Origin of the sequence: Amycolatopsis sp. NPDC051371, from assembly GCF_040682155.1 — a bacterium.
In the GTDB taxonomy this organism is placed as follows: Bacteria; Actinomycetota; Actinomycetes; order Mycobacteriales; family Pseudonocardiaceae; genus Amycolatopsis.
The window spans coordinates 56,783-113,511 of sequence record NZ_JBFBAG010000032.1; the positions used below are offsets into that span (position 1 = coordinate 56,783).

Genomic DNA, 56,729 nt, shown 5'->3' on the forward strand with positions numbered 1-56,729 from the left:
CGACGACGCGCCCGCCACGGCGTCGTCGGGCAGGTTCGTGTCGATCTTGACCGTCAGGACCTGGTCGCCGATCAGCGGGAACGGGCAGTTGTAGTTCAGCGTCAGGCTCACCGGCGCGGCCTCGGTCGGCCCCGCCCCGACCAGCGCGACGGTCGCCGCGATGCCCGCGACCGTCGCGACGGCGAGGCCGTAGGCGGGCTTTCTCGACTTCCACGAAAACTTCACGGCTCGTCACCTCGAGGAATGGGGGAATTTCAGCGAAAGTACCTCCGTAATTCCTGCCGAACAAGCCGCCGCCAATTCTTTGTCACGCGCAGGGGATCGGCCCCGCCATGAACGGTCACGCAGGTCAACGGTTGTCACGTGCGGACGATCCGCGTCCGCGAAAATTGTCACGCGCACGGCGAATGGTGGCCATCTTCTTGCTCGTCACCACCGCGTCCCGATACCTTTTTCCGGGCAGGGAAAGGAGCGGCCATGAACCAGCCGGTCATCGCCGTGACTGACCTCGCGAAGCAGTACGGCGAAGTCACCGCGCTCGCCGGGATCAGCCTCAGCGTCGCCCGCGGCGCGGTGCTGGCGGTCCTCGGCCACAACGGCGCCGGGAAGACGACGCTGATCGACATCCTCAGCACACGGGTCCGGCCGAGCGCCGGCACCGCCCGCGTCTGCGGCTACGACGTCGTGCAGCGCGGGCGCGCGGTCCGGCGGCGGATCGGGGTGACCGGGCAGTTCGCCGCGGTCGACGACGCCCTGTCCGGCCGTGGGAACCTCGTGCTGATCGCGCGGCTGCTGGGCGCGAAGCCGCGGCAGGCGCAGGCGCGGGCCGCCGAGCTGATCGCGTCGTTCGGCCTGGAAGACGCGGCGGACCGCCCGGCCGGCACCTACTCCGGCGGGATGCGGCGGCGCCTGGACCTGGCCGCGGGCCTCGTCGGCGCGCCGCAGGTGCTGTTCCTCGACGAGCCCACCACCGGTCTCGACCCGGTCAGCCGGTCCGGGCTGTGGTCGATCGTCGACGGCCTCGCGGCGCGGGGCACGACCGTCGTGCTGACCACGCAGTACCTCGAAGAGGCCGACCGGCTCGCCGACCACGTCGTCGTCCTCGGCCTCGGGCACATCACCGTGTCGGGAACGCCGTCGCAGCTCAAGGCGCGGCTCGGCAACCGGACGGCGACGCTGACCTTCGGCACCGAGTTGGCGTTGCGGCGCGCGGTCGACGCGCTCGCGCGCCTCGGTCTCGCGGCGGGCCGGACCGGGCTGGTGCTCGCGGTGCCGCTGAGCGGACCGGGCGACATCCCGGTGCTGGTGCGCGCGCTCGACGCGGCCGGCGCGCCGCTGCGGGACCTGACGGTGACCGAGCCGACGCTCGACGACGTCTACCTTTCGCTGCACCGGACGGCGGTGGCGTCGTGACGCAGGCCCGGCACCACGCGGCGGTGGCCGCGCTCGCCGACCCGGCGGCCTGGCCCGAATCCGGCTTCTGGACGCAGGTCCGCGTGCTGGCGGCCCGTTCGCTGCGCACGGCGTTCGGCGACCGGCGGCTGGTCTTCTTCGGACTGTTGCAGCCGGTGGTGCTGCTTCTGTTGTTCAGCCAGGTGTTCAGCGGTGTCGGGGCGCTGCCGGGCGTCGCGGCGTACCAGGGTTACGTGAACTTCCTGGTGCCGGCGACGCTGGTCAACATCGCGATGACGACGGCGATGAGCTCGGGCGCCGGCCTGCTGGCGGAGATCTACGGCGGCTTCACCGGACGCCTGCGGTGCCTGCCGATCTCGCTGTTCTCGGTGCTGGTGGCCCGGACCCTCGCCGACTCGGCCCGGCTGGGCGTCCAGCTGGTGGTGACGGCGCTGGCCAGCGTGGTCTTCCTCGGTTTCCGCCCGGCCGGCGGCCTGACCGGCCTCGGGCTGGCCCTGCTGCTGACGATGGTGGTGGGCTGGTGCCTGAGCTGGGTGTTCGTCGCGATCACGACGTGGCTGCGCAAGGCCGAGACGCTCCAGGCGGCGTCGTTCGTGGTGATGTTCCCGCTGATGTTCTCCTCCAGCGCGTACATGCCGCTGGACACGATGCCGGCGTGGGTCCGCGCGGTCTCGGCGGTGAACCCTCTGACGTACGCGATCGACGCGACCCGGGCATTGGCCCTGGCCCGCCCGATCGGCTGGTCCCTTCTCGCGGCCCTGGCCATCGCCGCGGCAGCCGCGCTGGCCGGCTCGACCTTGTCGGCCCGCACCTTCCGCACCCGCACGTAACTCGCGTGATCGAGCACGTAACTGGCGTGATTGAAGCCGTAACTCGCGAGTTCCGGCTTCAATCACGCGAGTTCCGGCTCTGATCACGCGAGTTCCGGCTCTGATCACGCGAGTTACGGGTTCAAGCCAGGGCTTCCAGGTGGGTTGCGGCCTCCTCTGCCCCACCAGCCGCTTCGAACGACTCGCGGATTCGGGCCGCACCGGGCCGGCAAGCCTCCGCCGACTCGATCGCCTTGCGGATGTCTCCCGACTTCGCGCGGTCGAAGCGGATCCGGATGCCCGCGCCCGCCGCCGTCACCTGCTGGGCCAGCATCGACTGGTCGTCGCGGATCGGGGCGACCACCAGTGGCAACCCGGCCGACAGCGCTTCGCACACGGTGTTGTGCCCGCCGTGACAGACCACCACCGACGCGTGCGCGAACACCGCCACCTGCGGGATCCGCCGGAACAGCCCGACGCTTTCACTGATCAAGTGACCGGCCGGATCCACCACCAGGCCCTGTACAGAGGGCATCCCGGCCAGTGCGTCGACGCTCTCCGCGAGGAACCGTGCTCCCGCCGAGGCGTTCGACGTCCCCAGCGTCACCACGACCAGCGGCCGATCGTCTACAAGAGACCACTCCCCCGAAGCGGCCGGCAGCGCCGGGCCGACATAGCTGATCGGAACCGCCAGGCGCGACGAACCGGCCAGTGCCCGCGTCGTGAACGCCAGCACCAGGTGCGGCGAGAACCGCAGATCCCCGAGCAGCACGCCGTGCCGGGCCCGCAGCCCGGCTTGGAGATCCGAAACCCAGGACGCGATCTTCGGCAGGGAACCCAGCGGGTCGGCCAGCTCGGTGGACGTCGACGCCGACGTCGCCCACGGCAGTCCGCACCGCGCGGCGACCAGCGCCCCGGCCATCGCCTGCTGATCCACCACGACCACGTCGGGCGCGAACGACGAGACCGCCGACAGCACGCCCGGCACCATCGCGTCCGCCAGGGGAACCAAATAGGACTCCCACAAGTACTTCAACGCGGCGAAGCCCCGCAACTCAGGCGGCCGCAAGGAAAGAGAAAACGGTGAAGAATCCCCAGCCGGGAACACGCGGCCGGAGACCAAAGTGGACACTTCCGGCGACGGACCGCACCAAGCCACGGAATGCCCCCGTGCCGACAACGCCGAAGCCACCCCGCGCAACGGCGCGACGTGCCCGGCCAGCGGCGGCACGACCAGCAGGAACCTCACGCTGCGTGCCGCTCGATCCAGCGCAGCACCAGCTCGCGCACCTCGCGGTGCTGCTCCACCAGCACCGAGTGCCCCTGCCCTTCGAAGACGTGCAGCTCGCCGTGCGGCAGCACCGACGTCAGCGCTTCGAGGTCGTCGGCCTGGTAGCCCTGACTGCCCAAAATGGACAGGACCGGGCAGCCGATCGCCGCCACCTGCTCCCACGTGAGCAGGGGCCCCAGCGGCACCTCCTCCGCCATCTTCGTCGACGTGATCCGCTCGGCCGCCATCTTCGCGAGCCGCCGGTGGTGGGCGCTGAAGTTCGCCTCGATCCAGTCGAAGCTTTCCTCCACCTGCAGGAACTTCACGGTGTACGCGAGGATCTCGGCCATCTTGCCCGCCCACACCTCGGTCGCGGGCTCCGACTCGATGCACACGATGCTCCGCACGCGCGAAGGATTGGCCACGGCGTAGCTGTAGGCGAGGGTCCCGCCGAAGCTGTTGCCCACCAGGTGCACCGGCCGGTCGACGCCGAGCTGCCGCAGCAGGTCGTCGAGGTCCGCGACGAAGTCACCCAGCGTGTAGCCCCTCACGGGCCGCTCGGTTTTGCCGTGCCCGCGCAGGTCGTAGCTGATGACGTCGATGCCGGCGGCGGCCACCGGCGGCGCCAGGGTGAGGTAGAAGCTCGCGAGGCTGTCGGTGCCCATACCGTGCAGGAACACCACGGTCTCGGTGCCGCCGGCGGGCACGAGCTGCACGTTGGTGCGCAGCCCGTTCACGGTCATCGTGGGCACGTGCGCTCCCCCACGAACCGGGCGATGTCGCCGACGGTCAGTCCGATGACGTCGTCGAGGTCCTGTTCCGCCAGGTACTCGGCGAGGTTGACCTCGGCGCCGAAGTGCTCGGCGAGGATGCTCGCGAAGGTCACCAGGTCGATGCTCTCCAGCTGCAGGTCCTCGTGGAACGTCGTGCCGGGCGTGATCTCGATGCCGAGCACGTCGCCGACGAGCTCGGTGAGCAGCTCGGCGACGACGTCGAAGGTCGCGGACGCGTGGTCGATGGTCATGGCGTGCTCCTGAGTTGTGCGATGGCGGTGTCACCGTTCAGCTCGACCGTGACGGCGAAGTCCGGGAGGTCACGGCCGCGGCCGGACACCCGCCCGTCGTCGTGGACGCGGATCTCCGCCGGGTAGACGGGTTCGGCGAGCCGGGCCCGGACGGCGTCCTTCGCGGCGATGCGTTCGAGCAGCCAGCCGCGAGCTCGCCGCGGGGACACGGCGGCGAACTCGGCGCGTTCCTCGGCACTGAGGTAGATGCCGGCGTAGATGTCCCGCGCGGCGACCGTCGGCCAGCGGTCGGTGACCGCGACCGAACCGTCGTCCCGCCGTTCCGCGAGCAGGTGCCGGTCCGGGAAGGCGTACACCCGGTGGGCCGCGCGGTCGCAGGGGAACCGGACGTCCCGCCAGCCCTCGATGCTCGCCAGCACCCGGCCGTCGCGCACCAGCTCGGCGTCCATCTCGAGCACGTCGGGCCGGGGCAGCCGGACGCGGACCAGGCAGGTGACGCGCGTGCCGGGCGCGGGTTCCGGCCCGTGCCAGGTGAGCCGGCCGATCGACCGTGGGAAGGCGAGCAGGCCGTCGGAGCGCGCGGCCATCAGCCAGCAGCCGAGCAGCTGGCCGACGTTGTCGAGCAGCCCGCCGGGCGCTTCCGGCACGACCAGCTCGCCGCGGATGTGCTGCTCGCCGAGGCCGGTCAGCCGGGCCAGGCCCCGGTACGCCGGCCCGTGGAACATCTCGCGCCGCGCGTAGATCTCTTCCGCGGTCAGCGGCGGCGTGGTTTCCGGGCCGGGCACTCCGGCCGGGGACGGCGGCGCGGCGAACGTCCCCAGCTCGACGGTCAGCAGCGCGTACGGTCCGATCTCGACGGTCACGCTGCCGCCCTCACGGCTCATCGAGAGCGGCACCCGTTGCGCCGGGGAGGCGATCAGCCACCGGGAGAACACCGCGTCCCGCACCGCGACCGCCGCCGTGCCCGGCCAGGCGCGTTCGACGGCCCGGCAGGCGAGGTCCACCAGCGTCGTCGCCGGCACCACCGGCCGGAAGTCGGACTCGTCGGGCCAGCCCTCGCGCTGCCGGAAGAACCGGTGGTCCCGCAGGTACGGCATCGCGGCCAGCGAGACGTCCACAGTGGACCCGACCCGCCGGCTCGCGGCGGCCGCGACGACGTCCGCAGCGGTCCGCCGGGTCTCGGTGAGCAGGGCGGTGAACTCGGCGACGATCGCGTCCGGCACCCCGGCTGGCAGGGCGTGGTCGTCGAGCAGCCCACGAGCCGAGTCTCCCAACGACAGCAGGGAGTTCCCGGTGCTGAGCCGGATCCGCCGCGGCTCCAGGGCCGCGAAGTCCGGATTCCCGCCCTCGACCCACAACGCGGTCGCGACGCGGCGCAGCTGCGCGAGGCCGGACCGGGTGCCGGACGCGGCCGCGACGACGAGGTGCCGCCGCTCGCCGAGCGTGTCGGTGACGTACGAGCCGAGCTGCCCGGCGCCGACCTGCACGAACGCGCGGAACCCGGCGTCGTGCAGCGCTTCGGTCAGCTCCCGGAAGCGGACCGGGCGGATCAGGTGCACGAGGTACAGGTCGCGGACCGCGTCCGGTTCCGCCGGGTAGGGCCGCGCGGTCGTTGCCGACCACACCGGAAGGGTCGGCTCGCGCAGGTCCAGCTCCGCGGCGAGCCGGGCGAACGGCGCGAGGTGCGGCCGCATCAGCGGGGTGTGGAAGCCGGACCGGAACGGCAGCGTCCGGGCCACGATCCCCAGCCCACGGCAGGTTTCGGCGAACTTCGCGACGGCATCGGGCGGACCGCACACGATCGTCTGCTTCGTCGCGTTCTCGTGCGAGACGACCAGGTCATCGGGCAGCAGCTCCGCGACCCGCCCGGCCGGGCAACCCAGTACCAGGTAGTCCGCGTCGGGCAGCTCGAACCCGTCGGGCCAGTACCGCTGCAGGAGACCCGGCTCCGCCCGGTACATCCCGGCGGCCTGCATCGCGGTCCACTCGCCGACGCTGTGCCCGGCCAGCGCGTCCGGCCGGATCGACAGCCGCCGCAAGGCCTCGTCGAGCACCAGCCCGGTCGCCGACACGCTCGCCGCGCGGTCGAGCACGCTCGCCGTGGACCACTGTGGACGGTCGAGCCCGAAGTGCTTGGTCACGTCTTCGATGCGCGGTTCGGCGCCGGCTTCCAGTCCCGGGTGGACGAACGCGATCTTCCCCGTCGGCAGCAACGGGTCGACCGAGCACCAGACGTCGCCACCGCCGTGCCACGACCGACCTCCGGCCGCCACTTTGGCGAGCACCTTCCGGGCCGTGGCCAGCTTGCGCTCGTCCGGGCCGACGATCGCGATCCGGCAGGGGCCGTCGCCCGAGCCGGGCCGGTCGAGCTGGTCCAGGAGTTCTCCGGGGGTGTTCGCGGCCAGCCGCAGCACGCGTTCCGGCTCGTCGACGCGCACCCGCCGCTTCGGCGCCGGGTCGCCGGCCGCCAGCACGACGTGCGCGTTGACACCGCCGAAGCCGAACGCGTTGACCGCGCCGACGCGCGGCAGCGCGCCCCACGGCTCGGCCTCGGCCAGCACCCGGAACCGGGTCTTGTCCAGCAGCGGGTTCGGGTCGGCGCAGTTGAGCGTCGGCGGCAGCACCTCGTGGTGCAGCGCGAGGGCGACCTTGACCAGCCCGGCGACCCCCGCCGTCGGCAGCGTGTGCCCGATCATCGACTTGACCGAGCCGATCACCGACCGAGACTCCGGCCCTGCCCCGTCGGCCTGGCCGAAGACGTCGGCGACGGTGGTCAGCTCGGCGGCGTCCCCGGCGGGCGTGGCCGTGCCGTGGGCTTCCAGCAAGCCGATCTCCGCCGGATCGAGCCCTGCCCAGGCCCGCCGCAACGCGAGCGTCTGCCCGGCGACGGACGGGCTGAGCAGGCTCGCGCCTCGCCCGTCGCTCGACGTGCCGCTGCCGCGGATGACGGCGTACACGCGGTCCCCGTCGCGCCGCGCGTCGGCCAGCCGCTTGAGCACGACGACCGCGGTGCCCTCGCCGATGAGCATGCCGTCGGCTTCGCGCGAGAGCGGGCTGATCCGCTGGCTCGGCGACAACGCGCCGAGCTGGGTGAACAGCGCCCAGAGCGTGTCGTCGTGCGTCTGGTGGGTGCCCCCGGCCAGCACGACGTCGCAGCGGTGCCGGGTCAGCTCGCCGATCGCCTGGTCGACGGCGACCAGCGAAGACGCGCAGGCGGCGTCCACGGTGTACGCCGGGCCGCCGAGGTCGAGCCGGTTGGCGACGCGGGCCGCGGCGAGGTTCGGCACGAGCCCGGCCGCGGTCTCCGGCCGGAACTCGCCGAGGGGTTCCAGCAGCGCCGTCCGCAGCCGGTCGAGGACGTCCGGCCCGGCCGACGGCAGGAGCTCGCTGACCGTGCGGGTGACCTGCCGGACGGTGCGGACGCGCTGGTCGAAGCTCCGCAGCCCGGGCGAGAGGTAGCCGCCGCGGCCGAGCACGACGCCGATGCGTTCGGGGTCGCCGAGCCGGCCGAGACCGCCCGCGTCGTCGACCGCGGCCACGGCGACGGCCAGCGCCGTCAGCTGGTCCGGCTCGGTGCCTTCGAGCGACGTCGGCGGCACTCCGTGGGCGATCGGGTCGAAGACCAGGGTGTCCGGGGCGAACCCGCCGCGGCGGCCGTGGGTCCGGTCCGGCGCGGTGGCGTCGTGCCCGTGGAACGCCGGGTCCCGGCGGTGCGACGGGATCTCGGTGACGGCGTCGACGCCCTCGGCGAGGTTCCGCCAGTACCGGTCCACTGTGGACGCACCGGGCAGGAACACGCCCATGCCGACGATCGCGACCGGCTCCTGGGTCACCACAGTGACGCCGTGTACAGGACCGCGCGGTCCGTGCCGTAGGCGAGTTCGCGCAGCAGGGCGGCGGTGCCCTCAGCCGCGTCGAGCAGGCGGACGTCACGGCGTTCGTACTCGCGCGCGAGTTCGGGTGACACCATGCCGCTGTGGTCGTCCGCGGGCGCCCACGGTCCCCAGTGGACGGTCACCGCACGGCCCGGCCAGCTTCTCGCCAGCGACTCCAGTGCGTCGTTCGCCGCGGCGTAGTCGGTCTGGCCGCGGTTGCCGAGCACCGCGGCGATGCTGCCGAAGAACGCGACGAATCCGGGTTCGACGTCGAGCGCGTCGAGCAGGGCCCGCGCGCCGTCCACTTTGGTCTCGTACACGGTCCGGAACGACTGCTCGTCCTTGTCGGCCATCAGCTTGTCGTCGAGCACGCCGGCCGCGAAGACGACGCCGTCGATCCGGCCGTGCAGGTTCTTGACGAGGTGGCGCACGGCGTCCGGGTCACGCACGTCGAGCGTCCGGTAGGCCGGGTCGCCGCCGGCGGCGCGGATCTCGTCGAGGGTGCGGCCGATCTCGCGCTGGGCCAGCACGGTCCGCACGCGGCGTTCGACGTCGGCGACCGAGCCACCGCGCCCGGCCAGCACCGCGCGCATCGCGGTGGGATCTTCGGGCAGGTCGTCCGGCTCCCCCGGCCACGCCGTCCGGCCTGCCAGCTCGATCCGGCAGCCGGACGCGGAGAGCGCGACAGCCGTGTGGGCGGCGATCCCGCGGGCCCCGCCGATCAGCAGAACGACGGAGTCCGGGCCGAGGCCGAGCGCGGCCAGCTCACCGCCGCCCGGCCCGGCGCCGGAGTACGCGATCGACCCGAGGCCCGCCGGCCGGGGCTCGATCGTGAAGCGGCCGGTCTCGTCGTGGCCGACCACGGCCGGTCCGTCGCTGAGGGCCTCGTCCACCAGGGTCTTCGCGACGTCCTGCGTCACCTCCACGAGCCGGGTGACGCCGCCGCGTTCCAGCGCCGCCGACCGCACCAGGCCGCGCAGCCCGGCCACGGCGTCCGGCTCCGCCGCCACGAGCACGGTGCCCCGCAGTGCCTTGAGCCGGGAGAACACCTCCGTCAGGTCACGGGCGAACAGCACGGTGATGTCCGCGTCCCCGGTGACGACCGCCGCCCCGGCCGCGGCGAACGCCGCTCGCACGGCGTCGTCCTCGCCCAGCACCGCCACGGTCTTCCCGCGCAGCCGTTCGGGATCCGGGTCCAGCGGCACCGGCACCCGTTCGAGCCGGTACCGGGTGGGCGCGGCGGCCGCCGGGGTGGGGTTCAGCCAGCTCTCGAGGTGCGCGGTCAGGGCGTCGGCCGTGCGGTCGCGGCTGAGCTGGTCGGTGCGGTCGTCGGCGGGGAGGCCGAGGCGGCCCAGGAGCGTCCCGGCGATCTCGGTGCGCTTGATGGAGTCGATCGACAGGTCGGCTTCGAGGTCGAGGTCGCCGGCGATCATCTCGGCCGGGTAGCCGGTGCGTTCGCTGATCACGCCGATCACCGTGGTGAGGACGTCTGCGGCTTCCGGTGCTTCGGGCTGCGGTTCCGGCTGCGGTCGCGGTGCGGGCTCGTGGACCACGACGGGCGCGGCGGCGGGCGCGCCGCCCAGGTAGCCGAGCATGATCTCCCGCTGGGCGGCGACGAGCTCGCGGGTGGTGCGCAGGAAGTCGACGACCGCCTGGTCACGGCCGGGAGCGGGCTGGGTCATGGCTGAACTCCGGATTCGTCGGGCCGGGAGGAGGGCAGGGGCCTCGGCGCCGGGCGCACGGGCGGACCGTCCGTCGACGGCCCAGGCGGTCGGGGACGGTGCCGGCCGTTTTGGCCGTTGCAGCCGGTCGGTGCGGACGTCGACGCCTGCGCGCGCAAGCGTTTGCAGCGCGGTCAGAAAACCCTTGAGATCGGGCCCGCACGCGACGACGGTGTGCGGCCGGTCGCCGAGGATCTCCCCGACGAGCCGGGTGAGCACCCGGCCCGGCCCGACCTCGACGAACGTCCGCGCGCCGGCGTCGTACATGGCTTCGACCTGCTCGAGGAACCGCACGGGCGCACCGATCTGCGCGACGAGTTCTTCTTTTACGTCGCCTTCGTACGGCTTCGCGGTGCGGTTCGACCACACCGTTCGCCGGGGTTCCCCGATGGATTCCCGGGCGAGTTCCTTGCCGAAGAGGTCGCCCGCTTCGGCGACCAGCGGACTGTGGAAGGCGCAAGCGACCGGGATCCGCTGGGCGGCGATGCCGGTCTCGCGCAACCGCCGGATCGCGCGTTCGATGGCGGCGGTCGGTCCGGAAAGGACGGCCTGTTCGGGCGCATTGTGGTTGGCGATCACGACATCCGGGCCGATGAGGGTCGGGGTGAGGAGGTCCCGCTTTACCCTGACCGCCGCCATGGTGCCGGGCCGGGCTGTGTCGGCGATGGCCTTCGCGCGGGCTCGGCTCAGCCTCAGCAGGGTTTCGGTGTCGAAGGCCCCGGCGACCGACAGCGCGACAAGCTCGCCATAGCTGTGCCCAGCGAGAAAGTCCGGCCGGACGCCGACTTGCCGCAGGAGCCGCGCCACGGCGGTCTCGACCAGCCCGAGCGCGGGCTGCGCGATGCGGGTGTCGGTGAGGGCCCGTTCTTGCGCTTCAGCGGCGTCGACGTCGAAGGCGTGCGGTGGAAACGCTTTCGCGGCGACGTCGGGGGCGAGCTTGAGCAGGTCGGCCAGTTCGGGGAAGTAGACGAACAGCTCGGTGAGCATGCCGGTGCGCTGGCTGCCCTGACCGGGGAAGAGGAAGGCGACCTTGCCCGGGTCGGAGTCGCTTTTCCGGACGTTCCGAAGGATCTCTTCGGCGTCGGCGGACCAATCCCGTAGGCCATGGCGCCGATCCGGGGCGACCGGTCCCGCCCCCAGCACCGCGTGGAAGTTCGTCCCGCCGAAGCCGAACGCGCTGACCCCCGCCAGCCGGGCCGGATCCGCCCACGGCCGCGCCGCCGTCGTGAACGTGAACGGGCTCGCCGCGTCCCAAGCCGTGTTCGGTCTGCTCAGGTGCAGCGTCGGCGGCACGACCTCGTGCCACAGCGCGAGCGCCGCCTTGATCAGCCCGGCCAGCCCCGCCGCGCACTTCGTGTGACCGATCTGGCTCTTCACCGACCCGAGCACGCACGAACCAGGCGACGCGCCGGCCTCCGTGAAGAAGCCGGTCAACGTCCGCAGCTCGGTCGCGTCGCCGACCACCGTCCCCGTCCCGTGGGCCTCGACCAGGCCGACGTCCACAGGGGACACTCCGGCGTCCCGGTAAGCCCTTTCCAGCGCGCGGTGCTGACCTTCCGGACGCGGCGCGGTCAGGCCGAGCGCCTTGCCGTCACTCGCCGCGCCGACGCCCTTGACCACGGCGTAGATCCGGTCGCCGTCGCGTTCGGCGTCAGACAGGCGCTTCAAAACCAGGCACGCGACGCCCTCGCCCAGCGCGATCCCGTCGGCCGCCGCGTCGAACGGGCGGCAACGGCCGGTCGGTGAAAGTGCGCCCGCCGAGGTGAACATCAGGTAGTCGTGGATGCCGTTGTGCAGGTCGACCGCGCCGCACAGCACCAGCGAGCTCGTCCCGGCGCGCAACTCCTTCGCCGCGAGGTCGAGAGCCGCCAGCGACGAGCCGCACGCCGCGTCCACCGTGTAGTTCGCGCCGCCGAGATCGAGCCGGTTGGCGATCCGGCCGGAGATGACGTTGGCGAGCGTGCCGGGGAACGTGTCCTCCGTCGGTGCGGGCAGCTGGGCGAGCAGCTCGGGCGGCACCTCGTCGAGGTAACCGTCGAGCAGGGACCGCAGCGTGCCCGCGTTGGCGAGGTCGCCGCCCGCCTCCGCACCGAACACGACGCTCGTCTGCTCACGATCGAAGTCGCGCTCGCCGTACCCGGCGTCGGCCAGCGCCCGGCGCGCGGTCTCCAGCGAGACGAGCTGCGCGGGATCGATGCTGCCCATCGCCGACGGCGGGATGCCGAAGTCGAGCGGATCGACGTCCAGCGGCGGCAGGAACCCGCCCCACTTCGACGTCGACCGTCCGAAGTAGACAGCGGGGTCCCAGCGTTCCGGCGGGACCTCGGTGACCGCGTCCTCACCACGCAGGACGGTCGACCAGAACGCTTCGAGGTCCGGAGCGCCCGGGAACGCGCAGGCCATGCCGATGACGGCGATGTCCCTGCTGTCCGAATCCGGAGCGGATTCCTCCACGCGTGCAAAGGTTTTCCCGGAAGTCACGTCGGCGTGCAACTCGGCGATCGTCGTGCGGCAGTCACGCAGCACGGCGACCTGACCGGCCATGTACATCCCCTCGGCGAGCTGGGTTCCCTCGTCGAGCCGCTCGCCGTCGCGCCGGACGCCCTTGCTCGCGACGCGCAGCCGTCCGGCGTTCAGCTCTTCCAGCCGCTGCCACGCCTCCTGCGCGGGCACGTCACGCAGACCGGCCTTGACCTGCTCGAACTCGGTCGTGTACGGGCTCGGCAAGCACCGCGTCCGGTGGCCCCGCGCGGTCTCGAGCGTGACGGTCGTGTCGGCGGCAATGGCGCGTTCCTGGAACAGGCCGGTGATCGCGCCGTGCGCGACGGCTTCCTCGGTGAAGAGGTACGCCGTGCCCATCAGGACGCCGACGGCGTCGAGCGGCGCCGCCATCGCGGTGACCATCGCCGCCGACCGGGCGTCGTGGATCCCGCCCGCGAACAGCACTTCGACATCCTTGGTCGCGCCGAGGACGGCCAGTTGTTCTTCCCACAGCTCGAAACTCGGCCGCGGACCGACGTGCCCACCGCATTCGGCGCCTTCGAAGACGAACCGGCGGACCCCGGCGTCGAGGTACTGACCGAGCAGGATCGGCGACGGGACGTGCACGAAGGTCGCGATCCCCTCGGCTTCCAAGGCCTTGACCTGACCCGGTTTTCCGCCCGCGACCAGCACGCACCGCGGCCGCACCGCGCGGATCGCGGAGAGCTGCTCGACGCGCAGGTCGTCGGGCACGAAGCCGAGGATGCCCGCACCCCACGGCCGGTCGCCGAGGCGGTCGGCGGTGGTGGTCAGCAGCTGCGTGGTGCGCGTGCCGTTCGCCGTGGCCACCGCGACGAACGGGAACCCGCCGGCCTCGGCGACCGCGGCGGCGAACCCCGGCTGGTCGCTGACCCGCGTCATGGGGCCCTGGACGATCGGGAGCGCGCTGCCCAAGGTCCGGCACAGCCGGTCGGAGGTCGCCGGCGCGGGCACCTCGACGCCGATGATCCGGCGGACGTCCGCTTCCACTGTGGACTCGAGGAGCACTCCGGCCGCGCCCCCGGCGAGCGCCCCCACCGCCGTCCGCGGGCCGGCCACGCTGCCCCACACCGGAACCTCGAACGTCGTGAGAAGTTGTTGCAGAAACACGAAGGCACTGAGTTCGCCGCCACGGGGGAGAAGTCCCAGCGCGCCACCTTCGACGGCCTCCCGGGCCGTGGCGACGTCGGACACCTCGGCGAGCGCGCCGGTCCACGGCGCCGTCGTGCGGACAGCGAAGGCGGCGCCCTCGGGAACCGGGCCGTCCGTGCGCACCCCGTAGGGCACCCGGACCCGCGTCGCGACGAGCCGGAGATCGGCCGGATCGGCGCCGTCTAGCACACCGAGGCCGCCGCCGCGCGCCACGGCGGCCACCGCGTCGGGGTCGCCGATGCCGAGGCACCGCAGCCGTCGAGCGTGCGACGGCGGGACGAGCTCGGCCATCGGCGGACCTCCTGTGCGGGGTGGGGTGATCTTCACGCAGACCAATCACAGGAATAACGCACCGGACCCGGAAAAAGCAATACTCGTGCTAGGGTGGGAAACTGTGAACACCGCACGATCATGGCCCCCACCAGGGCTTTTATCACCTGCCTTCTAAGGCGGAAATACAATTCACTCACCTGCGTAACAATAGCCCGGAAAATACTGGAGCCCGCGTGGAACTGACCGGACGGGTCGTCGTGCTGACCGGCGCCGCACACGGAATCGGGGCCGCCATGGCGCGGCGCCTCGCCGCCGAAGGCGCGGCCGGGGTGGTCGTGTCCGACGTCGACGCGGCGGGCGCCGGGCGCGTGGCGGACGAGATCGCGGACGCGGGCGGCCGCGCCGTCGCCGTGACCGCCGACGCGACGTCCAAAAAGGACCTCAAGACGCTGGTCGCGGCGGCCCGCGCCGAGTTCGGCGAGGTGGACCTGTTCTGCGCCAACGCGGGCGCGGCGTTCGGCACCGGCGTCCACGCGGCGGACGAGCAGTGGGCGAAGTCGTGGGAGCTCAACGTCATGCAGCACGTCCACGCCGCGCAGGTCGTGCTGCCCGCGATGCTCGCGCGCGGCGACGGCTACCTGCTGATCACGGCGTCGGGCGCCGGGCTGCTCGGCACCCCCGGCGACGCGCCGTACTCGGTCACCAAGCACGCGGCGGTCGGGCTCGCCGAGTGGCTGGCGATGACCTACCGGCCACGCGGGGTGCGGGTCAGCGCGCTGTGCCCGCTCGGTGTCCGGACGGCGCTGCTCGAACCCGGCATCGCCGCCGGTCACCCGGCCGCGCTGGCGATCGCCGCGGCGGCGCCGCTGCTCGAACCCGAGGACGTCGCCGAGGCGGTCGTGCGCGGCCTCGGCACGGAAGAGTTCCTGATCCTGCCGCACCCTTGCGTGCGGGAGTCGTTCGTGCGCAAGGCGGGCGCGGTCGACGCGTGGATCGACGAGATGGCTGTCCAGGGAGGCTGACGTGGAGTACCGCAGGCTCGGCGCGAGTGGGCTCGCCGTGAGCGAGATCGCCTACGGCAACTGGCGGACGCACGACGCTCCCGGCTGCGTCGCCGCGGCGCTGGACGCCGGCGTCACGACGTTCCACACCGCGGCGGCGTGGGACGGCGGCGCGGCGGAAGCGTCCTTCGGTGAGGCGTTCGCCGGCGTGCGTCGCGACGAGATCGTGCTGTGCACCGGGGTGTTCTGGCCCGAGGGCCCGGGGCCGAACGACGCCGGGCTGAGCCGCAAGCACGTGATCGCGTCGCTGGAAGGCTCGCTGCGGCGGCTGCGCACCGACCACGTCGACGTCTACCAGCTGCTGCGCTTCGACTACCGGACACCGGTCGCGGAGACGTTCCTCGCGCTCTCGGACCTGGTGCGGCAAGGGAAGATCCGGTACGTCGGCACGTCCGAGTGGACGGCCGAGCAGCTGCTGCAGGCGCATGAAGCGGCTTCGCGGTACGACGTGCCGTTCATCGCCAACCAGCCGCACTACTCGATGCTGTGGCGGGTGCCGGAGGCGCAGGTGATGCCGGTGGGCGAGCGGATCGGCGTCGGGCAGTTCGCGTCGGTGCCGCTGGCGCAGGGCGTCCTGACCGGCAAGTACCGGGACGGGCGCGTACCGGCGGGCTCGCGCGGGGCCGGGCCGGCGCCCGCGCGGCCGCTGCTGATGCCGGAGCTGCTGGAGCGGGTGGAGCTGCTTCGCGGCGTCGCGGACGACGCGGGCTTGACGATGGCGCAGCTCGCGCTGGCGTGGACGTTGCAGCACGAAACCGTCGCGTCCGCGGTGGTGGGCGCGAGCACGCCGGAGCAGGTCACGGAGAACGCGAAGGCCGCCGGCGTCCGGCTGGACCTCGACGTGCTGACGCGTGTCGACCACCTGCTCGGCAGCTTCGTCCAGACCGACCCGCGGCTGGTGTGGTCGCCCCCGGCGTTCTCAGCGTTCTCAGCCTGACCCGAGGCAGACGAAGGGCCGGCGGAACGGGTCGACGGCGATCGCGTCGGCCAGCGCCAGCGCGGGGCTGTCCCGGACGGCCAGCGCGCGGTAGTAGTCGTCCATCGCGGCCGCCGAGGCCAGGTCGCCGACGCGAGACAGCGGCGCGATCACCGTGCGGGAGCCGCTGGCGAGCAGCGCACTGGCGAACCCGAGGGCTTCGTCGCCCGGCCGGATCCGGTTGAGCGCGAGCTCGCACGCGGCGAAGACGACTTGACGCGGCGGTTGTCGCAGTCCGGCCATCTCGTGCCCGAAGAGGGCGCCGTCGGCGAGTTCGAGGCGGGAGAACAGCGCGTTCTCCGGCTCGTGCGCGCCGTGCGCGGCGAAGTGGGCGAGCTTGGCACCGTCCATCGCGCGCAGCACGGACTTCACGGTGGCTTTGGCGCCGGTCATGGTCGTCGCGGTGCGGTAGTGGGTGGTCAGTTTCTCCAGCTCACCCCGCGCGCCGGCCAGCCCGGGCCCGCGCACGAGCACGATCTTGCGGGCGCGCGGCAACTTCGTCAGCTCGGCGGCGAGCCACGCGGTCGCCGACGGCGCGACGACGGTGGGCCGCCCCCGCAGTCCGGGCAGGACGCCCCACGGGACGGCGTAGAGCGGGCCGGTGGGGACGATGACCAGGTCGCGGTCGCCGAAGACCTCGGCGAGCGGCTGGATGAGCTGGGCGTCCAGTTTGTCGGCCTGCTTGCGCGCGGAGGCCATGACGACCTCGGCCAGCCGTTCGGGCAGGTTGTCGGGTGCGAGGGCGTCGAGGTCGACGTTGAGCACGCGCGCGGACTCGGCGGCGGCCCCGGCGGACCCGAGCCGCACGAGCCGGCACTCACCCCCGGCGACGACGAGGGCGACGAGCTCGTCCCCGGAAGCGGCGAAGCTGACCAAGGCGCGCTCCCCGAGCTGCGCGACAACCTCGCCGAGCCCCGCCACCGGCCGCGGCCGGCCCCAGCGCCCGGTGTGCCAGCCGAGCCGCTGGGCCTCGCGCAGGCGTTCGTTGTACTTGGCCCGCAGCCCGGCGATGGGGTGGCCGTCGTGCTGGGCTTCCTGGATGGCCTGCCCGAGGCCCCGCACCTCGGCGACGCGCGCGGCGAGCTCGGGATCGGTCCCGGCGGAGAGCGGTTCGTAGCGGTAGGTCTGGGCGCGCGTCCGTTCGAGCCAGACGAACAGCCGCCGGGCATCGCTGCGTTCGAGCACGAGCTTGACAGCGAGGTCGGCGAGCTCCTGGCCGTGCAGGGCGGTCCCGGAGACGAGATCGAGTCCACCCATCCGGTCGCGGACGGCGTCGAGCTCGGTGAGCCCGGACCGGATCTCGGTGAGCGCCCTGGCCCGGCTCCCCTGGGCGACGGCCAGTTCGGCCCGGCAGAGGCGGCGCAGCATCCGATAGTCGATGGGGGTGAGCTGCCCGGGGCGGGGGACTTTCCGGAGGGTTTCGACGGCGCGTTTGAGGTTGCCGCGCCGGATGTCGAGGCGGACGGCCAGCATCCGTGCGGTGGCGGCCTGATCGGCGAGCCTCGGAACCGGCATCTTGTCGGCCGCGCGCAGCGCCCTGCCCGGCAGAGCCGCCGGAAACGCCCCGTTCCGCAGCGCCTCGCGCGTATCGGCCTGCAAGCCGACGATGGTCGCGTTCGCGACACACGTCTTGCAGCCGACCTTGAGCATCCGCCTGCGCGCCGCGGCGGCCATTTGCCGGGCGAGGTCGAGGTCATCGCTCAGCAGCGCCGCAGAAGCCCGGTGCAGCTCGACGAATCCCAGGTCACGGGTCACGCTGTCCTGGTCGGCCATCACGGCCATGTGACTGTCGAGGTGAGCACCGGCCTCATCGGCGAGCCCGGCGGCCAGCAGAGCTTGAGCCTGCTCGAGCCACAACCAGGGCGGCGCGTCCCGCCCCAGCGCCCGGTAGCTGCGCTCGCTCACCTCGTATAGGCGAAGGGCTTCCGGCACATCGCCCGTCCGGAGCGCCAACGTGCCCAAGTTCCGGTGGATGTCAGCGGCTTGGGCGCGCAGCTCGTACTTCTCGGCCAGTTCCAGCGACCGGTTCAGGTCCGCACGAGCCTGCTGGACGTTGCCCAGCCGGGTGTAACTCGAGGCTCGCATGGTCAGCGTCTGCGCGAAGGCCTCCATGCGCGATTCCGGCGCCGCCCCGTGCTGCAGCCGGTACTCCTGGTGCTCCAGCGACAGGTCGAAGTATTTGAGGCTGTCCTCGTTCCGTCCCACGGTGGTGAGCTTCGCGGCGTAGTTGTGGTCGAGCGCGCCGTTCAGCTCGGCCTTCAGCACCCGATCGTCGATCGCGCCGGTCAGCAGCCGCACGTCGTCCAGCGCGGCCAGACCGGCACCCACGTCACCGGAAATCTCCGAAGACAGCGCGGCGAGCAGGCTCGACACGCGGATCCGCACCACGAGCCACTGGGTGTAGTGCTCGTCGGGCACGGGGTAGATCGAGTCGAGCAGGCCGACTGCTCGCCGGAGGAGGCGAACGCCTTCGTGGTAGCGCGCGAGGCACGATTTGTCCGCGGCTGCCCGGTGAAGCTGTCGAACCTTGTCGATGACTTCGGTCGGATCGAGCTTTGTCACGGGCACTCCACTATGACACCACAGCCCGTAGCAGAAAGAAGCCCGCCTGCCGACAGAAGATCGGCAAGCGGGCGATCACAGTTCGGTGAAGGTCAGCGGGCGACCTGGTAGCAGGGCGGTCCGCAGTTCGGCATCACGATCGGGCCGTCCTTCTTCTCGGTCCCGATGTGCTCGTGGTCGATGTGCACCCAGCCGTGTTCGTCGGCTACCGGGCCGGCGTTCTCGACCGGCTCCGGGGTTTCCTCCGGCTTGGTGTCCGTGGGCGTCGACATGGTCGATCTCCTCTCCCCTGGGGATCTGCATGGGGCCGCTCGCCGTGACGGTGAGTCCCCCTCGCGGGGCCCTCTCCCCGCGAACGGACCAATAGTTCCACACCGACGCGATGATCGGGAGGGTTTTCGCTACGGAAAGTCAATCCGAAGCCCGTGATCAGGCCAAACTTCTCGACCGGAACGTCCTAACGAGTGAACTCTGTAACGACGTCCAATGCGGACGTGCATCCCGCCGGGTGGCCGAGCGGGTGCCGGGGCCGTCCGGGGTGAGGGGTTGCGCCGGGTGCGGACGGCGATCCTCGCCTTCTTCGGCGGTCCCGGGTGCCTGATTCGTCCGAAGGTGAGAGCTCCGTCGGCTTGCTCGGCCTCTCGTCGCAGGCTGCCGGGGAGGGGCGACGGTGCCAGCTACGCGCCGAGCGGCTTCGACGCCCTGACCCGCGGCTCGCCAACCTGCGCCATCCTGCGCAGCTCCTTGGCGCCCTGCGCTCGGCGGGCCTCACGGGCGCAGGACGATTTCGAGCGTGCGACCACCACTCTCCTGGCCGGCCGGCCAGGAGAGTCCTTTGTGGACCACTAACTCGTCATGCCCGCTTTTCGGTCACCGCCTTGTGGATCGCGTTTACCAGCCTGACGTTCTCCGGGGCCGCTCCGCCCGGGAATGCGAAGCGCCGGCGGTTGTAGCCGTACGCCAGGCCGCTTCGGGGGTCCGCGAACGCCTGGGAACCCGCCGCGCCGCTGTGGCCGAATGCTCCCTGGCCGAGGACCGGGTAGTCGTCCGAGACGATCGCGAAGCCGAGGCCGAATGCGTTGTGGTTGCGGGTCGACAGGTCGTCGCCGGTGGAATGGATCTGGGCGAACTCCGCCGCCGTCTCCGGGTTCAGCAGCCGCTCGGGGCCGCTGATCGCCGCCGCGTACATTCCGGCCAGGCCGCGTGCTGAGGCCACGCCGCCCACCGAGGCCGGGCTCAGCCGGCGGACCGCCTTGAGGTTCGGGAGGTCCCAGAGCTCCGGTGCCTTCGGGTGGTTGCGGTTGAACGCGATCCCCGTGATGCTGTCCGGTCCCGTCGCGTTCGCCTCCAGCTCGGCCAGCTGCTCCGGTGTCGGGAGCATCGGCTGCGTCGTCAGGAACCTCGGCTCCAGCTCCTCCGGCAGGCCCAGGTAGAAGTCGAGGCCGAACGGCCGCCGGATGCGCTCCTCGTAGTGCTCCTGGATGCTGCGGCCGGTGACGCGCCGGACGACCTCGCCGGTCAGGGCGCCGATCACCAGCGCGTGGTAGCCGAACGCCGTGCCGGGGCGCCAGTACGGCCGCTGCGGGGCGAGCCGCTCGGCGATCACGCGGTCGTCGGCGATCTCGTCGGCCGTGAAGCCGGCGTCCGCGCCCACGACGCCGGCGCGGTGCGCCAGCAGCTCCCGGAGGGTGACCGCCGCCTTGCCCGCCGCGCCGAACTCCGGCCAGTAGTGGCTGACCCGCTGGTCGAGGTCGAGCACGCCGTCCTGGACGAGCAGCGCCACCACCAGGTGCGCCGCGCCCTTGGTCGAGGAGAACACGCCGGTCAGCGAGTCGGCGGTGATCTCGGGGCCGGTCCACAGGTCGACGACGCGCTCGCCGTCGACGTGCGCCACGAGCTGGGCCGCGTAGTCACCGCCTTCGGCGGTCGCGACGGCGGCGAACTCTTCGCGGACGGACTCGAACCCGTCGGCGACGGTCCCTTGGATGTGCTCGGACGACATGGCGGCTCCCTCAGTGATCTTTCGCCTGCGCCTGGAATCAACCCGCGCGGCGGCGGGGTATTCCGCGTAACGCCAGGGCGTCCCGCCGAGATGTTCCCGGCATGGGGGCACCGGAGCACGAAGCCGAATCGACCGAAACCACGCGGCCCGGCCGCGGCCTGGCGATCGCGTCGCTGGCGATCGGCGCGTCCGGGCTCACGCTCGCCGTCGCCACCTGGGCGGCCTGGCTGATCGTGCGGCCGCCGGTCGTGACCGCGTGGGTGTTTTCCTGGGTCGCGCAGGCGTTCGTGCTGGTCCTCGGCGCGCTGTGGTTCGCGTTGCTGCCGATCAGCGTGCTGGCGCTCGTCTTCGGCGTGCACGCCGGTGCGCGCACCCGGCCCGGTCCCGGCCGGATCGGCGCCACGCTCGCCGTCATCACCGCGCTGCTCGCGCTCTCGGGGGCCGCGGTGTTCGCGACGACGTCGTGGCGGCAGGTCGGCCCGCCCATCGGCTACTTCGACACCCAGAGCGGCCCGGCCCGGTAGAAGTCCCGCGCCCGCGGGTACCACCGGATCATGAAGCTGACTTCCACCGTGCTGGGCACGCCGGAACCGCGTGCGCTCGCCGAGTTCTACTCGAAGCTGCTCGGCTGGCCGATCAAGACCGACGAGCCGGAGTGGGTGACGCTGCGCCCGGAGGACGGCAGCGCCGGGCTGTCGTTCCAGCTCGAGACCGACCACCTCCCGCCGGTGTGGCCACCCGCCGGCGGCGCCCAGCAGATGCAGCTGCACCTCGACATCGAGGTCGACGACCTCGACGCGGCGACGTCGGCCGCGACCGCCGCGGGTGCTGTCGTCTCGGACTTCCAGCCGCAGGAGGACGTCCGCGTCTGCTTCGATCCGGCCGGGCATCCGTTCTGCCTCTGGACGCGGGCATGACGTGACGCCCCGCGTTCGCCCGGTCACAGGATCCGCTATGTTCGCCTGAGGTCCTGTTCCCGGCGAACGGAGTTGAGTCCTGTGGGGGTGCACCGGATCTGGCACCACGGACTGGTCCCCACCGAGGGGAAACGCCCCCTGGACGCCTTGCGCAGCAGGCTGATCGCCCGCCAGCGGCAGCACGACGACTACACGGTGGCCGATCTCGGCTCCTCCGACGACGGCGGTTCGCGCCGGTGCGACCTGAAGTTCGGGTGGACGGGCGGCGAAGGACGCTACTCCGTTCAGGTATTGCTTTCGTTGTGCTACCACGCCGGTGAAGATCGCGTGGCGTGGTTGCTGGCCGCCGCGTGCACGCGGGCGTGGCGCAGCTGCCACGAAGCGCCGGCGCACCGGATCGGGCTGGAGGAGCTCGGCGCGAGCGGGAGTGACGAGATCCCGATCGAAGCGCCGGTTCTCGCGATGCGCGGCTGGTCTCGCAAGGAGTGCGACCGTGTCGCGGAGCTGCTGGGCGAAGCGCTGGTGGCGGACTGGCGGACGTCGGCGGTCCTGATGCTCACCGAACCGCCGACCGTGCCGGTGGACGGCTGGCCCGGGCTGGTCAACGTGTTCGACGTCGACGACCGCTTCCGCCGCACCCTCAACCAGCACGTGCCCCTCGGCTACGAGGTGCCGCAGGGCGCACGGCTGTACGCGCCGCTGTGCGACCAGCTCCCCGACTTCGTCGAGACCGCCAGCCCGGTGTCGGGCGAGGCGCTTCAAGGAGCGATCACGCGACTGCTTCAGACGCGCGGCCGGACGCCGCTGCCCGAGGAGTGGGCGGAGGTACCGAGCGTGAAAGCGTGGTACGCCACGGATCCGTTCGACGCGCCGGAACGAGAGCCGGACGCCGAGCTGACCGAGAAGCTGGACCGCGCCGAGCGCGAGCTGGCGGAGGCGCGGGGCGTGATCACGATCCTGCGCAAGAAGTCGAAGGCCGAAGCCGAGGACCGGGATCGGCGCGCCGGCGAGGTGAAGGTGCTCCGCCGCCGGCTCGAGGAGCTGTCCGCGATCGACGTTGCGTGCCTGCGGACGCAGCTCGCGCAGCTTCAGGAAGAGGTGGACGACTACGCGCGCGCGTTCGAAGAGACGGAGACCGAACGCGACGACCTCAGACGCGTGAACGGGCTGCTGGCGGGCACGCTCGCCCGGTTCCACGACGCCGACGACGAGGTCGCCGCCGCCGAGCGTCCGCCGGAGGAGTTCCCGAGTTTCGCCGAGCTGATCGGCGCCGCGACGGCGACGCTCAAGCACCTCGCGATCACGGCCGAACCGGCTCCGGCCGCGATCCTCGACCACCACCCGAAAGCCGGCGCATGGCGGCGCAAGGCGTGGGACGCGCTTCGCACGCTCGACGCGTACGCGGGCGCGCGGACCACGTTGCTCGACGCGGGCCAGGACCCCGGGCCCGAGCTGTCGGACGTACTCGCGTTCGCCCGCACCGGCCAGCCGGGGTCGCTGATCAGCGCCAACATCATCGCCCTGGCCGAGTCGGACACGGTGACCACGAACGAACGGCTCCGCCAGGCGCGGACGTTCCGCGTCGACCCGCGGACGAATCCCTGCGGCCGCGACTACTTCGGCGCCCACATCGCCCTGGAACGCTTCAAGTCGCCGGCGCCACGGCTGCACTTCCTCGACGACACGGACGGCACGGGCACGGTGTACGTCGGGTACCTCGGCGCCCACCTGCCAACGTCGAAGACCAACTGAGCGAGAATCGCGCGCATGACGGAGATCGCGCGCAAGCACCTGGCCTACTGCTGGATCGCCCGCGGCGACCGGGTGCTGTTCCTCCGGCGCGGGCCAGGCGTCTTCCTCGCGGGACGGTGGGAACTGCCCGGCGGGACGGTGGAGCCGGGCGAAGCTTTCGAAGCCACCGCGGTCCGGGAAGCGGCGGAGGAAACGGGGTTGCGGGTCCGGGTGACGGGTGAACTCGCCCGCGATTCCTGGCCGGACGTCGCCGGGCGCGCGATGGAGATCCACGCTTTCGTTTACACGGTGGAAGAAGACGGCGCCGGAGACGTCGTGCTCAACCCGGAAGAGCACGACGACTTCGCTTGGCTTGCGCCGAGGGAAGCCGGGCGTCTCGAGATGGCGGAGCATTTTCGCCGGCTGCTGTGATCGCCGCGGGTGCGGCGCCGGTCTTCGGTCGCAGGAAAGGGAAAGAGTGGTCATGCCACTGACATTACCGAACAAACGTGCGAAGATCATCACTGAATCGGGTGAAACCCGGACGGCGCTGCGACCTGGGATTTCTGTTGTGGCGCAAGGGAAACGGGCGTAAGCAGCCCCCCGATTTCCACACTACCGGAAGGCACCGACAAAAACGGCCCAGGGAACCCCGAATTCCACGATACCGGGCAGCACCGACAAAAACGGGGCCTAGCGGGGAATCAAATACCTCAGCAGCACGCTGCTCCCGTCCGTCAGCACCGAAGCCAGCTCCAGGGAAGCCGGGTCGATCGCCCCGCCCACCGCTGCCCGGCTCGATGCTCCCGCGACCAGGAACGGCGCCACCGTCAGGCGGAACTCGTCGACCACTCCCGCCTCGATCAACGACCCGAACAACTTCGGCCCGCCTTCGCAGTCGATGCGGCCCAGACCCTCGGCCGCCAACGTCGAGACCACCTCGGAAGCCGACACCTCCGATGCACCCACGACGAACACCCGGGCCCCGTTCGCCGCCCATTCGTCACGCAACGACGAAGGCGCCGCAGACGACGTGAACACCAGCGTCGGGACCGCAGCCTTCGTGATCACCGGGGCATCGGCGGGCAGGGACCGCCCGGTCGTCACCACCGCGACCGGGGCGATCGGGGCCAGTCCGAACCGGCGGCGGCGCTCGGCCGTGCGCTCGTCGGGGCGCATGCCCTCGAACCCCTCCGCCATCGCCGTGCCCGCGCCCACCAGCACCACGTCCGCCAGGTCGTTGCCCAGCCGGTAGACGATCCGGTCGGCCGGCGTCGACAGGCTCGCCGAGCGGCCCTCGACCGTGATCGCGCCGTCCGTGCTGGCCACGAAGTTGACCGCGACCCACCGGGGACCGGCCGGGTACTGGTAGAGCTGTTCCAGATCGTGGTCGTCGAGGCCGCGCTCGACCGGCCAGATCTGCCGGATCACTCCCATCGGACCGCCTTGGCCGGCGGGCGCGTGCCCGCGATGCTCGCCGCCATCTCGGCCGCGTGCCTCGTCGCGCGCACGTGCCCGGTCCGGATGATCGCCGCCCCGGCCGACGCCGCGAGCGCCGCCAGCGCCAGTCCGGCAGGGGTTCCGTCGCCGGCGACCGAGAGCAGCACCGGCAGGTCCTCCGGCAGCGACGGCGCCGCCCGCAGCACCCCGACGTCCAGGACGAAACCGGGCGCGGAAGGAACCGAAGAGCCGGCGTAACCGGCGCCGAACCGCGCCGCGACCTCGGTGAGGTCGGTCCGCGCGAGGATCAGGTCGGCTCCGGCCTCACAGCACGCGGCAGCCACCGCAGCGTCCGCGGTGTCGACCGCCAGGCAGAGATCGGGGAACTTCGAGCGCGCCCACGCGACCAGGGGTTCGACGCCGGTTCCGGCGAAACCCACGAGATCGGCGCCGTCCTCGACGGCGTTCAGGACCGCTTCCCGCGCCGCGTCGGGCTCCGGGAGCACTTGAACCACGGCCAGCACCAGCGCGCGGTCGCTGCTCAACCGGCGGCCCCGGAAGACGAGGTCGGGGGTCTTCATCGCACTCTCCCTGCTGGACATCCGTGCGCCCGATCATAAGCGGGCCAGCAGGTGAGCGTTCTTCGCCGGCAGGTGGCGGGGCCTCGTCGCCGGGCCACCCGACCGTGGCGGAATTCCTCAGGAGGCGATGGCCTCGTTGATCGCCAGCAGCTCCTGGGCGGTGCGCGTGGCGGTGAACTCGATGACTTCGTAGCGGGCCAGGCGCCGGACGACGAACGGATCGCTGGCGAGCACGGCGTCGAGCTTGCCGCGCAGCACCGACCGCGTGAGGATCACGTGGTCGGCCGCGCCGGTCCCCTTTCCGGAAACGAGGAAGACCCCCTTCGTGAATTGTTGACGCAACCAGTCCGAATGGTCCGGGAGCGCGTAGTCGACTTCTGTTTCGGGCGCTGTGTAGGTCAGCAGGGCTATGTACATGACTCGATGGTAGAACTCTTTCGCCCACAATGCATCCGCCTCGCGAGTGGCGCCGGGCACGCGATTCGGCAATATTCCGGTCAAGAACAACACAATTCCTTTACCAGCGCTTTTCGACGTTTCTTCCCCATTGCCGTACGCCCGTCGTCGTACGCCGTGGTGTCGACGCCGGGCCGACGCGGTGACCCCCTCCCCGGCGCGACACTCGGTGCATGAACGCACTGACCCGGATCTGGCACGACGGCAGGCGAGCCGAGCGGATCGCCTACGCCGTCGGCGCGGCACTGTTCCTGAGCGGCGTCGCGCACGCGGCCGTGCTCGTCGCCACCGGTGGCTCGTGGCTGGGGCCGCTGTCGATGCGCAAGGCCGTCACGTTCGGCCTGTCGTTCGGGCTGACGCTCGCGTCGGTCGCCTGGGCGACGTCGTTCCTCACCGTCCGCCCCCGGCTGCGCACCGCCCTGCTCGGCGCGTTCACGGCCGCGAGCGTCGCCGAGGTCGTGCTGGTCAGCATGCAGGCCTGGCGCGGGGTGCCGTCCCACTTCAACTTCGAGACGCCGTTCGACAACGCCGTGTCGATGACGCTCGCCGCGGGTGGCGGAGTGCTCATCCTGACGGTCATCGGGTTCACGGCCGCGGCGCTGGTCGGGCCGGGCCCGGAAGCGGCGAGCCTGCGCCTGGCCGTCCGCGCGGGCCTGGTCGTGCTGCTGGTCGCGCTGGCCACCGGGGCGGTGATGATCGCCCGCGGCGTGGTCGAGGCCCGCGGCGGCGACCCGCAAGGCGCCTACACCACCGCCGGGTCGCTCAAGCCGCTGCACGCGGTCGCGATGCACGCGATCCTCGTGCTCCCCGCGCTGGCCTGGGTCCTGCGGTTCACCCGCTGGCCCGAAGCGCACCGGCTGCGCGTCGTCAAAGCAGCCGTGGCCGCCGACGCCCTGCTCACCGCCGTGATCGGCGTCGAGTCCTTCACCGGCATCGACCCGCTGGCCGCACCGCTGCCGCTCCTCGCCCTCTCCGTGCTCGCCGGCGCCGCGTTGGCCGGCCTCGGGGTCTACGCCGTGACCGGTGTTGAACCGTCCGTCCGATTCACCCGTGTCCCCATCGGGAAGGCAAGGGGCCGGTAAAGCGGCGGACGGAGACCACGCGTGCGGCACGGTATGACCACCAGAGGCCTTTTCCAGCAGAGTGCGGCCCACAGCCCGTCGTTCTTCTCCGTGGCCAGGGCGATGGGACAGCACGCCGACGACCTCGCGGACTTCTGCATCCCCTGCAACCCGTACTTCCCCACCGACGAGATGTTCGGCGAGCTGGAGCGCAACCTCCGCACGATCCTCAAGTTCTACCCGAGCGACGCCGGCGCGATCACCGCGCAGCTGGCGAGCGTGCTGCGGCTCAACCCGTCGACGATCTCGCTGGCCAACGGCTCGACCGAGCTGATCACCTGGATCGACCGGCTGCTGGTCGACGCCAGCATCGCCGTGCCGATCCCGACGTTCGGCCGCTGGACCGACCAGCCCCTCGAGACCGGCAAGCGCGTCGACATGTTCCTGCTCAAGGAGTCCGACAACTTCGAGCTCCGGGTCGACGAGTACGTCGCGTTCATCAAGCGCCGCGGCTCGCGGGTCGCGGTGCTGTGCAACCCGAACAACCCCGACGGCGGGTACCTGCCGCGCCGCGAGGTGATCCGGTTCATGGACGCCCTCGAGGACCTCGACCTCGTGGTGATCGACGAGTCGTTCATCGACTTCGTCGAGGCCGAGATGAGCCCGTCGGTGGCTGCCGAAGCCGTCGTACGGCCGAACGTCATCGTGCTGAAGAGCCTCGGCAAGAACTTCGGGCTGCACGGGATCCGCTTCGGCTACCAGGTGTCGAACCCGGCGTTGACGCGCAAGCTGTCAGGCGCGCTGCCGAAGTGGAACGTGAACTCGCTCGCCGAGACCGTCATCTTCATGCTCGCCGAGCACCGCGCGGAGTACGAGGACAGTCTCAAGAAGCTCGCCCTCGACCGGTTCATGATGAACTCGCAGCTGAACCAGTTCCCGGAGCTGACGGTGTTCCCGTCGCAGGCGAACTTCCTGCTCGTCAAGCTGCCCGGCTCGGTCGAGGGCGCCGAACTGTGCGACTACCTGCTCGCCGAGCACCACCTGCTGGTGCGCCAGTGCGGCAACAAGATCGGCATGACCAGCCAGTTCATGCGCTTCGGGGTGCGGCCGGACACCGAGGTCGAGCGGCTGGTCGAGGGTCTGCGAGGGGTCGAGCGACTGGGAGGCGGCGGGCGCCACACGCCGGCGATCGAGCTCGTCGCGCACGCCCGCGAGCCGGAACGGTCGATCAGCTGAGCACGTGGGCCATGGCGGGCTCGACGGCGAACGAGCGGCCGTTCGCCGACCTCGACCGCTCCGGCCGCACCAGACGCCTGCGCCGCCTCGCCGAAGCCGCCCTGACCGCCTACGACGTGTCGGTGGCCCGGTTGACGCCGCTGGGGCGCGGGCTCAACACGGTGTTCCGCGTCGACGGCGCGGACGGCCACCGGTACGCGCTGCGCGTGCAGCGTGCGGACGGCCCCGGTGCCGCGCAGGTGCGGGCCGAAATGGCGTGGCTCGCCGCGCTGGGCCGTGAAACCGACCTCGTCGTCCCGCGGCCGGTGCCGACGCGGGCGCGGGACTGGGTGACCGTGGTCGCCGACCCGGCGGTGCCGGAGCCGCGCACCTGCGTGCTCTGCCACTGGGTCGACGGCCGGTTCGTCGACGAACGGCTCAGCGCGCCGCAGCTGTACGCGGTGGGCGAGTTCACCGCGCGGCTGCACCTGCACGGCGCGCGGATGAACGGCCTCGACCGCGGGCGCGTCGACGACCTGACCGAGTTCGGCCGCTCGCAGGTCGACGGCTTCTCCGACGCCGTGCTCGACCGGGCGGTCGTACTGGCCGGCGGCGACGAACGGGTCCGCACCGCCGTCGGGCGGGTGCGCGCGGTCCGGGCCGTCCTGGGGTGCGGCGCCGACGTCTTCGGCCTGGTCCACGGCGACCTGCGCCAGGAGAACTACCTGTTCCACCGCGGCCGCGTCCGGGCGATCGACTTCGACGACTGCGGGTACGGGCACTACGCGTACGACCTCGCCGTGGCGCTCGACGAGCTCAACCACCTGCCGCAGCGGGACGAGCTGCGGGAGTCGCTCCTCGACGGCTACCGGTCGGTGCGGCCGGACGCCGCGACGACCGACCCGGCGGTGCTGAACGCCTTCGCCGGGCTTCGCCGCGTGCAGCTGCGACTGCGGACCTGACGTTACAGACCGGCGCTACAATTGCTACATGGCCGGACGATCGAGCAGCACCACCAGCACCCGCGACCGCCTGCTGCTGGCCGCCGGGCAGCTCCTGCACGAAGCGCAGGGCGGGCCGGTGTCGACGCGGGCGATCTGCGAACGCGCCGGCGTCCAGGCCCCCACGCTGTACCACCACTTCGGCAGCAAGCAGGGCCTGCTCGACGCCGTCGTGAACTACGGCTTCACGCAGTACGTCCAGGCCCCCGCGCCGGGCGGCGACCCGGTGGACCGGATCCGCGCGGGGTGGGACCGCCACGTCGGGTACGGCCTGGAGAACCCCCAGTTCTACGTGCTGCTCTACGGCCAGATCGAGCCGGGCGTGCCGTGCAACCTCACCTCGAGCGCCGAAGCGATGTTGCTGGAGCTGTTCACGCCGCTGGCGCGTGACGGCCGGCTGCGCGTCGACGCGGCGGAGGCCGCGCGGCAGTTCGCGGCGGCGAACAGCGGGGTCACCCTGAGCCTGATCGCGCAGCCCGAGGAGACCCGCGACCTGGCGATGTCCACGCAGGTCAGGGAGGCCGTCCTGGCCGGGCTGCTCGCCGAGCGACCCGCCGAGGGCTCGTCCGTCGGCGCGCTCGCGGTCGCTTTGTCGACCGCGCTCACGGACGACGTCGACGAGCTGACCACGACCGAGCGGCACCTGTTGCGCGAGTGGCTGCACCGCCTCTCGAACTGACGCGCTACATTTGCTACATTGGTCCGTATGACAAGTGTAGTGAGCCTCGGTACCTACGGCGTGTTCCTGTCCCCGCACCGCGACGACGTGACCCGCAAGCAGCACGCCGTCGCGGCGGACGAGCTCGGCTACGGCACGGCCTGGCTCGGCACCGGCCGCGCGTCGATCAGCGACCTCGCCTTCGTCGAAGACATCTTGGCCTCGACCGAGCGGATCACCGTGGCGACGGCGATCGTGAACGTCTGGGCCGACGCGCCGGAGCCGCTGGCCGAGTCCTACCACCGGCTCGCGCAGCGCTACGGAAAGCGCTTGCTGCTGGGGATCGGCGTCGGCCACCCCGAGTCCGTCACCGGCTACCACAGCCCGTACGCCACGCTCGTCGACTTCCTCGACCGGCTCGACGCCGCCGGCGTGCCCATCGAGGCCCGGGTGCTCGCCGCGCTCGGCGACCGGGTCCTGGAACTGGCCAGGGACCGCACGGCGGGCGCGCACCCGTACCTCGTGCCGGTCGAGCACACGCGGCACGCCCGGTCGGTCCTGGGCGCGGGCAAGATCCTGGCCCCGGAGCAGAAAGTCGTCGTCGGCGCCCCCGAGGAGGCCCGCGAAGTCGGCCGGGCCTTCATCCGCGAGCCCTACCTCGGGTTGCGCAACTACGTGAACAACCTGCTGCGCCACGGGTACACCGACGCCGACGTCACCGGCGGCGGCAGCGACCGGCTGATCGACGACCTCGCGGTGCACGGGACGCCCGAGGAGATCGCGAAGCGGCTGCGGTCCCATGTGGACGCCGGCGCCGACCACGTGGCCGTCCAGGTGATCGGCCGGTCGGCCGAGGTCGAGGCCGAGAACCACCGGCAGCTGGCCGAAATCCTGCTCTGAACAGCTCTGATCAGCCGGGCGCGGGCAGGAGGGCGTTCAGCGCGGTGACGATCGTGCGCTCCTCGTAGGCGAAGTGGTCGTCCAAAGCGGACGCCAGCCGGTCGAACTCCGTCCGCAGCCGGGCCGGATCGGTTTCCTCGTCGACGAGCCGCTGGATCTCCTCCTGCAACCGCGCGACGACGACGTGGTCCTCGCCCAGCTTCGCCACTGTGGGCGCGAGCGCCGGGAACCGCGTGGCCAGCATGGGAAAGATCGCGGCACCCTCCCCGGAGTGGTGCCGGGTGAGCGCGGTGCAGAAGCCGGAGCACCGCGTGCTCAGGCGCTGCGACCCACCGTCGCGCAGGTCCCGCAGCTCGGCGCGCAACCAGTCGTGCACCTCGACGAGCCAGTCGCCCATGCGGCGCACGGCATCGAGCCGGTGCAGCTCGACGACCGGCAGCACGCGCGCCGTCTTCGCCTGGTAGTCGGCGAAGCCCGGTTCGCGCGCGACGATTTCGGCGAACAACGCGTCGCGGTCCGGCGGGAGCGCGGCCATCGCGTCGAACGTCTCGGCGTCGGTTTCCACTGTGACCAGCGGGTTGTGCCGGATGTTGTGGTACCAGGCGGGGTGCTTCGGCGAGCCCATCGCCGACGCGACGACGACGAGACGGCCGCCGATGTCCAAGGCGCCCAAGGGAATGCGGTGCTGCCGGCCGGTGCGGGCACCGGTCGTGGTGAGCTGGATCAAGCTGGTCCTTTCCGATGAAGTGATCACCGGAGGCCGTGAACCGACACGGATCGGGCGCGCGGAGGGCACACTTCTGCCTGGGAAGGCAGAACGTGTCGATTCAAGGGGCTGAGTAGCCACTACCTCCGTGCATAGGCCCATCCGGAGCGCATCGCCACGGTAGCACGGAATCAGCGGGCTTCGGCGGCCTTTCGCGCTTCCTCGGCGGCGTTGTCGGCCTGCTCGTAGGTTTCCTTCGCCTTCTCGAACTCCGCCGTCGCGCGCTCGGCACGTTCCTCCGCCTCGGCCAAGCGCGTGCGCAGGTCGTCGACGCGGGCCGTCGCCTGCTCGGCCGCGCGTTCGGTGCGGACCAGGTCGCGCTCGGCCACCGCGCGCTCCTTGGCCAGCTCGGCGGCCTCCTTGCGCAGGCGCTCGCGCTCGGCGCGGACGCGTTCGCGCTCCTTGCGGTCCTCTTCCTCGCGTCGGTGGTCCTTTTTGGGCTTCGCCGGTTCGGCCTTTTCCACCAGCTTCGCCGGGCGCTTGCCGGTGGACGGCGGGGCGGCGCTCGCGGCGAGGGTGAACCACTGGTCGGTGTCCTGGTGAGCCACGGACGTCAGGCGCCCGGCCACGGCGAGCTGCGCGGTGCCCGGGTCGGCCGCGACGGCTTCCAGGGTCGCCTCGACCTCGCGGGAGACGGTGTCGCTCATCGACGGCAACCCGTGGAGGATCCGCCGGACCAGGTCGCCGCGGCGCCGGGTCAGCGCCCGCAGGTCGTCGCCGGCCAGGCGGGTGTGGGCGTCGCGCAGCTCGTCGCCGAGTTCGGCCAGCTCGTTCAGCTCGCCGGCGTCTTCCCTGGCCAGGCGGTTGACGATCGCCGCGGCCGTGGTCGGCTTCCGCAGCTCGCGGATCTTCGCCGCGAGCTCGGCGTCCCCCTCGGCCTTCGCGGCCTTCGCGGCCGCATTGCGCGCGCTGACGAACTCCGCGAGGTCACCCCCGTAGAGCTCGCCGGCCACCGTGTCGAAGTCCATCGTGCTCCAGCGAACCACATCGGACTGGTGCGAGCACCTGCGAAGAGTCATCATCGGGGGCATGTTCTTCGATCTGGGTGTCCGGGACTTCCTCGACCGCGCGGAAACGGTGTACCCGGACCGCGTCGCGGTGGTCGACGAGCCGGACCAGCCGGCGCCGAGCTGGGGTTCGCTCACCTACCGCGAGGTGGCGCAGCGGGCCCGCGCGCAGGCCGCGCACCTCGACGAGCTGGGCGTGCCGGTCGGCGGGCGCGTCGCGATGGTGTCGCACAACGCCGCACGGCTGCTCGTGTCGTTCTTCGGCGTGTCCGGGTGGGGCCGCGTCCTGGTGCCGGTGAACTTCCGGCTCGCCCCGGCCGAGGTCAAGTACATCGTGGAGCACTCCGGGGCCGAGGTGCTGATCGTCGACCCCGAGCTGGAGCACCTGCTCGACACGGTGACGGCCAAGCACGTCTTCGTCCTGGGTCGCGACGACGAGGCGATCTGGGGCGGCGACGGAACGCCGAGGCCGTGGGCCGGCGACGAGTCCGCGACGGCGACCATCAACTACACCTCGGGCACGACCGCGCGGCCGAAGGGCGTGCAGCTCACCCAGCGCAACATCTGGCTGAACGCCGCCGTCTTCGGCCTGCACACGACGTTGAACGACAACGACGTCCTGCTGCACACGCTGCCGATGTTCCACTGCAACGGCTGGGGCATGCCGTACGCGGTGACCGGGCTCGGCGGGCGCCACATCGTGCTGCGGAAGGTCGACGGCACCGAGATCCTGCGGCGCATCGAGGAGCACGGCGTAACGATCCTGTGCGCAGCACCCGCGGTGGTCACGGCGGCGCTGGACGGCGCCGCGACCTGGGAGGGCGAGATCCCGGGCCGCGACCGCGTCCGGATCGTGGTGGCCGGCGCACCACCGCCGACGCGCACGATCGAGCGGGTGCGGGCGGAGCTGGGCTGGGAGTTCATCCAGATCTACGGGCTGACCGAGACGGCGCCGCTGCTGACGGTGAACCGGATGCGCAGCGAGTGGGCCGACCTCGATCCGCACGAGCAGGCCCGCTTGCTGGGCCGCGCGGGGACGCCGGCGCTGGGCGTACGGATCGCCGTCGACACGGACGGCGAAGTGCTCGCGCAGTCGAACCACAACCTGGACGGGTACTGGGAGAATCCCGACGAGACCGCGCGGGTGCAGGAGGGCAACTGGTTCCACACCGGCGACGGCGGTTCGTTCGAAGACGGGTACCTGACGATCGCGGACCGCAAGAAGGACGTGATCATCTCGGGTGGCGAGAACGTGTCGTCGATCGAGGTGGAAGACGCGCTGAACTCGCACCCGGCGGTCCGCGAGGTGGCGGTGATCGGCATCCCGGACGAGAAGTGGGGCGAGCTGGTGACGGCTTTGGTGGTCACCTCGTCGGAGGTGACTGCGGAAGAGCTGATCAAGCACTGCCGGGAGTACCTGGCCGGGTACAAGTGCCCGAAGCGGGTGGAGTTCCTGGACGAGCTGCCGCGGACGGCGACCGGCAAGATTCAGAAGTTCAAGCTGCGGGAGCCGTTTTGGCAGGGCCGGAACCGGCAGGTCAACTGAGGCCGTGCGGCTGGCGGACCAGGCGGAAGAAGGTCCGCACCTCGTCGGCGAACAGCTCAGGCTGCTCGTAAGCCGCGAAGTGCCCGCCGCGCTCCAGCTCGTTCCAATGCCGGATGTCCGTGTACCGCTTCGCCGCCCAGCGCCGAGAAGGCCGTGGCATCTCCTTCGGGAAGATCGAACAGCCCGTCGGCACGTCCACCGTGTCGTCGGTGGCCTCCGAGAACCACTTCTGCACCTTCCGGATGCTCTCCCAGTACAACCGCGCCGACGACGCCGCCGTGCCCGTCAGCCAGTACAGCGTCACGTCGTCCAGGAGCTCGTCGCGGGTGAACGGGAAGCCGTCCGACCACGCGTGGAACTTCTCCACCAGCCAGCCGCACAGCCCGGCCGGGGAATCCAGCAACCCGTACCCCAGCGTCTGCGGACGGGTCGACTGCAGCACCGAATACCCGTCCTCCCAGCGCTGCGCGTGGTCCAACGCGGTAAGCGCCGCGCGCTCCGCGGGAGTCAAGTCGTCGAACGTCGCGGGGTCGGGGGCCGCGATCGGCGGGTTCAGGTGGATGCCCGCGAGGTGGGCCGCGTCCAGCTGGGCCAGCGCCGTCGTGATCGACGTCCCCCAGTCGCCGCCCTGGGCGCCGTAACGGGAGTAACCGAGGCCGGCCATCAGCGAAGCCCATGCCGCCGCGATGCGCTCGATCCCCCAGCCCGGCGACGACGGCTTGTCGCTGAACCCGTAGCCCGGCAGCGACGGGATCACCAGGTGGAACTCCTCCGCGAGCGGCGGGATCACCTTGGTGAACTCGAGGAACGAGCCGGGCCAGCCATGGGTGAGGATCAGCGGAAGTGCGTCGGGACGCGGCGAACGCACGTGCAGGAAATGGAGCCCCAGGCCGTCGATTTCCATGCGGTACTGAGGAAAGCGATTCACCCGCGCTTCCAAGGCCCGCCAGTCGTAACCGGAAGCCCAGTAGTCGCACAGGGAACGCAGATACCCCAGCGGCGTGCCCTGGCTCCAGTCGTCCGGGCCCGCCTCGGGCCAGCGGGTCCCTCGCAACCGCGCACGCAGGTCGTCGAGGTCTGCCTCGGGGACGTCGATCCGGAACGGCGTGATCACGCCGGGACGTAGGTCAGCTGGACGACGCCGTTGCCGAACGTGGCCGACTTCTTCAGCACCAGCGGGAAGGTCGGCCCCTCAGCGGGGAACAGGCGTCTCCCCTGCCCCACGACGATCGGGTACAGCAGCAGGTTCAGCTCGTCGACCAGGCCTTCGGACAGCAGCCAGCGCACCGCCGTCGTGCTGCCGCTGGTCATGATGTCGCCACCGGGCTCGGTCTTCAGCGCGCGGACGGCCACGGCCGGGTCGCCGGTCAGCAGCGTCGAGTTGTTCCAGCCGACTTCGGACAACGTGGACGAAAGCACGTATTTGCGCACGTTGTTCATGAACTCGGCACCTTCGTCGTCCTCGGCACTCCGGCCGGGCCACGCTTCGGCGAACCCTTCGTAGGTGACGCGCCCGAGCAGCATCGCGTCGGCCGCGGCCATCCCGCCGCCGACCGCCTGGCCGATTTCGTCGCTCCAGTACCGGAGTGACCACTTGTCGGGCGCCTCCACCACGCCGTCGAGCGAGATGAACAGGTTCGAAACGATCTTGCGCATGGGCCCCCTTCGGTTGAGGGTCCCACTATGGCGGAAAAGCCGGGGAAACGCTAAGACCGTCCACTCGCGACGGTCTCGCGGACGCGCGCGCTGTCCGACTCGGCCCGGGCCCGTTCCTCTTCTGTCGCGGGCTCCAGGCGCGCCGGGACGTCCTTGTGGTGCGGGGTGCCCGCGATCGGGTCGCGGTCGAGGGCGTCCGTCAGCAGGTTGATCCGCGGGCCGCTGACCACGCGCCTGCCGTGCGCGTCCGGGTGCGCCATGCCGTAGCCGTGCGGCAGCGAAAGCTGGCCCGGCCGCAGCCCCGGATCGGCTTCCGCGCGGACGACGACGCGACCGGCCGGCGTCACGACCGCCACCCAGTCGCCCGGCGAAGCGCCGACCGATTCCAGCTCTTCCGGACGCGCTCGCAGCGCACCGTCCGGATCCGTGCGGCGCCAGCGCGGGTCCCGCAAGATCTGGTTCGCGTTGTGCGCGCGGCGCTGGCCGTTGATCAGCGAGAACGGGAACGCCGGGTCGGGCCGCTCCGAAGCCGGGTCGAGCGACGAGAGCCAGTCGAGCAGCTCCGGCACGGCCAGCCGGACCCGCGAGCGGCGCATCAGGCTCCACACTTCGTCCTGCTCGTGCGTCGAAAACGGCGTCGGACCGGCCAGCACGCGGGCGAACAACTCCTCACCGAGCTGAAGACCCGTCGCAGTGCTCCCCAGAGCGCGCTGCACCGGCACGGTCATCGTCTTCGCCGCGCGGTGACAACCGGCCCACAGCGGCGCGATCGACGCCGCGCCGTCGGGCAGGGACGCGCCCAGCGTCCGATAGAGCAGCACCGGCAGGATCGCGGACCGCTCCGGCATCGCCTGGACCAGCGCGCCGATCCCCGCCTGCACCTCTTCACGCGGCCCGGCGGCCAGCGACGCGAGGACGTCGGACGGCGGCAGCACGCCCAGCGCGTCGAACAGCCGCGTGTAGATCTCGGCCTCGACGAGCGTGCCCGGCAGCGGGTCCAGCAACGGCGGCCGCAGCTGGAAGTAGTTCGTCGGCCACTCGAAGGTGAAGAGCGTGAACTCCCACTTTTCGTGCTGGGACGCCGCCGGCAGCACGTATTCCGCCAGCGCGGCGGTCTCGGTGTAGGCGACGTCGACGACCACGGACAGCTCGGCCTCCCGCACCGCCCGCTCGACCTCCCGCGTGCCCGCGAAGGTGTTGGCCGGGTTGGACGACTCGACCCACAGCGCACGCACGCGGTTCGGGTGGTCGGTGAGGATCTCCTCGGCCAGCGTGTTCGCCGGCAGCAGGCCGCCGATGTACTCGAACCCGGTGACCTCGGACCGCTGCCCGCTCGTCGAGCCCCACAGCGGCAGCAGCCACGAGTGCAGGTTGTTCGTGCCGCGCCGGCCGAAGTGCCCGGTGACCAGGTACACCAGCTTCTCGAGGTAGCTGTTGAGCGTCGAGTGCCGGCCCTGCTGGATACCCAGCTCGACGCGCACGGTCATCGCCGTCGCCGCCAGGATCAGGTCGACCGCCTTCTCGACGTCCACACGGGACACTTCCGTGTGCGCGATCCACTCGTCCACCGGAATCTTCCCGAGCACGGCGGCGACCTCGTCGAAGCCTTCGGTGCGCGTCGCGAGGAACTCCTCGTCGACGCCCCCGCGTTCGAGCACCAGCGCCAGGATCGCGCCCAGCAGGTAGGCGTCGGTGCCGGGGCGCAGCGGCAGGTGCAGGTCGGCGATCTCCGCGGTCTCGGTGCGCCGCGGGTCGATCACGATCATCCTGCGCGCGGGATCGTTCTTGATCGTGTTGAGCGCGTGCCGCGCGTTGCTGAACCCGTGGGCCTGCCAGGGGTTGCAGCCGAGCACGACCAGCAGGTCGCAGTGCTCGACGTCCTCGGCGGTGTGCACGAGCGTCGAGCCGAACAGCTGCCCGTTGACCCAGAAGTCGCCGGTCTTCTCCTGCGACAGCGCGTTGAAGTGGCGCGTCGAGTTCATCCACTTCAGCAGCGACGCGCCGTACGCACCGCCGGAGTGGTTGCCCTGGCCACCGCCGCCGACGTAGGCGAACGAGCCCGGCCGGCCCGCCGCGGTGTCGGCGTCCCGGATCGCGCGCAGCTTCGCGGCGATCTCGGTGAGCGCGGTGTCCCAGTCGATGGCCTCGTGGGTGCCGTCGGGACGCCGGCGCAGCGGCGTCGTCAGCCGGTCTTCGTGGTCGCCGTACCAGGTCAGGCGCTGCGCCTTCTGGCACAGGTACCCGCCCGAGCGCGGGTGCGCCTTGTCGCCGCGGACGCGGGTGATCTTCCGCCCGTCGAGCTGCACTTCCAGCCCGCAGTTGAGGTAGCAGAGGCTGCACGCGGTGCGGTGCCAGTCGCTGGTCATATCAGCTCCAATGCCCGACCGAGCGTCGTGAGGCGCGCTTCGAGCGTTTCGCCGGCCGGGTACAGCCGGACCGTGTCGATGCCGGTGTCGCGCCAGACGCGCAGCCGGGCGCGGACCATCTCTTCGGTGCCGATCAGCGTCGTGCCGAGCACCATCTCGTCGGTGACGAGCGCGGTCGCGCCGTCGCGGTCGCCGGCCTGCCAGCGCTCGCGGACTTCGGCGGCGACGTCCGCCCAGCCCTGGCGGCTGTAGGCGTTGTTGTAGAAGTTCGTGGTGGCCGAGCCCATGCCGCCGAGGCTGAAGGCCAGCTCCTTCTTGCGGCTGCCGACCATGACGCGCAACTCGTCCTCGTTGTCGGCGAAGGCGACTTCGGCGCCCTGGCAGACGTCGATGTCCTCGCGTGTGCGGCCCGACTTCGCGAGTCCGGCGTCGAGGTGGCTGAAGTACGCGTCGGCGCCTTCGGGGACGAAGCTGGTGCCGAGCCAGCCGTCCGCGACCTCGCCGGTGAGCTCCAGGAGCTTCGGCGACAGCGTCGCGAGGTAGATCGGGATGTCCGGGTTCGGCGTGGTGGACAGTCGCATCGGCCGTGCCTCGCCGGGCAGCGGGATCTCGAACGCCTTGCCGGAGAACGAAATCTTCTCCCCGGCGAAAGCCTGGCGGATGATCTCGACGGTTTCCCGCATCCGCGTCAACGGCTTCGCGAACGGGACGCCGTGCAGTCCTTCGACCACTTGCGGCCCGGACGGGCCCAGGCCCAGGGCGAACCGGCCGCCGGACAGGTCGGCGAGCGTCAACGCGGCCTGCGCGATCGCGACCGGCGTGCGCGTGCCGAGCTGGATGATGCCCGACCCGAGCTGGATGCGATCGGTGCGGGCGGCGAGGTAGCCGAGCGCGGACGGCGCGTCCGAGCCCCAGGCTTCGGCGACCCAGCAGACGTCGAGGCCGAGCTTTTCCGCCTCCAGCACGAAGTCCAGCGTCGTGCGCGAATCCTTCGAGAACTCGACGGTCGTCGCGGTCCTCACCGGGTTTCCACCCGCTCCTTGATCGCGGCGAGGTTGCCGGTCATCGCGGCTTCGAACTCCCGCAGCCGCACGAAGACGATCTTCTGTTCCTTCTCGGGCATGCGGTCGATGGCGAACGACAGCCCGGACCGGCCCGGGCCCATCTGCATCCACTGCGACAGCCGGGTGCCGCCGTCGGCGGGTTCGAGGGTGAACTTCCAGACCGAACTCGGCTCGGCCGGATCCTGCACCGCCCAGGCGAACACGCGCGGCTCTTCGCACTCGACGACGTACGAAGTCGTCTCCCACTCGCCGAACGCGTCGTGCTTGCTGCGGCCGATGAACGTGCGACCGGCCTCGCACCATTCGACGGACTGCAGTTCGGCGCTCAGCGAAGGCATCAGTGCGATGTCGGAGACGACCCGCCAAACGTCCTCGGGGGCGGCGGCGATCCAGGTCGAGACCTCGGCCGTCGGCTTGTCCGCGTACCGCGCGCCTGTCCACTCCATCGTGGTCGCCAATCCTCTCGGTGAGCTTCTGACCACGATAGTTGCGTAGATAGACCTACGCTGTCAACGTCACTCCTGCCGCGCGAACCGCGCTTCGACGTCCGGCCGCTGCGCCAGCCGCGGCGGGAAGCCCGGACCGCGGCGCATCCGCGTCTCGTCCGGCGTCATCGGCTCGCCGCACTCCGCGCAGACGATTTCGGCGTGGGTGTCGTGCCCGCAGGCGGCGTGGTGCACGGTGATCGGCGGGCCGGCTTCGCTCGAGAGCCACTTGTCGCCCCAGTGCGTCATGGCGAGCAGCACGGGGTAGAAGTCGCGGCCCTTCTCGGTGAGGACGTAGTCGTAGCGCACCGGCTCGGTCTGGTAGGCGACCTTCTCCAGCAACCCCTCGTCGACCAGCCGCTTGAGCCGGTCGGCGAGGGTGTTGCGCGCGATGCCGAGCGCCTGCTGGAACTCGTCGAAGCGGCGGACGCCGTAGAAGGCGTCACGCAGCACGAGCGGGGTCCACCAGTCCCCCAGCAGGTCCATGGTGCGCGCGATCGAGCACGGCCACTGCGCGAAGGAGGTCCGTTTCATGCGGCCGAGGGTACGCCGTTTTCCAGAAGGACTCAGCAGGTCAGCCGCAGGGTCGGCTAGATCAGGTGCCCCGTGGTGACGTCGACGTGGTCCGGCACTTCGTCGTGCTCGTCGCCGACCGAGAGCGTCCCCGCCGGTTCCACCAGGAGCACGCTCGCGCCCGTCTTCGACGACGGCTTGTGGAACGTCCCCTTCGGCACCACGAACACCTGGCCGCGGGACAGCGTCACCACCCGCTCGTCCGGGTCGCGCAGGCCGATCTCGATCTCGCCGTCGAGGACCAGGAAGAACTCGTCGGTGTCCTCGTGGACGTGCCAGACGTGCTCGCCGTCGAAGCGGGCGAGGCGGATGTCGTAGTCGTTGACGCGGGTGACGATCCGCGGGCTCCAGGCGGCGTCGAAGCTCGCCAGGACTTCGTTCAGGTCGATCGGGTTCATGCCGACCATCGTGGACCTGGTGTTTCGGCGGCACGAGTGCTAGGAATCGCACATGCCGCAAGAATTCTCTCACCGGGTCGTGGCGATCGTGACCGCGGAGTCCAACCCCTTCGAGATGGGCGTCGCGACCGAGCTGTTCGGGCTGCGGCGGCCCGAGCTGGACCGGCCCTGGTACGACTTCACGCTCTGCTCGGCCACCCCGGACGTGCGGATGAACCTCGGCATGTTCACGCTCACCGGGGTCGCCGGGATCGAGGCCGCCGACACCGCCGACACGCTGATCGCGCCGGCCCGGCCGGACACCGGCGTGGCGACCGATCCCGCGGTCGTCGCGGCGATCCGCCGGGCCGCGGACCGGGGCGCCCGGCTCGTCAGCTTCTGCACCGGCGCGTTCGCGCTCGCCGAAGCCGGCGTGCTCGACGGCAGGCGGGCGACCACCCACTGGCAGTGGGCCGCCGAGTTCGCTTCGCGATTCCCCAAGGTGCGCTGGGAGCCGGACGTCCTGTTCGTCGACGAGGGCGACGTCCTCACCGCGGCCGGCAGCGCGGCCTCGCTCGACCTCGGCCTGCACCTCATCCAGCGCGACCACGGCGCCGAAGTCGTCAACGCGGTCAGCCGCCGGCTGGTGTTCACCGGCCACCGCGACGGCGGGCAGCAGCAGTTCATCGCGCGGCCGGTGCCGGAGGTGCCGGACACCTCGCTCGCCCCGGTGCTCGCCTGGGCGCTGGGCCGCCTCGACCAGCCCCTGACGGTCGCCGACCTGGCGACGCGCGCGGCGGCCAGCCCGGCGACGCTGCACCGGAAGTTCCGCGCGGAGCTGGGCACGACACCGCTGGCGTGGCTGACGACCGAGCGCGTGACGCTCGCCTGCCGCCTGATCGAGCGCGGCGAGCTGCGGCTGGACCGGGTGGCGTCGGCGAGCGGGTTCGGGACGGCGGCGAACCTGCGCCTGCAGCTGCGCCGCCACACCGGCCTCAGCCCGAGTGCCTACCGCCGCCGCTTCGGTCCGGCGGCTTGAGCTCCGCCAGCGCCTTCGAGAGCGCGGCCCGCCGCACCTCCGCCGGGTAGGCCACCGGGTCGGCCGCGACCAGCACGTTCAGCCCTTCGACCAGCGACACCAGGCTCTTCGTCGCCAGCTCGAGCCGGTCGTCCGTCCACTTCGGACAGCACGCGGCGACCAGGCGGCGCACCCGGGCGAGGAACGAGCGGTTCGCCGCCCGGTGCCGTTCGGCGAGGTCGTAGTCCGCCAGTGCCGCGGCCAGGAACCCGACCCAGACGCGGGACTCCTCGCGGTCGGCGTCGCCGTCGGAACCACAGTCGAGCACCGCTTCCAGGGCACCGAACGCGTCAGGACTCGCGGCTTCGGCGGCGTCCGCGCGGACGGCGGTGCGGTCGTAGAGCAGGTCGCGCGCGTGCAGCAGCAGCGCCTTCTTCGTCGGGAACGCGTGCATCACCAGGCCGGTCGTGCAGCCGGCGCGCTCGGCGACCGCGCGCAGGGTCAATCCCGGCAGGCCGCTGTCGGCGAGGACCTCCCAGGTCGCGTTCGACAGCAGCTCGCGCTGCGCCTGGACGTCACGCTGCTTCGGCACGGAACCTCCTTTCCGGGAAGCGTAACAGCTGCTACGGTAACGCTTGTTACGGAAAGGAGCGCTGTGCCGACCACCATCGAAATCACGGCCGTGACCTGGGACGATCCCGACGCCGTCCGGCTGCGTGCGGCCCAGCGCACCGAACTGGACGCGCGCTACGGCACCGACGACCACGAGCCCGGCGCGATGCCGACCGCCGAGTCCGTCGCGGTGTTCCTCGTCGCGCGCGACGCCGGCGGGACAGCCCTGGGCTGCGGCGGGCTCCGCCTGCTCGGGCCGGGTTCGGGCGAGGTCAAGCGCATGTACGTCGAGCCGGCGGCCCGGGGCACCGGCGTCGCGACCGCCCTGCTGCGCGCGCTCGAAGACCGCGCGCGCGACTTCGGCATCGCCCGGCTCCTGCTCGAGACGGGCACCGGGCAGCCGGACGCGATCCGCTTCTACCAGCGCGAAGGCTACGAACCCATCGAGGCTTACGGGCCGTACGCGGGCGAACCGCTCTCGCGCTGCTTCGCCCGCGACCTGTGATCGGATTTCCGATGGCCACTCCAGCCTGAGCTATTGGTGGCCGGGGGCACACCGGGCCTACCGTCGGAGGCACGGCGATCTGGGGTTCTTTTCGCCGTTCCCTTCACGCCTTCACAAAAACGGAGTTTCGCTTGCGCATCAAGCAGATCGGCGTCGTGCTGGCCACGGCCGCCGCCTTCGTCCTGCCGGCCGCACCCGCACTGGCGGCGCCGAGGATCGTTCCCCTCGACCTCGCCGCCGGGCAGCAGCCGGAGAACATCGCCCTGGAGCCCGACGGCTCAGCCGACCTCACTTTCGCCTACACCGGCGAAATCGGCCGGGTCACGCCCGGCGGACGGGTGAGCGTCATCGCCCGCATCCCGGTGCCCGAAGACGGCGACGTCCCGGTGGTCCACAAGAGACTGTTCCTCGGCGGCATCGTCCGGGCCCCCGGTGGCGACCTGTACGTCGCCGTCTCGACCGGCACCGCGGCGACCGGCCTCTACCGCGTTCGCCCCGGCGCCGCGCCGGTCCAGGTGGCCGCCCTGCCGCCGGCCGGGTTCCAGAACGGCGTCGCGCGCGACCCGTCCACCGGCGACTTCTTCGTCGCCGACTCGTTCGACTCCACGGTCTGGCGAGTCTCTCGAGGGCGCGTCACCGCCTTCGCCACCGGCGAGCTGCTCGCCCCGGTGAGCGGCTTCGGCGCCAACGGGATCAAGGTCCACGCCGGCGCGGTCTGGGTGTCCAACCTGGACCGCGGCACGCTGGTCCGGTTCCCGCTGGCCGGCGGGCCCGGCCGGGTCGTCGCGACCGGCCTCGGGCCGGTCGACGACTTCGCCTTCCACGGCGACACCGTCGTCGCCGCGATCAACCAGGAGAACCGCGTGGTCACGGTCGGCCATGACGGCACTCGCACGATTCTGTCCACATCGGACGGATTGGCCAACCCTACGGCGGTCGCCGTCCGCGACGACACGGTGTACGTCACGGACGGCGCCTACTTCGGCGGGTCGCCGAACCTCCTTCGGACGAAGCTGGCGGCGAACACGTGCGGGGCCAAGTTCGACGGCGGCGTCGTCGAGTAGGCCGGTCCGGGGGTCGTTGACGAGTATCGCGATTTGCATCATGCAAATTGCAGACCTGCGCCGACCCTCACGCTGCGCACCCGGATGATCACCGGTCGAACGTCCACAGTGCACAGTCGAGCCCTTCCGATGACGTTCCACGGATTCACCGGCGGCCCATTTCGGTGAATATTCAAATGCGCGACTCATGATCGGCACGTGCATCCGCACGCGAGCGGTGCACGCTCGACGTCGTGAACCTCGGCAGACCGGAGAAATGGTTGCTGTGCGCCAAATCCGCCGGTATGTTTGCGCCGTCCCCGGAGAGCCGGCATCGGTCGCGGGGGTTCGCGCTGCTCGGTCGCGGTGGGGAGGCCGTCCCGGGATAGCGCTTTCCGGTGGATGGGTCACCACCGGGGAGCAGGAGGGAAGCGGTGCTTTGGCGTATTCGGGGACGGTCATGGACGACCGCGTGACCGAGCCGTACCTGGTCGGTCAAGCAGCCATCGCGGGTGAGCTGCAACGCGGCAAGTGGTGCGTCTACCTGCACGAATGGCTCGGCGACGAACACGATCTCGCCACTTGGCGCGCCGACGTGGCCACGCACGCGGCGGAGTCCGGCGTCGAGGTGTGCTTCGTGGAGATCCCGCGCAAGGACATGACGCTCGTGGCCAACGTGCACGCACTGCCGACGTTCGAGCAGGTCACGCAGTCCGTGGCGGCGCTGGAGCACCACCGGAGCACGGTCGCGGGCCGCCGGCGGCGATTCCGCTGGTCAGCCGAGTGACACGAGCGCGATCGCCGCGCCGGCGCCGAGCAAGCCGGCCACCTGGGCGCGGCTCAGCCGTTCGCGCAGGAAAACCAGCGCCAGGAGCACCGGCACAGCGGGGTAGAGCGCGGCCAGCACGGTGGCGACCGCGAGCAGCTGGTGCTGCGCGGCGATCAGGTAGAGGACGATCGCCGCACTGCCGCACGCCCCGGCGAACGCGGCCGGTCCGAGCAACCGGACCGGTAGCCGCCACGGCGCCCGCGTCGCGGCGACCAGGCCGGCGATGGCCACGACCGACACCGCACGGCTGACCACGACCGGCCAGAAACCGGCTTCGGCCGGGATCCGCGACAGCGCGACGAACTGCACCGCGAACCCGAGCCCGGCGACGAAGGCGTCCGGGATGCCCGCCGCGGTGCGTTCTTCGCGCGCCCCGCGGGAGACCAGCCACAACGCCGGGATGGCGCAGCAGACCCCGGCGATGGCGACGGGCGAAAGCCGTTGCCCCAACAGGAGCAGTCCGAAGAGGACCGGAAGCACCACGGCGGCGACGTCGCTCGCGGGCACGACAAGGCTCATCGCACCCTTGCCCATGGCGCGGTAGAGGAAGGCGACGCCTACGCCGGTACCGGCCCCGGAGAGCGCACCCCACCCGAGCGCGGCCGCCGTCGGCGTGCCGGAGCCGATCGCCAGCGGGATGGTGACGGCGGTGCCCGCGATCTGAGCGTAGAGCGAAACAGTCATCCCAGGCGCCCGACGGGACGCCAGCCCGCTCACGAAGTGCGTGATCCCGAAGCACAGGGCCGAGACGAGCGCGAGGACGTTCCCCATCAGGACCTCCCTGCCTCGCCGACGGGACAGATCTTCTGGTTCGCGACGCAGCCGGGGCGGTCGCAGAGCCTGCACATGAGGTCGCCTTCGCGGACTTCGTCGTGAAGGCCGCGAAGCAGCTGTTCCAGCACGGGTTCGAGCTTTGCGTTGTCCGGCACGGCATGCAGGGCTGTCACCAGGACTTCTTGCCGCGCTTCGAGAGCCCGTTTCGCGGCGGCGCGCCCCTCCGGCGTGAGCACCACGGCGACGGCGCGGCCTTGTCTGCTTTGGCGCTCGACGAGGCCGCGGGCTTCGAGCTGATCGAGCATGCGAGCGGAGGCAGGCTGGCTGAGCCCGATCCGCCGGCCGAGCTCGGTGCCGCCGAGCCCGGAAAACTCGGCGAGGACGACCAGTGCGGCGGTCCCACTAAGGCTGGCCCCGGCTGCCGCTACCGCGGCGGCGGTCATGCGGTCGGACAGGTTGAGAACCGTCGCGCCGAGAAGGTTCGCCAGCCGGGATTCATGCATCACTCATGCATAACACGTCGCCTCGCGAAGGACAAGTCGACTTGGTCCACAGGCCGGCCGTGATGTGGACAAACAGGCCCGGCTACGTCCTTTTCCGGCACCTTGTCGGACGGCCCCGATACACTGGGTGCGGGGCCGGACCCCCGGAGAGGGCGGGGGCTGCCCTGGTCAGGGCGTCGCCGCGCGCTGCTGCTCCGCCAGGAAGTGCGCCGTCTCCGCCGTCGCCTCGTACAACTTCCGGTAGTGCCGGTAGAACTCCTCGTACCGCTCACGATTCCCCGGGTCCGGCGTCACCGTCGCGGCGATCGGGTTCCCGCGAGGGGCATCCATCCCCACCGCCTCCGCCGCGAGCAACGCGTCCCCCAGACACGCGCCGATCGTCTCCGCCGGGATCTGCTGCGGCAGCCCGGTCACGTCCGAGACGATGCGCGTCCACAACCCGCCCTTCGTCCCCCCGCCGACCGCGACCAGCCGCCCCGCCGCGCCACCCGCGGAAGCCATCGCCTCGAGGTTGTGCCGCACGCCGTAAGCGATCCCCTCCAGAGCGGCACGGTAGATCTCGGCCCGCCCGTGTGACGTCGTGAGCCCGGCGAGCACACCTCGCGCGTCCGGGTCGAACAGCGGCGTCCGCTCGCCCGCGAAGTACGGCAGCAAGAGCAGCCCACGGCTGCCCGCCGGAACCGAAGCCGCCTCCGCCACGAGGTCCGCGAACGAAGCCCCGGCGAGTTTCCGCAGCCAGTCGGTCACCGCACCGGACGTCGCCATGCCGGCCGCCAGCGTGAAACTGCCCGGGACGACTCCGCGCGTACCCCACAGCCCCGGGTGCGGACGCGGTTCCGTCAGCACCTGGACCAGGAACATCGTCGTTCCGTACATCACCATGACATCGCCCGGCGCGCGGACGCCGACGCTCACCGCCTCGGCCCAGGCGTCGACCGTCCCCGCCGTCACCGGCAGCCCCGCGGGCAGCCCGGTCAGCGAAGCCGCGGCCGCGGTGACCTCCCCCGCGACCTCCGTCGGCCACAGCAGTTCCGGCAGCGGCAACCCCGGCGCGACGCGTTCGGCCCAGTCTTCGGCCCACTCGCCGGCGACCAGGTCGTACATCGGCGTGCATTGGCTCGCCGAGTGGTGGTCGAGGACGTACCGGCCGGTCAGCCGGTGCACCAGGAACGAGCTCGCCATCAACAGTTTCTTCGTGCGCGCGTAGACGTCCGGCTCGTGCCGCGCCAGCCAGCGCACCTTCGGCCCGACAGCCTGGCTCGTCAGCGGCGAACCCGCGCGGGCCAGGATCTCTTCCACGCCAAGCTCTTCGTCGAGTGACGCGATCTCCGCGCCCGCCCGGGTGTCGACGCCGTAGAGGATCGCCGGCCGCAACGGGGCGCCATCGGCGTCGGCCGGGAGGAGGCACGGTCCGATGCCGCTGATCCCGAGCCCGGCGAGCGGCCGTCCCTCCGTCGCGCGCAGCAGGTCGGCGACGATTCCGGTGAAGTCCGCCCACCAGACCGTTTCGGCGTCGTGCTCGAACCAGCCCGGACGCGGTGTCGAGACGGCGTGCTCGCGGACCGACCGGGCGAGCACGGCGCCGCCGGGGTCGACCAGTACGCCTTTCGAGCTGGCCGTGCCGATGTCCACGCCGAGCAGCAGTCCCGTCATCCGCCCCTCCACGGACCAAACCGCGGGAAATCGATTACCACCACGCTATGGTGTGCCGTAAGCACTGTCAACGAACACGGCGAACGAGGACGCGGGTGGCGACGATCTCCGACGTGGCGGCGCTGGCCGGGGTCTCGACCGCGACCGTGTCGAGGGCGCTCAACGGCAAGTCCACTGTGGACCCGCTGCTGGCCGAGCGGGTGGCCAGGGCCGTGGAAGAGCTCGGCTACACACCCAACGGCCTGGCGCGCGGCCTGCGCCGCCGCGAGACCGCCGTACTGGCGCTGATCATCTCCGACGTAGAAAACCCGTTCTTCACGGCGATCGCGCGCGGGGTCGAGGACGCGGCGCAGGCCGCGGGGTACTCGGTGATGCTGTGCAATTCCGACGAGAACACGGCCAAGGAACGCCGTTACGTCGAGGTCGCGGCCCAGGAGCGGCTCGCCGGCGTGATCATGTCGCCGACCACGCGCGACAGCGACGTCGGGCCGCTGACCACGCACCGGACGCCGATCGTGACGGTCGACCGCCGCCTCGCCTCGGCCGACTGCGACGCCGTGCTGCTGGACTCCCGCGCCGCCGCGCAGGAAGCCGTGCGGCACCTGGTTTCCCGGGGCTACCAACGGATCGGCTGCATCGCCGGACCGCCAGGCGTCACCACCGCGGACGACCGGCTCGACGGTTACCGCGACGGACTCCGCGCCGCGGGCCGGAAACACTCCGCGAAACTGGTGCGGCGGTGCGAATTCCGCGAAGCCGGCGGTCGCGAAGCCGCGACGCAGCTGCTGACGAATCCCGACCCACCGGACGCGCTCCTGGTGTCCAGCAGCACGATGTCGGTCGGCGTGCTGCAGGTGATGGCGGAGCTGGGCCTGCGGTCCGGCCGCGACGTCGGGATCGTGTCGTTCGACGACGCGCCGTGGGCGACGCTGATCTCGCCGGCGCTGACGGTCGTCGCCCAGCCCGCCCACGCGATGGGCCGGCTGGCCGCCCGCCTCCTGCTCGACCGCATCGGCAACGGCGGTTCCCGCGCGACGACCACCACGACGATGACGGCGCAGCTGATCGTTCGCGGAAGCTCCACACGCGCCACTTTCCCGTGAAAGTGCCGGCTTCACCTTTGGGGACAACCCTGCACGAGTTCACCCGCGGTCGGCGAAACTGTCGGTGCCCTCCGCCAGCGTGGAAAACGGGGGCTGCTCACTCCGAGGTTGACCTCAACCTCGCTTGAGCTTTTACGGTCGAACCCATGACCGCTCCTCCCATCCCCCGCACCGTCTGGATCGCCTCCGGGGTCATGGCCCTCGGCGGCTTCCTCGGCAACATGGACGGCTCGATCGTCGCGGTCGGACTGGAGTCGATGAGACTGCGACTGGGGGTCAGCCTCATCGAGATCCAGTGGGTGGCAACGGCGTTCCTCCTCGGCCTCTCCGCCGCCCTGCCGCTGACACCGTGGCTGGTGAAGAAACTCGGCGCCGGAAGGCTGTGGCTCTGGGCGCTGGGAGCGTTCCTCCTGACGTCGGTGGCCTGCGCCCTCGCGCCGGACGCGGGCACACTCATCGCCTTCCGCACGGTGCAGGGCATGGCCACCGGCGTCATGGTCACCGCCGGGCAGACGGTGATCGGGCTGGCCGTCGGGCCGGAACGGCTGGGCCGCACCATGGGCACGCTGGGGCTCGTCGTCGGGCTGGCGCCGGTCGTCGGGCCGAGCGTCGGCGGCTTCCTGCTCGCGCACTTCTCGTGGCCGGTGCTCTTTTGGCTCAACCTGCCGATCGGGTTGGTCGCCTTCGGCCTGGCGCTGCGGTACGTGCCGCGCGGCGACCGCGGACAGCCGCCGCCGCTGGATTGGCCGGGGCTGCTGCTGGTCTCGCTCGGCCTGCCGTTGCTGGTCTACACGCTCACCGAACTCGACGCCGTGCTCGCGGCCGTCGGCGCCCTCGCGCTCGCGGTGTTCGTCTGGCGTTCGCTGCGCGTGCGGCACCCGGTGCTGAACCTGCGGCTGGCCGCGCGGCCCGTCATGGGCTCGGCGCTGGCGTCCGTCCTGCTGGCCGGCGCCGGGATGTTCGGCGCGGTCCTGTTGCTGCCGCTGTGGTTCCAGGTCCGGCTCGGCGCCGGGCCGGCCGAGGCCGGTGTCCTGCTCGCACCGATGGGCCTGGCCACCACGGTGTTCGTGCTCGTGGCCGGACGGCTGACCGATCGTTACGGCGGCGGCACCGTCTCGCTCACCGGTTCGGTGGTGGTGCTGGCCAGTACCGTCCCGCTACCTTGGCTCGGCCCGGACGCCCCGATGTGGCTGATCCAGGCGTTGCTCGTGGTCCGCGGCGCGGGACTCGGGCTGTCGATCATGCCCGCGTCGACGGCGGCGTACGCGTCGGTCGCGGCGAGCGAACTGGGCCACGCGACAGCGTTGGTCAACATCGTGATGCGCGTCGGTGGCGCGGCCGGAGGCGCGTTGTGCGTGATCGTGTTGTCGCGCGGCCTCACCACCGGCCCGGCGACCGGGTTCGGCTGGGCGTTCGGGGTGCTGGGAATGATTTGTGCGCTCGGCACGGTGGCCGCCGGCCGGCTCCGGCACGCCGAGCGTTCGTCCACAGTGGACGTCACGGGGTGATTCACCAGGGAACCTGGCGCGATCACCGGTTTGGTGATTTCCTGGAGCCGATCAACCACTGTCGGTAAGGGGAAGGGCTGACGATGTCGGGGGTATCGAAGCGGCTGGTGACGGCCGCGGCAGCAGCGGCGGTACTGGGGAGCGTGCTGACCGCGTCACCGGCGTCGGCCACCCCCACGATCGATTGGCAACCGTGCGCGGACGCGCCCGGGGTGGACTGCGGCGCGGTGACCGTGCCGATCGACTGGGCGCACCCGGACCGCGGCACGGCGAGCATCGCGCTCGCCCGGCGCAAGGCGACGGATCCGCAGGCGCGCATCGGGTCGGTCCTGATGGACCCCGGCGGTCCCGGCGGGCCGGGCGCCGGCGAGGTCAAGGGCGGCTGGTCGCTCTCGCCGGAGATCACCAAGCGCTTCGACACCGTGGGCTTCGACCCGCGAGGCGTCGGCGACAGCACGCAGATCAAGTGCGGGCTCGACGAAGTCATCGCCGACCACCCGCAGGTTCCGCGCAACCAGGCCGAGTTCGACCAGCTCGCGGCGTACAACCGGAAGCTCGGCGAAAGCTGCAACCGCCTTTCCGGGCCGCTGGGGCAGTTCGGTGACACCGAGAGCGTCGCGCGGGACATGGACGCCATCCGCGCCGCGCTCGGCGAGAAGAAGCTGACGTACTACGGGGTTTCGTACGGCACGCTGATGGGCCAGCAGTACGCCGAGCTGTTCCCGGACAAGGTCCGCGCACTCGTGCTGGACAGCAACATGGACCACTCGCAGCACACGGCGTTCGAGTTCCTCAACAGCGAAACCCAGTCGGTGCAGGCGGAGTTCGGCGAGTTCGTGGCGTGGTGCGGCCGGACGCCAAGCTGCGCGCTGCACGGCCGGGACGTCTCGAAGCTGACCCGCGACCTGCAGGACAAGGCCGCGCGCGGGGAGCTGAAAGACCCGCAGAGCGGCGAAGTCGTCACGCCGCTTTCGCTCGCGGGGATGTTCCAGGGCTCCTTCTACGGTCCGAGCTGGGATCGGCTCGCGACGGTCCTCAAGTCCTTCGCGGACGGCACCCCGCCCGCCGCGTCGACGCAGCTGAAAGAGGACATCCCGGTCACCACCGTGTTCCAGAGCGTGTTCTGCGACGACTGGCGCATGCCGGTGCACAACTACGCCGAACTCGAGGCCTACCGGAGGACGGCCGCGGCCTTCGCGCCGGATGTGAAGGTCAACTCCCTGGGCTGGCAGGCGGTCACCGGCTGCATCGGCTGGCCCAACCGGGCTGGCAACCCGCAGCACCCGCTGCAGGTGCACGGCGCGCCGCCGCTGCTGATGCTGAGCAGCAAGTACGACCCGGCGACGCCGTACGCGTGGTCGCAGACCGCGGCCCGGCAGAGCGGCAGCACGCTGCTCACCTACGACGGCTGGGGCCACGGCGCCTACTCCAAGAACAGCCAATGCGTGATCAAGGCGACCGACGACTACCTGATCAGCGGAAAACTCCCGGCACGCGGCACGCACTGCGCCGCGGTCGAGCCGGGCACGGCCGAAGCCCGGATCGCCGGGCCGAAACCGCCGTCGACGATCGGCTTCTGACGCTTCCGTCGCATGGCCGGGACGAGGCACAATCGTTCCGGCCACGCGATGGTGCGGGGAAGGGAGCCGAGGATGCTTCGTCGATTCTTAGCCATGGCCGCGGCGGTCGTCGCGGCGAGTTCCCTGCTCACGGCCCCGGCGGAAGCGTCTTCCCGCCACGGCGGGTATCTCGCGCTCGGCGATTCCGTCGCGTTCGGTTATCGGCCCGACGCCGGTGCGGCCTATCTGAACGCGGCCAACTTCAGCGGCTACGCGGAGAAATACGCGGCGCTGCGCGGGCTCCGGCTCGCGAACGCGTCCTGTCCCGGTGAGACGACGGGCAGCATGCTGGTCGTCAGCGCGCCGAGCAACGGCTGCGAAAACGGCTACCGGACGACGTTCCCGCTGCACGTCTCGTACGCGGGCGCCCAGATCGACTACGCCGTGCAGTACCTGCGGACCCACCGCGACACCCGGCTCGTGACGCTCACCATCGGCGCGAACGACATGTTCCTGTGCCAGGACACGACGCCGGACCACTGCACGGGCGCCTCGTTCACCGCCGCGTTGAGCCAGGTGAGCCGCAATCTCGCGGCAATCCTCTCCGCGGTGCGCGCCCAGTACCGCGGCGACCTCGTACTGGTGTCGTACTACTCGCTCGGCTACCGCGACCCGACGCAGGTCGCGCAGGTCAAGGCGATCGACGCGGCACTGACGCAGGTGACCCGCCGCTACCACGGCAAGATCGCGGACGGCTTCACGGCGTTCCGCCTGGCGTCCCTGCGCGCGGGCGGCGACCCGTGCGCGGCGGGGTTGCTGATCAAGCTGCCGGCCGGCGGCTGCGACGTCCACCCGACGGCGGCCGGCCACCGTGCGCTGACCGCGGCCCTGGCGTTCGCGCGCTGAGTCAGACGGCCTGGACCTCGACCCCGGCGGCTTCGAAGGCCCGCACGGTCGCGGGGTCGGCGTCGGCGTCCGTGACCAGGGCGTGCACCTGCGTCGTCTCGCAGATCCGGGCGAAGGCGCGCCGGCCCAGCTTCGAGCCATCGGCGACGGCGACCACGCGCTCGGCGCGTTCGACCATCAGCCGGTTGATGCTGGCTTCGCCCTCATGGTGGGCGAACGCGCCGGCGTCCGGGTCGAACGCGTCGACACCGAGGAACAGCAGGTCGACGGTGAGTTCACTGAGCACCCGCGTGGCCAGCGGCCCGCTCAGTTCGAACGACTGCGGCCGCGCGACGCCGCCGGTGACGACGATCTTGACGTTCGGCCGCACGGTCAGCTCATGCGCGATGTTCAGCGCGTTGGTGACCACGGTGATGCCGGGCGCATCACCCCGTCCGCCCAGGTCGGCCCGCATGGCCAGCGCCCTCGCGACGCCGGCGGTGGTGGTGCCCCCGTTGAGGCCGACGACCATCCCTTTCGCGGCGAGGGCAGCGGCGGCGGTGCTGATCCGCTGCTTTTCGGGGGCGTGCCGGGCGTTCTTGTAGCGCAGCGGGAGGTCATAGGCGAGATCGTTGGCGACGGCGCCCCCACGGGTGCGCGTGAGCAGCTGCTGTTCGGCGAGGTGGTCGAGATCCCGCCGGATCGTGGCGGCGGAGACGTCCAGCTCTGCGGCGACGTCCTCGACGTCGATCTTTTCCCGCTGCCCCAGCATGTCCAGCAGGGTGCTCAACCGTTCGTGCCGGGCCATCGGCGGTACTCCCTAGCTTGACTCTCGGCGCCCTATCGCGCAGTTCGTTGCGCTGTTGGTCGGCGTTTCGAGCAGTATGGTGCATTGGGGTTGATCCTTGCATGTGGGGCTTGGGCTCATCCCCGTGTGGCTGGTTTTAGGGATGCGGCTTCGCCGGGGCGTGGGAAATCGGCGCTATCTGTGGTTACTTCCTGCTCGGTGCTGGAGCGCCGATTCCCCACGCAACGGTGCCCCTGCCGGAGTTCATAGTGGATCACCCGGTCGTGTGATGAACATCTGTTCGTCTGCCGGTAATCTTGGTGTGTGGACAGCGAAACGGTGTGGAAAGCGGATGCGGTGGCCTTGGCCGACCGCATCTCCACGCTGCTCACCGTCGCGCGGTCTGCTGAGGCCGAGATTGGTTCTCTGCTGGCGGAAATCGAGTCGCGCGGTGTCATGGAACTCTTCGGATACCGTTCTGCGGCGCGGCTTTTCGAGCATCTGGCTGATGTATCCACGGCTGCTGCTGAGACTGTGGTGAAACGGGCCCGGGCTCTCAATCCCGGCCACAACCTTGACGGCACCCCGATTCCCGCCGTCGCTCCCGCCACCGGCGCCGCCGCGTTGGACGGCCGGTTGAGCACCCCGATGATCGACACCATCGTCGGCGTCATGATCCAGGTCCCGCCCGAGCACTGCGCTGACGTCGAGCAGAACCTGCTGTTCTTCGCCTCCGAGGCCGGATACAAGCAGGTCGCCGCCCTCGGGACACGCATCCTGGCGCACCTCGACCCCGACGGCGCCGAACCCGACTCCGCCGAACCGGCCACCCCGAGTCGCGAATTGTCGTTGCGGCGCAAAAGAACCGGGATCTGGGAACTGAACGGCCGCTTCGATGACGAGACCGGCACCCGCGCCAGCGCCCTCCTCGACTCTCTCGCCCAACGCCGCACCACCGACGAAGGCCCCGACCTCCGCTCCCCGCAGGAACGCTACGGCGATGCCTTCTCCGACGCCATCGACCTCGCGTTGAACTCCTCAGACCTGCCCATGCAGGCCGGCGAACGAGCCCACGTGATGGTCGCGGTCTCACTGCAAGACCTGAAGTCCGGCGTCGGCCGGGCCATCCTCGGCGACCTAGGGACAATGTCGGCGGCCGAGGCCCGCATCCACGCGTGTGACTGCAAGCTCATCCCCGCAGTACTGGGCGGCAAGAGCGAACCTCTCGACCTGGGTCACCAGCGACGCTTGATCTCCACCCCACTGCGCCACGCGCTGTACCTCCGCGACCGCGGCTGCGCCTTCCCCGGCTGCCATCGCCCACCCCGGCACTGTCAAGGTCACCACATCCGCCACTGGGCAGACGGCGGCCCCACCGAGCTGGGCAACCTGGTCCTGATGTGCGCCCACCACCACCGGCTACTGCACCGCTCCGGCTGGCAAGTCCGCATCGCCGCCGACGGGTTACCCGAGTTCCTGCCACCGGTGTTCCTGGACAAACGCCGAAAACCCAGGCGCAACAACCTCCACCAACCACTGCCGTTCGCGGCGTGAACAACCGAACACGGGAAAGGCCCGTAGCCAACCAGCTACGGGCCTACACCCTCGTCACATCTTCCAGCACTCGAGGCCAGCGGCGATGTGACAGCGGCGCCTACCGGCGAACGACTGGCCCGCGCGACCCGACCGCGACACCGCCCCCGGCCCGCAATCGAGCAGGTCTCTACTCCGCCCGGCCAACTCGCACGCACGACCGCGATCTCGCTTCTCCCCGAACCGCGCGGCCGGCCGCAGAAGCCAAGTCTCCACCCGAACCAAACGCCGGCGACTCACACCGTCAAGGCAGCGCACGCTCGCCGCGTCGACCAAGCGGACCGACTCCCTCCGCGGCGCCAGTCTTTGCGCATCATCAATCGTGCATGTTTTCGCATCGAGCGCGCACACGCGTGCATCCGGACACGCAAAAGGCCACCCTCGGCGAGGGTGGCCTGCAAGAAGAACGCGGCGAGGGGCTACCGCGGCTTGCGCCGCCAGAGGCCGGTGACCACGGCCAGCGCGCGGGACCGCGGCGTCCGGACGACGACCGGTTGAGGACCGACTCGGCGGCGCATCCGGTAGGCGAGCTCGAGCACCTCCAGGTCCTCGGGCCGGCGTCTGCCGTGGACGTCCGGCCGGAGCATCAGCTCCCCTACCGTGACGGGCTTGCCACTGGCATGGTGCGCCGTGCGCGCCATGGGGAACCTCCGCTGAATCGGACTACCAAGACCTGATGGCTGCTGATTCTATGAATCGGATTCGGGTTCGTCACCTTACTGGCCAGTTGTGTCCAGTGTGTCCGTCGAACCGGTCAGCCGGCGCGTTAGCCTGGCCCATGATCACTCTTGGGGGCCTCACCGCGGAAGACCGTCCGGCCTGGGAAAACCTGTTCGCCGGCTACAACACGTTCTACGGCAGGACGCTCGCGCCCGAACTCATGGACCGCGCGTGGCGCGAGTTCGGCACCGGCGAGCGGATGCACGCGCTGGGCGCGCGGCTCGACGGTGAGCTCGTCGGCATCGTGCACTTCTTCACGCACGTCAGCACGACGTCCGCCGACGTCTGCTACCTGCAGGACCTGTTCACCGACACCCGGGCGCGCGGACGCGGGGTCGGCCGGGCGCTGATCGAAGCCGTCGCGGACTGGGCGCGCGAGCAGGGCTGCGTCCGCGTCTACTGGCACACGCAGACGTCGAACACCACCGCGCGGCGCCTCTACGACCAGGTCGCCCTCGACAAGGGGTTCATGCAGTACCAGATCCCGCTCGAGCCCTAGCGTCACCGGCGGTGGCGGCCACCGCCGCCGCAGCCGTGGTGCTCCGCGGGCCGGCGGCCGCCGGAGATCGCCTGCCAGTCCGGAGAACCGCCGGGGCGGCCGCGCGACCAGATCGGGACGTCCGGAATTTCGTGCCGCACCGGAGCCAGCTGCTTCGGCGGCTTCCCGGCCGTCTTGCCGACACCCTTGCCGACGCCCTTCCCGACGATCTTGACCGCTTTCGCGAGCTTTCCGCGATGAGCGGGCGTGGGTCCGGAATTCGATGGTGCCTCGACGGCAGCCGGGACGATTCCGCCCGGATCGACAGACGGCGCCACGGATTCCGGAGCCGGCTTCGCGGGCGGTACCACGACGTCCGCCGGAAACGGCACCAGCGCGGCCGCCGGAGGTTCCAGCCCGACCGGCGGCCAGGCCGCGCCCGCGCCCCGCTCGACCGGCATCGACACCGCCGTAGCGACCCCGCCGGTCAGCGCCAACGCGCCGGCGACCACGGAGAACACCCGCAGCCGGGCCAAGGAGCGCAGCGCCTGCGGTTTCTCCCGGTGCCGCGGTCGAGCGTCCGTCATGCGGTAGCGGTCCTGCGCCGCGGCCGACCGGTCCAGCAGCTCGGCCACGGTGACCGCCTCGCTGCGCGGAGCCCTGCGTGTCATCAAACCCTCCACCTGGGCCGACCGGACGCG

The 56,729-nt window shown here is 71.3% G+C and carries 52 protein-coding genes (1 of these 52 cut by a window edge); 24 read left to right on the plus strand and 28 right to left on the minus strand.

The features are described from left to right. On the minus strand, positions 1-225 hold the beginning of the coding sequence (locus AB0M59_RS33530; protein ID WP_364623441.1) for a DUF6801 domain-containing protein. The gene continues 1,317 nt to the left of window position 1, outside the view; 225 of the gene's 1,542 nt are visible here — the first part of the coding sequence; its start codon is at positions 223-225; the stop codon falls past the left edge of the window. A gap of 252 nt (positions 226-477) precedes the next feature. On the opposite strand from AB0M59_RS33530, the gene AB0M59_RS33535 reads away from it, so the two are divergent. After that, on the plus strand, positions 478-1,413 hold the full coding sequence (locus tag AB0M59_RS33535) for an ATP-binding cassette domain-containing protein (RefSeq protein WP_364623444.1): 936 nt from the start codon (positions 478-480) through the stop codon (positions 1,411-1,413). Continuing rightward, positions 1,410-2,243 carry an ABC transporter permease gene (locus AB0M59_RS33540; protein ID WP_364623447.1) on the plus strand — a complete coding sequence of 278 codons (834 nt, stop codon included), beginning with the start codon at positions 1,410-1,412 and terminating at the stop codon, positions 2,241-2,243. Before AB0M59_RS33535 ends, AB0M59_RS33540 begins: the two co-directional genes overlap by 4 nt. A 121-nt stretch (positions 2,244-2,364) precedes the next feature. Here the strand turns inward: AB0M59_RS33540 and AB0M59_RS33545 are convergent, their stop codons facing one another. Genes AB0M59_RS33545 through AB0M59_RS33565 form a run of 5 tightly spaced genes read right to left on the minus strand, consistent with a single transcriptional unit; the run spans position 2,365 to position 14,075 of the window. Next, complete coding sequence (locus AB0M59_RS33545) at positions 2,365-3,471, minus strand: nucleotide disphospho-sugar-binding domain-containing protein (RefSeq protein WP_364623450.1); 1,107 nt, start codon at positions 3,469-3,471, stop codon at positions 2,365-2,367. Next, positions 3,468-4,244 carry an alpha/beta hydrolase gene (locus tag AB0M59_RS33550; protein ID WP_364623453.1) on the minus strand — a complete coding sequence of 259 codons (777 nt, stop codon included), beginning with the start codon at positions 4,242-4,244 and terminating at the stop codon, positions 3,468-3,470. The genes AB0M59_RS33545 and AB0M59_RS33550 overlap by 4 nt, the downstream gene beginning before the upstream one ends. Further along, the gene (locus AB0M59_RS33555; protein ID WP_364623455.1) at positions 4,232-4,516 is read right to left on the minus strand and encodes an acyl carrier protein; all 285 of its coding nucleotides are present in this window, start codon (positions 4,514-4,516) and stop codon (positions 4,232-4,234) included. The genes AB0M59_RS33550 and AB0M59_RS33555 overlap by 13 nt, the downstream gene beginning before the upstream one ends. Beyond that, complete coding sequence (locus tag AB0M59_RS33560) at positions 4,513-8,349, minus strand: type I polyketide synthase (protein WP_364623457.1); 3,837 nt, start codon at positions 8,347-8,349, stop codon at positions 4,513-4,515. Before AB0M59_RS33560 ends, AB0M59_RS33555 begins: the two co-directional genes overlap by 4 nt. Next, positions 8,346-14,075 carry an SDR family NAD(P)-dependent oxidoreductase gene (locus AB0M59_RS33565; RefSeq protein ID WP_364623460.1) on the minus strand — a complete coding sequence of 1,910 codons (5,730 nt, stop codon included), beginning with the start codon at positions 14,073-14,075 and terminating at the stop codon, positions 8,346-8,348. The genes AB0M59_RS33560 and AB0M59_RS33565 overlap by 4 nt, the downstream gene beginning before the upstream one ends. Positions 14,076-14,290: 215 nt before the next feature. On the opposite strand from AB0M59_RS33565, the gene AB0M59_RS33570 reads away from it, so the two are divergent. Then, positions 14,291-15,079 carry an SDR family oxidoreductase gene (locus AB0M59_RS33570; RefSeq protein WP_364623461.1) on the plus strand — a complete coding sequence of 263 codons (789 nt, stop codon included), beginning with the start codon at positions 14,291-14,293 and terminating at the stop codon, positions 15,077-15,079. Position 15,080: 1 nt separating this feature from the next. Then, entirely contained in the window at positions 15,081-16,055 is a 975-nt protein-coding gene (locus AB0M59_RS33575; protein ID WP_364623463.1) for an aldo/keto reductase, read from the plus strand. On the opposite strand, the gene AB0M59_RS33580 is transcribed toward AB0M59_RS33575, so the two are convergent. The 3 genes from AB0M59_RS33580 to AB0M59_RS33590 form a co-directional block, all read right to left on the minus strand. Continuing rightward, positions 16,047-18,656 (minus strand): CHAT domain-containing tetratricopeptide repeat protein, encoded by a 2,610-nt coding sequence (locus AB0M59_RS33580; RefSeq protein WP_364623466.1) that lies wholly within the window; start codon positions 18,654-18,656, stop codon positions 16,047-16,049. The two genes, AB0M59_RS33575 and AB0M59_RS33580, sit on opposite strands and share 9 nt — an antisense overlap. A 92-nt stretch (positions 18,657-18,748) precedes the next feature. Beyond that, positions 18,749-18,928, minus strand: coding sequence for a hypothetical protein (locus AB0M59_RS33585; protein ID WP_364623468.1), 180 nt, complete (start codon positions 18,926-18,928; stop codon positions 18,749-18,751). A 581-nt stretch (positions 18,929-19,509) separates the two neighbouring features. After that, on the minus strand, positions 19,510-20,658 hold the full coding sequence (locus tag AB0M59_RS33590; protein WP_364623471.1) for a serine hydrolase domain-containing protein: 1,149 nt from the start codon (positions 20,656-20,658) through the stop codon (positions 19,510-19,512). Positions 20,659-20,759: 101 nt separating this feature from the next. On the opposite strand from AB0M59_RS33590, the gene AB0M59_RS33595 reads away from it, so the two are divergent. From AB0M59_RS33595 to AB0M59_RS33610, 4 genes are all read left to right on the plus strand, one after another. Beyond that, positions 20,760-21,182: a hypothetical protein gene (locus AB0M59_RS33595; RefSeq protein WP_364623474.1), complete on the plus strand. Its 423-nt coding sequence runs from the start codon at positions 20,760-20,762 to the stop codon at positions 21,180-21,182. Between the two features lie 30 nt (positions 21,183-21,212). After that, a complete protein-coding gene (locus tag AB0M59_RS33600; RefSeq protein WP_364623477.1) occupies positions 21,213-21,575 on the plus strand; it encodes a VOC family protein in 363 nt (120 codons plus the stop codon). Positions 21,576-21,656: 81 nt separating this feature from the next. Continuing rightward, on the plus strand, positions 21,657-23,327 hold the full coding sequence (locus AB0M59_RS33605; RefSeq protein ID WP_364623480.1) for a hypothetical protein: 1,671 nt from the start codon (positions 21,657-21,659) through the stop codon (positions 23,325-23,327). Positions 23,328-23,342: 15 nt separating this feature from the next. After that, on the plus strand, positions 23,343-23,738 hold the full coding sequence (locus tag AB0M59_RS33610) for an NUDIX hydrolase (RefSeq protein ID WP_364623483.1): 396 nt from the start codon (positions 23,343-23,345) through the stop codon (positions 23,736-23,738). A 261-nt stretch (positions 23,739-23,999) separates the two neighbouring features. On the opposite strand, the gene AB0M59_RS33615 is transcribed toward AB0M59_RS33610, so the two are convergent. The 3 genes from AB0M59_RS33615 to AB0M59_RS33625 form a co-directional block, all read right to left on the minus strand. Further along, positions 24,000-24,737 (minus strand): dihydrofolate reductase family protein, encoded by a 738-nt coding sequence (locus AB0M59_RS33615; protein WP_364623652.1) that lies wholly within the window; start codon positions 24,735-24,737, stop codon positions 24,000-24,002. After that, a complete protein-coding gene (locus tag AB0M59_RS33620; protein ID WP_364623486.1) occupies positions 24,734-25,327 on the minus strand; it encodes a dihydropteroate synthase in 594 nt (197 codons plus the stop codon). The genes AB0M59_RS33615 and AB0M59_RS33620 overlap by 4 nt, the downstream gene beginning before the upstream one ends. Positions 25,328-25,444: 117 nt before the next feature. Next, entirely contained in the window at positions 25,445-25,744 is a 300-nt protein-coding gene (locus AB0M59_RS33625; RefSeq protein WP_364623489.1) for a hypothetical protein, read from the minus strand. Between the two features lie 212 nt (positions 25,745-25,956). Between AB0M59_RS33625 and AB0M59_RS33630 the strand changes: the two genes are divergently transcribed. The 5 genes from AB0M59_RS33630 to AB0M59_RS33650 are packed head-to-tail and all read left to right on the plus strand — an operon-like array spanning position 25,957 to position 30,618. Next, entirely contained in the window at positions 25,957-26,865 is a 909-nt protein-coding gene (locus AB0M59_RS33630) for a hypothetical protein (protein ID WP_364623491.1), read from the plus strand. 33 nt (positions 26,866-26,898) lie between these two features. Further along, positions 26,899-28,080 (plus strand): histidinol-phosphate transaminase, encoded by a 1,182-nt coding sequence (locus AB0M59_RS33635; RefSeq protein ID WP_364623494.1) that lies wholly within the window; start codon positions 26,899-26,901, stop codon positions 28,078-28,080. Between the two features lie 11 nt (positions 28,081-28,091). Then, positions 28,092-29,021, plus strand: a complete 930-nt coding sequence (locus AB0M59_RS33640) for a phosphotransferase (protein WP_364623497.1) — start codon at positions 28,092-28,094, stop codon at positions 29,019-29,021. Between the two features lie 28 nt (positions 29,022-29,049). Then, on the plus strand, positions 29,050-29,739 hold the full coding sequence (locus AB0M59_RS33645; RefSeq protein ID WP_364623500.1) for a TetR/AcrR family transcriptional regulator: 690 nt from the start codon (positions 29,050-29,052) through the stop codon (positions 29,737-29,739). 27 nt (positions 29,740-29,766) lie between these two features. Continuing rightward, positions 29,767-30,618, plus strand: a complete 852-nt coding sequence (locus tag AB0M59_RS33650; protein ID WP_364623503.1) for an LLM class F420-dependent oxidoreductase — start codon at positions 29,767-29,769, stop codon at positions 30,616-30,618. Between the two features lie 10 nt (positions 30,619-30,628). Here AB0M59_RS33650 and AB0M59_RS33655 read toward each other — a convergent pair whose 3' ends face one another. Then, positions 30,629-31,345 carry a nitroreductase/quinone reductase family protein gene (locus AB0M59_RS33655; RefSeq protein ID WP_364623506.1) on the minus strand — a complete coding sequence of 239 codons (717 nt, stop codon included), beginning with the start codon at positions 31,343-31,345 and terminating at the stop codon, positions 30,629-30,631. A 170-nt stretch (positions 31,346-31,515) separates the two neighbouring features. Then, positions 31,516-32,352, minus strand: coding sequence for a hypothetical protein (locus AB0M59_RS33660; RefSeq protein WP_364623508.1), 837 nt, complete (start codon positions 32,350-32,352; stop codon positions 31,516-31,518). 61 nt (positions 32,353-32,413) lie between these two features. Here AB0M59_RS33660 and AB0M59_RS33665 point away from each other — a divergent pair, with 61 nt between their 5' ends. Then, the gene (locus AB0M59_RS33665) at positions 32,414-33,937 is read left to right on the plus strand and encodes an AMP-binding protein (protein WP_364623511.1); all 1,524 of its coding nucleotides are present in this window, start codon (positions 32,414-32,416) and stop codon (positions 33,935-33,937) included. Here AB0M59_RS33665 and AB0M59_RS33670 read toward each other — a convergent pair. From AB0M59_RS33670 to AB0M59_RS33700, 7 genes are all read right to left on the minus strand, one after another. Beyond that, positions 33,930-35,051: an epoxide hydrolase family protein gene (locus AB0M59_RS33670; RefSeq protein ID WP_364623514.1), complete on the minus strand. Its 1,122-nt coding sequence runs from the start codon at positions 35,049-35,051 to the stop codon at positions 33,930-33,932. The two genes, AB0M59_RS33665 and AB0M59_RS33670, sit on opposite strands and share 8 nt — an antisense overlap. Beyond that, positions 35,048-35,593: a dihydrofolate reductase family protein gene (locus AB0M59_RS33675; protein ID WP_364623516.1), complete on the minus strand. Its 546-nt coding sequence runs from the start codon at positions 35,591-35,593 to the stop codon at positions 35,048-35,050. The genes AB0M59_RS33670 and AB0M59_RS33675 overlap by 4 nt, the downstream gene beginning before the upstream one ends. A 50-nt stretch (positions 35,594-35,643) precedes the next feature. After that, positions 35,644-37,959 (minus strand): molybdopterin-dependent oxidoreductase, encoded by a 2,316-nt coding sequence (locus tag AB0M59_RS33680; protein WP_364623519.1) that lies wholly within the window; start codon positions 37,957-37,959, stop codon positions 35,644-35,646. Further along, complete coding sequence (locus AB0M59_RS33685) at positions 37,956-38,981, minus strand: LLM class flavin-dependent oxidoreductase (RefSeq protein WP_364623522.1); 1,026 nt, start codon at positions 38,979-38,981, stop codon at positions 37,956-37,958. The genes AB0M59_RS33680 and AB0M59_RS33685 overlap by 4 nt, the downstream gene beginning before the upstream one ends. Beyond that, positions 38,978-39,469 carry an SRPBCC family protein gene (locus AB0M59_RS33690; RefSeq protein ID WP_364623525.1) on the minus strand — a complete coding sequence of 164 codons (492 nt, stop codon included), beginning with the start codon at positions 39,467-39,469 and terminating at the stop codon, positions 38,978-38,980. The genes AB0M59_RS33685 and AB0M59_RS33690 overlap by 4 nt, the downstream gene beginning before the upstream one ends. Positions 39,470-39,538: 69 nt before the next feature. Continuing rightward, positions 39,539-40,042: a helix-turn-helix domain-containing protein gene (locus AB0M59_RS33695; RefSeq protein WP_364623528.1), complete on the minus strand. Its 504-nt coding sequence runs from the start codon at positions 40,040-40,042 to the stop codon at positions 39,539-39,541. Positions 40,043-40,098: 56 nt separating this feature from the next. Then, complete coding sequence (locus AB0M59_RS33700) at positions 40,099-40,488, minus strand: cupin domain-containing protein (protein ID WP_364623531.1); 390 nt, start codon at positions 40,486-40,488, stop codon at positions 40,099-40,101. A 43-nt stretch (positions 40,489-40,531) separates the two neighbouring features. Between AB0M59_RS33700 and AB0M59_RS33705 the strand changes: the two genes are divergently transcribed. Next, entirely contained in the window at positions 40,532-41,497 is a 966-nt protein-coding gene (locus AB0M59_RS33705; RefSeq protein WP_364623534.1) for a helix-turn-helix domain-containing protein, read from the plus strand. On the opposite strand, the gene AB0M59_RS33710 is transcribed toward AB0M59_RS33705, so the two are convergent. Next, positions 41,454-42,068, minus strand: a complete 615-nt coding sequence (locus AB0M59_RS33710; protein ID WP_364623537.1) for a TetR/AcrR family transcriptional regulator — start codon at positions 42,066-42,068, stop codon at positions 41,454-41,456. The two genes, AB0M59_RS33705 and AB0M59_RS33710, sit on opposite strands and share 44 nt — an antisense overlap. Before the next feature lie 63 nt (positions 42,069-42,131). On the opposite strand from AB0M59_RS33710, the gene AB0M59_RS33715 reads away from it, so the two are divergent. The 3 genes from AB0M59_RS33715 (at position 42,132) to AB0M59_RS33725 (ending at position 44,423) form a co-directional block, all read left to right on the plus strand. Beyond that, the gene (locus tag AB0M59_RS33715) at positions 42,132-42,593 is read left to right on the plus strand and encodes a GNAT family N-acetyltransferase (RefSeq protein WP_364623540.1); all 462 of its coding nucleotides are present in this window, start codon (positions 42,132-42,134) and stop codon (positions 42,591-42,593) included. 131 nt (positions 42,594-42,724) lie between these two features. Continuing rightward, positions 42,725-43,657 (plus strand): hypothetical protein, encoded by a 933-nt coding sequence (locus tag AB0M59_RS33720; RefSeq protein ID WP_364623543.1) that lies wholly within the window; start codon positions 42,725-42,727, stop codon positions 43,655-43,657. A 439-nt stretch (positions 43,658-44,096) separates the two neighbouring features. Then, positions 44,097-44,423: a hypothetical protein gene (locus AB0M59_RS33725; protein WP_364623546.1), complete on the plus strand. Its 327-nt coding sequence runs from the start codon at positions 44,097-44,099 to the stop codon at positions 44,421-44,423. Here AB0M59_RS33725 and AB0M59_RS33730 read toward each other — a convergent pair. The 3 genes from AB0M59_RS33730 to AB0M59_RS33740 form a co-directional block, all read right to left on the minus strand. Then, positions 44,412-45,236 (minus strand): DMT family transporter, encoded by an 825-nt coding sequence (locus AB0M59_RS33730; RefSeq protein WP_364623548.1) that lies wholly within the window; start codon positions 45,234-45,236, stop codon positions 44,412-44,414. The two genes, AB0M59_RS33725 and AB0M59_RS33730, sit on opposite strands and share 12 nt — an antisense overlap. Continuing rightward, the gene (locus AB0M59_RS33735; protein ID WP_364623550.1) at positions 45,236-45,742 is read right to left on the minus strand and encodes a MarR family transcriptional regulator; all 507 of its coding nucleotides are present in this window, start codon (positions 45,740-45,742) and stop codon (positions 45,236-45,238) included. Before AB0M59_RS33735 ends, AB0M59_RS33730 begins: the two co-directional genes overlap by 1 nt. 168 nt (positions 45,743-45,910) lie before the next feature. Next, a complete protein-coding gene (locus tag AB0M59_RS33740; protein WP_364623553.1) occupies positions 45,911-47,395 on the minus strand; it encodes an FGGY-family carbohydrate kinase in 1,485 nt (494 codons plus the stop codon). Between the two features lie 95 nt (positions 47,396-47,490). On the opposite strand from AB0M59_RS33740, the gene AB0M59_RS33745 reads away from it, so the two are divergent. The 4 genes from AB0M59_RS33745 (at position 47,491) to AB0M59_RS33760 (ending at position 52,471) form a co-directional block, all read left to right on the plus strand. Next, positions 47,491-48,498: a LacI family DNA-binding transcriptional regulator gene (locus AB0M59_RS33745; protein ID WP_364623556.1), complete on the plus strand. Its 1,008-nt coding sequence runs from the start codon at positions 47,491-47,493 to the stop codon at positions 48,496-48,498. 146 nt (positions 48,499-48,644) lie between these two features. Continuing rightward, entirely contained in the window at positions 48,645-50,006 is a 1,362-nt protein-coding gene (locus AB0M59_RS33750) for an MDR family MFS transporter (RefSeq protein WP_364623558.1), read from the plus strand. Between the two features lie 83 nt (positions 50,007-50,089). Further along, positions 50,090-51,586: an alpha/beta hydrolase gene (locus AB0M59_RS33755; RefSeq protein WP_364623560.1), complete on the plus strand. Its 1,497-nt coding sequence runs from the start codon at positions 50,090-50,092 to the stop codon at positions 51,584-51,586. A gap of 72 nt (positions 51,587-51,658) precedes the next feature. Beyond that, complete coding sequence (locus AB0M59_RS33760; protein WP_364623563.1) at positions 51,659-52,471, plus strand: SGNH/GDSL hydrolase family protein; 813 nt, start codon at positions 51,659-51,661, stop codon at positions 52,469-52,471. 1 nt (position 52,472) lies between these two features. Here AB0M59_RS33760 and AB0M59_RS33765 read toward each other — a convergent pair whose 3' ends face one another. After that, positions 52,473-53,258: a DeoR/GlpR family DNA-binding transcription regulator gene (locus AB0M59_RS33765; RefSeq protein ID WP_364623565.1), complete on the minus strand. Its 786-nt coding sequence runs from the start codon at positions 53,256-53,258 to the stop codon at positions 52,473-52,475. 303 nt (positions 53,259-53,561) lie between these two features. On the opposite strand from AB0M59_RS33765, the gene AB0M59_RS33770 reads away from it, so the two are divergent. Next, complete coding sequence (locus AB0M59_RS33770) at positions 53,562-54,791, plus strand: DUF222 domain-containing protein (RefSeq protein WP_364623568.1); 1,230 nt, start codon at positions 53,562-53,564, stop codon at positions 54,789-54,791. A gap of 458 nt (positions 54,792-55,249) precedes the next feature. Here the strand turns inward: AB0M59_RS33770 and AB0M59_RS33775 are convergent, their stop codons facing one another. Continuing rightward, on the minus strand, positions 55,250-55,471 hold the full coding sequence (locus AB0M59_RS33775; protein ID WP_364623571.1) for a hypothetical protein: 222 nt from the start codon (positions 55,469-55,471) through the stop codon (positions 55,250-55,252). 137 nt (positions 55,472-55,608) lie between these two features. On the opposite strand from AB0M59_RS33775, the gene AB0M59_RS33780 reads away from it, so the two are divergent. After that, the gene (locus AB0M59_RS33780) at positions 55,609-56,049 is read left to right on the plus strand and encodes a GNAT family N-acetyltransferase (protein WP_364623574.1); all 441 of its coding nucleotides are present in this window, start codon (positions 55,609-55,611) and stop codon (positions 56,047-56,049) included. Positions 56,050-56,051: 2 nt separating this feature from the next. Here AB0M59_RS33780 and AB0M59_RS33785 read toward each other — a convergent pair whose 3' ends face one another. Beyond that, positions 56,052-56,699 (minus strand): hypothetical protein, encoded by a 648-nt coding sequence (locus tag AB0M59_RS33785; RefSeq protein WP_364623577.1) that lies wholly within the window; start codon positions 56,697-56,699, stop codon positions 56,052-56,054. Between the last annotated feature and the right edge of the window lie 30 nt (positions 56,700-56,729).

Bases quoted from the DNA above. Each gene is read 5' to 3' on its own strand.
- AB0M59_RS33565 (WP_364623460.1), bottom strand. From the start codon at position 14,075: ATGGCCGAGCTCGTCCCGCCGTCGCACGCTCGACGGCTGCGGTGCCTC.
- AB0M59_RS33640 (WP_364623497.1), top strand. From the start codon at position 28,092: ATGGCGGGCTCGACGGCGAACGAGCGGCCGTTCGCCGACCTCGACCGC.
- AB0M59_RS33635 (WP_364623494.1), top strand. From the start codon at position 26,899: ATGACCACCAGAGGCCTTTTCCAGCAGAGTGCGGCCCACAGCCCGTCG.
- AB0M59_RS33750 (WP_364623558.1), top strand. From the start codon at position 48,645: ATGACCGCTCCTCCCATCCCCCGCACCGTCTGGATCGCCTCCGGGGTC.
- AB0M59_RS33610 (WP_364623483.1), top strand. From the start codon at position 23,343: ATGACGGAGATCGCGCGCAAGCACCTGGCCTACTGCTGGATCGCCCGC.
- AB0M59_RS33660 (WP_364623508.1), bottom strand. From the start codon at position 32,352: ATGGACTTCGACACGGTGGCCGGCGAGCTCTACGGGGGTGACCTCGCG.
- AB0M59_RS33620 (WP_364623486.1), bottom strand. From the start codon at position 25,327: ATGAAGACCCCCGACCTCGTCTTCCGGGGCCGCCGGTTGAGCAGCGAC.
- AB0M59_RS33695 (WP_364623528.1), bottom strand. From the start codon at position 40,042: ATGAAACGGACCTCCTTCGCGCAGTGGCCGTGCTCGATCGCGCGCACC.
- AB0M59_RS33780 (WP_364623574.1), top strand. From the start codon at position 55,609: ATGATCACTCTTGGGGGCCTCACCGCGGAAGACCGTCCGGCCTGGGAA.
- AB0M59_RS33740 (WP_364623553.1), bottom strand. From the start codon at position 47,395: ATGACGGGACTGCTGCTCGGCGTGGACATCGGCACGGCCAGCTCGAAA.
- AB0M59_RS33555 (WP_364623455.1), bottom strand. From the start codon at position 4,516: ATGACCATCGACCACGCGTCCGCGACCTTCGACGTCGTCGCCGAGCTG.
- AB0M59_RS33595 (WP_364623474.1), top strand. From the start codon at position 20,760: ATGGGGGCACCGGAGCACGAAGCCGAATCGACCGAAACCACGCGGCCC.
- AB0M59_RS33585 (WP_364623468.1), bottom strand. From the start codon at position 18,928: ATGTCGACGCCCACGGACACCAAGCCGGAGGAAACCCCGGAGCCGGTC.
- AB0M59_RS33765 (WP_364623565.1), bottom strand. From the start codon at position 53,258: ATGGCCCGGCACGAACGGTTGAGCACCCTGCTGGACATGCTGGGGCAG.
- AB0M59_RS33730 (WP_364623548.1), bottom strand. From the start codon at position 45,236: ATGGGGAACGTCCTCGCGCTCGTCTCGGCCCTGTGCTTCGGGATCACG.
- AB0M59_RS33725 (WP_364623546.1), top strand. From the start codon at position 44,097: ATGGACGACCGCGTGACCGAGCCGTACCTGGTCGGTCAAGCAGCCATC.
- AB0M59_RS33625 (WP_364623489.1), bottom strand. From the start codon at position 25,744: ATGTACATAGCCCTGCTGACCTACACAGCGCCCGAAACAGAAGTCGAC.
- AB0M59_RS33665 (WP_364623511.1), top strand. From the start codon at position 32,414: ATGTTCTTCGATCTGGGTGTCCGGGACTTCCTCGACCGCGCGGAAACG.
- AB0M59_RS33590 (WP_364623471.1), bottom strand. From the start codon at position 20,658: ATGTCGTCCGAGCACATCCAAGGGACCGTCGCCGACGGGTTCGAGTCC.
- AB0M59_RS33705 (WP_364623534.1), top strand. From the start codon at position 40,532: ATGCCGCAAGAATTCTCTCACCGGGTCGTGGCGATCGTGACCGCGGAG.
- AB0M59_RS33760 (WP_364623563.1), top strand. From the start codon at position 51,659: ATGCTTCGTCGATTCTTAGCCATGGCCGCGGCGGTCGTCGCGGCGAGT.
- AB0M59_RS33675 (WP_364623516.1), bottom strand. From the start codon at position 35,593: ATGCGCAAGATCGTTTCGAACCTGTTCATCTCGCTCGACGGCGTGGTG.
- AB0M59_RS33680 (WP_364623519.1), bottom strand. From the start codon at position 37,959: ATGACCAGCGACTGGCACCGCACCGCGTGCAGCCTCTGCTACCTCAAC.
- AB0M59_RS33535 (WP_364623444.1), top strand. From the start codon at position 478: ATGAACCAGCCGGTCATCGCCGTGACTGACCTCGCGAAGCAGTACGGC.
- AB0M59_RS33755 (WP_364623560.1), top strand. From the start codon at position 50,090: ATGTCGGGGGTATCGAAGCGGCTGGTGACGGCCGCGGCAGCAGCGGCG.
- AB0M59_RS33650 (WP_364623503.1), top strand. From the start codon at position 29,767: ATGACAAGTGTAGTGAGCCTCGGTACCTACGGCGTGTTCCTGTCCCCG.
- AB0M59_RS33700 (WP_364623531.1), bottom strand. From the start codon at position 40,488: ATGGTCGGCATGAACCCGATCGACCTGAACGAAGTCCTGGCGAGCTTC.
- AB0M59_RS33630 (WP_364623491.1), top strand. From the start codon at position 25,957: ATGAACGCACTGACCCGGATCTGGCACGACGGCAGGCGAGCCGAGCGG.
- AB0M59_RS33785 (WP_364623577.1), bottom strand. From the start codon at position 56,699: ATGACACGCAGGGCTCCGCGCAGCGAGGCGGTCACCGTGGCCGAGCTG.
- AB0M59_RS33600 (WP_364623477.1), top strand. From the start codon at position 21,213: ATGAAGCTGACTTCCACCGTGCTGGGCACGCCGGAACCGCGTGCGCTC.
- AB0M59_RS33775 (WP_364623571.1), bottom strand. From the start codon at position 55,471: ATGGCGCGCACGGCGCACCATGCCAGTGGCAAGCCCGTCACGGTAGGG.
- AB0M59_RS33645 (WP_364623500.1), top strand. From the start codon at position 29,050: ATGGCCGGACGATCGAGCAGCACCACCAGCACCCGCGACCGCCTGCTG.
- AB0M59_RS33735 (WP_364623550.1), bottom strand. From the start codon at position 45,742: ATGCATGAATCCCGGCTGGCGAACCTTCTCGGCGCGACGGTTCTCAAC.
- AB0M59_RS33690 (WP_364623525.1), bottom strand. From the start codon at position 39,469: ATGGAGTGGACAGGCGCGCGGTACGCGGACAAGCCGACGGCCGAGGTC.